Genomic DNA, 41245 nt, shown 5'->3' with positions numbered 1-41245 from the left:
ACCTAGGCCCCGCGGCCCGTCGCCGAGGCGAAGCCGAGCCAGGTGTGGCGGTTGTTCCACCAGCACCAGCCGACCTTCGGGGCGTCGCGGCGCTCGCGGCCGTCCCGCCCGGTGCCGTTGCTGATCCAGATCGCCGGGGTGCGGGCGTCCAGCCTGCCGTCGGGCTTGCGCAGCCGGGAGCCGACGGTCATGAAGCAGCGGTTGCGCTCCAGTGCCTCGGGCTGCTGGAGCAGCCAGTGGATGCCCTCGGTGAGGACGAGCGGGGTGCGGTCCTTGCCGGTGAGCGCCGGCAGGGCCTCCTCGGGGCTCCGGTTGGCCAGGTGGTCGCCCCGGTCGACGCCGGTGACGAGGTAGAGCGGGGCTTCCGGCAGCTCGACGCCGCACGGCGTGAACGCGTCGACGTCGGGCATGTCGACGACGACGAAGCCCGGCTTGCCGTCGCGGCGCAGCAGCGGCGCGAGGGCGGAGGCGGGGGCCCGGTCCGGGTGCACGGCCAGCAGGGCACCGTCGCCCTCGGCGGCGGCGGCGAAGGCCCGGACCTCGTCGGCGGACAACCCGGCGATCTCGTGCACCCCCAGCTCGATCAGCCGCTCGGCCTGCGCGGTCGGGGCCGGCAGTGCGGGGAGGACGGTGGACGGGTCGGGCAGGGCGTCGGGCACGGTGCTCCCTCGGATCGGCGACGCGGGCGAACTCCTGGGCAACGACCGGGCACTTGGGGGCGTTCCCGCTCCGGCCGGCTGCGGGAGCGTGCGGTCACTCGGGCAGCGGCCGGTCGTCCACCACGTGTTTCATGACCAGCGTGGAGTTCAGGCGCTGGACACCCGGCAGCCGGGCGAGGCGCTCGTCGTAGAGCTGCTGGAAGGCGGCCAGGTCGGTGGTGGCGACGCGCAGCAGGTAGTCGGGGTCGCCGAACAGGCGCTGGGCCTGCAGCACGTGCGGGACGGCCGCCACGCCCTCCTCGAAGGCGGAGACGGTGTCGGCGTCCTCCCAGCGCAGGGTGACGAAGACGAGGGCCTCGAAATGGAGGCCCACGGCGGCCGGGTCCACCACCGCGCGGTACCCGCGGATCGCGCCCTCGCGTTCCAGGTCGCGCAGCCTGCGATGGCAGGGCGAGACGCTCAGCTGCACGCGGGCGGCCAGCTCGGTGACGGTGAGACGGCCGTCCCGCTGCAGCTCGGTGAGAATTTTCCGGTCGAGGGCATCCATGGCGAAGATTCTGCCTCGGATCCCGCGATCATGGAGTAAAGAAGGGAACATTTTCGCACCGTTCCGGCCTAGCCTTCCTCTCGCACCACGGCACGTGAGAGGGATCGCTTCATGGACACGACGACGCTGGCGGCCTTCCTGGCCATGGATCTGCTGCTGGTGTTCACACCCGGCGCGGACTGGGCCTTCGCGATCACGGCGGGCCTGCGCGACCGGTCGGTGGTGCCGGCGGTCGCCGGGCTGGTGGCCGGCTACGCGGGTTACACGCTGCTCGCCGTGGCGGGTCTGGTCGTGATCGTGGCGCGTTCGGGGACCCTGCTCACCGCGCTGACCGTCGCGGGGGCCGGCTACCTGGTGTGGCTCGGGTGGGAGGCGCTGAGGCAGCCGGCCGTGCCGGTGGCCGCCGGGCCCGGGGCGGGGACGGAGGGCTCCTCCCGGCTGCGGGTCATGCTCAGGGGCGCCGGGACCAGCGGGCTGAACCCGAAGGCGCTGCTGCTGTACTTCTCGCTGTTCCCGCAGTTCATCGACCCTGTGGGCGGCTGGCCGGTCGCCACGCAGACCGGTCTGCTCGGCGCCCTGCACATGACCGCCTGCGCCGTCGTCTACCTCGCGGTCGGGGTCCTGGCCCGCACGGTGCTGAGCACCCGGCCCGCCGTGGCCCGGGCGGTCACCCGGGCCTCCGGTGCGGTGATGATCGTCATCGGCGGTCTGCTGCTGGTGGAACGTCTGGGCGGCTGACGGCCCGTCTCGCGGGGAACGGCGCGACCGTCGCCGTCACGGCACCTCCGGTCCGCGGAACTCGCCCATCGCGTCGACGAGCCAGCGCCCGAGGTGGTCGGCGAACGAGGAGCGCGGGAACAGGCGGTAGGCCGGCCGGTCGTCCACCTGCCAGAGCAGCACGCCCACGGGACCGACCGTGGTCGACACCGCGCGACCGGGTCCGAAGGCCCGCGGGTGCAGGTCCAGCGGGCAGCCCTTCTCCAGCACCTGCCGGGCGGCGGGGCCGCTCAGCTCCAGGGTGGTGCGCTGGGCGGAGACGTCGACGACCGACCCGGGGTCCGCTCCGATGACCTCCCGCAACTCGGCGGTCAGGGCCGCCCCGTCGGCCCCGGACAGCACCAGCCACTCGTCCGGGCCGAGCCAGACCAGCGTGTGGCGCCCGGACGCGGTGGTGTGGCCGCAGTGGTCCGGGAGCGGCGCGCCCAGGGTCTTCTCCAGGCGCCCGGCGACTTCGCGGGCGGGGTCGGCGCGCAGGTTCACCATGGTGCGGAACGGCAGTTCGGTCAGCGTGACGCCCCGGGCGCCGGTGACGGCGGCGGCGCGCATCCGCTCCGCCAGGTGCGCCAGGGGACTCACCCGTGCGTCGGTCGTGGGCTCAGCCATCGCGCTTGGTCCCTTCCGGGTCGTAGAGGACGCAGTCGGTCACCTCGACGGGCACCAGGTCCTCGCCCACGGGGGCGAGCAGGGTCTCGCCGATCCGTGACCGCCCGCCGGCGACGAGCGCCAGGGCGAAGGGGCGGCCGAGGGCCGGGCTGTGATAACTGGAGGTGACGTGCCCGAGCATCGGCACGGGCACCGTGTCCGGACGGACGTCCGGGGCGACGAGCTGGGTGCCCTCCGGCAGCCGGGTGGTGCGGTCGGCCGGCAGCAGGCCGACCAGGTGCCTGCGGTCCGGGCGGGCGGTGTCGGCGCGGGAGAAGGAGCGTTTGCCGAGGAACTCCTTGTGTCGCGACACCACCCAGGCCATGCCCGCGTCCTGCGGGGTGACGGTGCCGTCGGTGTCCTGCCCGACGATGATGTAGCCCTTCTCGGCGCGCAGCACGTGCATGGCCTCGGTGCCGTAGGGGGTGATGCCGTACGGCTGCCCGGCCTCGTGCACCCGCTCCCACACGGCCTGGCCGTACCAGGCGGAGACGTTGATCTCGTAGGCGAGTTCGCCGGAGAAGGAGATCCGGCAGATGCGGGCCGGGACACCGCAGGCGAGGGTGGTCCGGCGGAAGGCCATGAAGGGGAACGCCTCGGCCGACAGGTCCACCTCCGGTGCGAGCGGCGCGAGGACCTGGCGCGAGCGGGGGCCCACCACCGCGATCGTCGCCCACTGCTCGGTCACCGAGGTGCAGTACACGTCGAGTTCGGGCCACTCGGTCTGCAGCCACTCCTCCAGCCAGTCCAGGACCGCGGCGGCGTTGCCGGTGGTGGTGGTCGTGAAGTAGCGGCTGCCGTCGAGGCGCAGGGTCACCCCGTCGTCGAAGATCATGCCGTCGGGCTTGCACATCACGCCGTAGCGGGCCGTGCCGGGCCTCAGCTTCCTGAAGGCGTTGGTGTACACGCGGTCGAGGAACTCGCCCGCGTCCGCGCCCCGGATCTCGATCTTGCCGAGGGTGGAGGCGTCCATGACGGCCACGCCCTCGCGGGCCGCGCGGCACTCCCGGGCCACGGCGGCGTCCATGTCCTCGCCGGGCCGGGGGTAGTAGCGGGGGCGCTTCCACTGCCCCACGTCCTCGAACACCGCCCCGTGCGCCAGGTGCCAGGCGTGCAGGGAGGTCGTCCGCACCGGGTCGAACAGCTCGCCGCGCTCCCGCCCTGCCAGGGCGGCGAAGGCGACCGGCGTGTACGGCGCCCGGTAGGCGGTGGTGCCGATCTCGCCGGGGGAAGCGCCGAGGAGCCCGGCGATCACGCCGATGGCGTTGACGCCGGACGTCTTGCCCTGGTCGTTGGCCGTGCCGAGCGAGGTGTAGCGCTTGACGTGCTCGACACCGCGCATGCCGGTGCCGGTGGACCGCCGCAGGTCGGCGACCGTGACATCGCGCTGGAGGTCGACGAAGTGCGTGTCCCACGTGCCGTCGGTGCCGGGGACGAGCCACAGGGCGCGCGTCGGGGCGCCGGGAAGGGTGCCGGCAGAGGCGGCGGCGAGCGGCGGTACGGGCACCGGGAAACCGGCCTCCGTCGCGGCCAGCGCCCCGGCCCGCGCCCCTTCGGCCAGACAGCCGTCCAGGTCGTACGTCCCGTTGGCCGCGCCCGCGATCCGCTGGCCGGGGACGGTCCCGGCGGGGACGAAGGCGGCCCGGTCCGCGTCCCAGCGCAGCCGGCCCTGGCGCTGGCTGTGCAGGTGCACCACCGGGCTCCAGCCGCCCGAGACGGCCAGCAGGTCGCAGTCGAACGACTCGGCGCTCCCGGTGGGTTCGCCGTCCGCGTCGATCCCGCGGACCGTGACGGAGGTGATCCGTGACGCGCCGGCCGTACCGACGACCGCGGCCGACGTGCGGACGGGCACACCGGTCGCGGCGGCGACCTCGGCGGCCCGCGCGGACCGCCCGGCGCGCGCGTCCACGACCGCCGCCACGGCCACGCCCGCGGCGTGCAGGTCCGCGACCGTCTCGTACGCGCTGTCGTCGGTGGTGCTCACCACGACTCGTGAGCCCGCCGCGACGCCGTAGCGGCCGAGGTACGTGCGGACGGCCCCGGCGAGCATCACCCCGGGCCGGTCGTTGCCGGCGAAGACCAGGGGACGTTCGTGCGCGCCCGTCGCCAGCACCACCCGGCGGGCCCGGATGTGCCACAGCCGCTGCCGGGAGACGCCCTCGGGAGCCGCCGGACCCAGGTGGTCGGTGCGCCGCTGGAGGGCCGTCACGTAGTTGTCGTCGTACGCGCCGAAGGCCGAGGTGCGCGACAGGACGACGGCCTCGGGTGCCGCCTCCAGCGCGGCGCGCAGCGCGGCGACCCGGTCGAGGCCGCCGGCCAGCAGGGAACCGCCGGGCTCGGGCTGGTCGTCGAGGAGCAGCACGCGGGCGCCGGAACCGGCGGCGGTGGCGGCGGCCGCCAGCCCGGCCGGTCCGGCCCCGACGACCAGCACGTCGGTGTGGACGTACTTCTTGTCGTAGACGGCCGGGTCGGGGGCCGGGTCGAGCCGGCCCCGGCCGGAGAGGGTGGTGGCGGACAGGCCGTCGTACAGCTCCACCGTCGTGGCCGGGAGCATGCTCTCCGCGCAGGGGCCGTCGATGCGCAGCAGGGCGTTGGGCTCCTCGACACCCGCGCCGACGATGCCGCGCGGGCGGCCCCGGTAGAGGGAGGGGGCCACCTCGACGAGGCCGTGGGCGAGCAGGGCGGAGGCGACGGTGTCGCCGGGGTGGCCGGTGAGCTCCCGTCCGTCGACGGTGAACCGCAGCACGGTGGCGCGGTCGACCCGGCCGCCCCGCGGGAGCCGGAAGCGCTGGTCGGTCATCGGGTTCCTCCGGGGCGGGGCTCGTCGAGCCGGTACGAGGCCAGCACCTCGTGCGTGGCGGTGTCGCGCAGGACGTTGAACCAGCGGCGGCAGCCGGTGCCGTGCATCCACCGCTCGGCGAACTCGCCTTTGGGGTTGTCGCGGTAGAAGACGTACGCGGCCCACTCCTCGTCGCTCAGGTCGGCGGGACGCACCGGGTACGGGACATGGGCCTGTCCGCCGTAGTGGAACTCCGTCTCGTCCCGCGGGCCGCACCACGGGCAGGTGATCAGCAGCACGGTGGTGTCCTCCTCAGTGGGCCACGGCCGCCGCGCCGTGTTCGTCGATCAGGGCGCCCGTCGTGAAGCGTTCGAGGGCGAAGGGCGCGCTCAGCGGATGCGGCTCGCCCGTGGCGAGGGTGTGCGCGAAGGTCCAGCCGGCCGCCGGGGTGGCCTTGAAACCGCCGGTGCCCCAGCCGCAGTTGACGTAGAGGTCCGTCACGGGCGTGCGGCCGATGATCGGGGAGGCGTCCGGGGTGACGTCGACGATGCCGCCCCAGGTGCGCAGCACATGGGCGCGGGCGAAGACGGGGAACAGCTCGACGGCGGCGGCCATCTGCCGTTCGATGACGTGGAAGGAGCCGCGCTGCCCGTACCCGTTGTAGGAGTCGACGCCCGCGCCCATCACCAGTTCGCCCTTGTGGGCCTGGGAGACGTAGACGTGCACGTGGTTGGACATGACGACGGTCGGGTGCACCGGCTCGTGCAGCTCGGAGACCAGCGCCTGCAGCGGATGGGACTGCAGCGGCAGCCGCACGCCCGCCCGTCCGGCCAGGACGCTGCTGTGCCCGGCCGCCGCGAGGCCGACCCGCCCGGCGTGGATGCGGCCGCGGCCGGTCTCGACGCCGACGACCCGGTCGCCGTCCTTGAGGAAGCCGGTGACCTCGCAGCCCTGGATCAGGTCGACGCCCAGGGCGTCGGCGGCGCGGGCCAGCGCCCAGGCGACGTGGTCGTGCTTGGCGATGCCGGCCCGGGGCTGGAAGGTGGCGCCGAGGACCGGATGACGCGTGCGGGGGGAGACGTTGAGGATGGGGCAGACCCGGGCGACCTCGTCCGGCTCCAGCCACTCGGCGTCGATGCCGCCCAGCCGGTTGGCGCTCGCGCGGCGCATGCCCTCGCGGACGTCCTGGAGGGTGTGCGCGAGGTTGAGGACGCCACGCTGGCTGAACAGGAAGTCGTAGTCCAGTTCCTCGGGGAGGCGCTCCCACAGCTTCAGCGCGTGCTCGTACAGGGCGGCGCTCTCGTCCCAGAGGTAGTTGGAGCGGATGATCGTGGTGTTGCGGGCCATGTTCCCGCCGGCCAGCCAGCCCTTCTCCAGCACGGCGACGTTCGTGATGCCGTGGTTCCTGGCGAGGTAGTAGGCGGTGGCCAGGCCGTGCCCGCCGCCGCCGACGATCACGACGTCGTAGGAGGAGCGCGGTTCGGGGTTGCGCCAGAGGAAGTCGGGGTGTTCGGGCGGCGGTCGGTCGGTCATGCCGGGCTCCATCCTGACGGCCGACTCATGCACAACTGATATATCAGTCCGTGCGGTACGGTATGGGAGCTCACCGGACGGGTCAAGGGGGCCTTCATGCAGCAGCTGGTGACCGAGCCCGGGGCCCGGGAGCCCGGGAGCGAGGAGCTGTCCCTCGCCGAACGCGCCTACCGCGCCATCCGCGACCGGCTCGTCATGCTGGAGATCCGCCCCGGCGCACCCGTCCACGAGGAGCAGCTGGCCCAGTCCCTCGGCGTCGGCCGCACGCCGGTGCGCGAGGCGCTCAAGCGGCTTCAGTACGAGCGGCTGATCACGACCTACCCGCGGCGCGGCACCTTCGCCACCGAGGTCAACATCACCGACCTCGTCCACATCTGCGAGGTGCGCCTGGAACTGGAGCCGCTGGCCGCGGCCCGGGCCGCACGCCGGGCCACGGCCGCGGACCGGGCGGTCCTGACCGCGCTGCGGCGGGAACTCGACGGCGCGGCTCCCGGCCGGCAGGACGCCGAGCTCATGCACCTCGACCTCAAGGTCCACCGCGCGCTCTACGCGGCCGCGCACAACCCCTACCTGGAGGACACCCTCGTCCGCCACGACAACCTCGCCACCCGCATCTGGTGCCTGTTCCTCGACCGCCTGCCCGGCATGGCCGGGCACGTCGCGGAGCACGGGCCGCTGATCGAGGCCGTCGTCGCGGGTGAGCCGGAGCGGGCGGCGCGGCTGGCCCGCGGGCACGTCGAGGGGTTCGAGCGGGCGATCCGCGCGGTCATCTGAGGCGTCGCCGCTGGTCACCGGCGCCCCTGCCGGCAGACGCGCCCCGCGGGGGCAGGAGCGGGACAATCGGGGCAGGAGCTTCGTGAGCAGCCGAGGGCGTCACATCCGGAGGCACTGTGGAGGGACGCGTACCGGAGGACCTGGCGGTGGTCGTCGACGCCGGCGGGGCGGTCCTGGTGTGGAGTGACGGGGCGCGCCGCCTGCTGGGGCACACCTCCGCCGAGATCGTGGCCAGGCCTGTCGCCGAGCTGCTGGCCGCCGCCCTCCCCTCGTCCACGCGGCGGCACGTGGCCGACGGGCAGCCGTGGTCCGGCGAGGTCGCGCTGCGGCACCGGGACGGTGACCGGATCGTGGTCCGGCTGCAGGGGACGCCGTTGCTGGACGCGGACGGCAGGCGGCTGTGGCTGGTGACCGGCAGCGCCCCGGCGCACCTGGCCCGGCGCACCGGGTACCGGCCCACGGGCCTGTGGGACCTCACGCTCTCCCAGCTCCCCGTGCCCGTGGCGGTCTACGACCGGCAGGCGCGGCTCGTCGCCGCCAACGAGATCATGACGCAGGTGATGGGCCGGACCGAGGAGGAGATGCGGGGCCTGACGCTGTGGGAGATCCAGCCCAGCCCGCCCTTCGACACCTACGACCGGCTCCAGCGGGAGGTGCTGCGCACCGGCGAGATGATCTTCCACGAGGACAACGGCCAGGCCCCGGGCGAGACCCGGCCGCACGCCTGGTCGATGTTCCTGTCGCCGCTGAAGGACGAGTCCGGTGCCGTGCAGGGCGTGTCCGCGACGGTGTTCGACACCACGGAGCAGTACTGGGCCCGGCGGCGGCTGGCGGTGCTCAACGAGGCCAGTGTGCGGATCGGGAGCACCCTGGACGTGACCCGGACGGCCGAGGAGCTGGCCGAGGTGGCCGTCGGGGCCTTCGCGGACTTCGTCGCCGTGGACCTGCTGGAGTCCGTGGCGCTGGGTGCGGAGCCGGGCCCGCTCCCGGCCGACGCCCCGGTCACCGTGCGGCGTACCGCGCAGCGGTCGGTGCTCCCGGGCTGCCCGGAGTCGGTGGTCGCCGCCGGCGACGCGACCCGCTACCCGGTGGGCACGCTCCCGTTGCGGATCCTGGCGGCGGGCCGGGCCACCCGGCACCGGCCGGGCGACCCGGAGCTGCGCCAGTGGCTCACGACGACCCCCGCGCGAGCCGAGTCCATGACCCGGCACATGATGCACTCGGTGATGATGGTGCCGCTGCGCGCCCGGGGCGTGACCCTGGGCCTGGTGCACTTCCTGCGGCACCGGACGCCCGAGCCGTTCACCGAGGACGACCTGCTGCTCGCGGAGGAGATCGTCGCCCGTGCGGCCGTGAGCGTGGACAACGCCCGCCGCTACACCCGCGAACGCCGTACGGCGCTGGCGCTCCAGCGCAGCCTGCTGCCCGAGCGGCCCCCGCGGCTGGCGGCGATGGAGGTCGCCTACCGCTATCTGCCGACCGGCTCCGGGGCCCCGCAGGCCGCACCGGGAACGGACATCGGGGGCGACTGGTTCGACGTCATCCCGCTCTCCGGTGCCCGCGTCGCCCTGGTCGTGGGCGACGTGGTGGGCCACGGCATCCAGGCCTCGGCGACGATGGGCCGGCTGCGGACCGCCGTGCGCACGCTCGCGGACGTCGACCTCGCCCCCGACGAGCTGCTCACCCAGCTCGACGACCTCGTCATCCGGCTCGACCGGGAGGAGGGCCCGGAGGCGCGCGGGGCCGAGGAGGCGTCGGGGCAGATCGGCGCCACGTGCCTGTACGCCGTGTACGACCCGGTGTCGCGGCGCTGCACCATGGCCCGGGCGGGGCATCCGCCGCCCGCCCTGGTCACGCCCGGTGGCGACGTCCGCATCCTCGACCTGCCGGCCGGTCCGCCGCTCGGCCTGGGCGGGCTGCCGTTCGAGGCCGCCGAGGTGCTGCTGGAGGAGAACAGCCTGCTCGCCCTCTACACCGACGGGCTGATCGAGGCGGCCGACCACGACGTCGAGGTGGGAGTCGCCCTGCTGCGCCGCGCGCTGGGCGACCCGGCCGGCAGCCTGGAGGAGACCTGCGACCGGGTGCTGCGCGCCGTGCCGGCCGGCCGTCCCGCCGACGACATCGTGCTGATGCTGGCCCGCACGGCCGTGCTCGACGAGGGCCAGGTGCGCACCTGGGAGCTGCCGCCCGAACCGGCGGCGGTGGCCCGGGCCCGCAAGATGGCGGGCGGGCAGCTGGCCGAATGGGGCCTGGTGGAGGCGGAGTTCGCCACCGAGCTGATCGTCAGCGAGCTGGTCACCAACGCGCTGCGGTACGGCGGCGCCCCCATCGAACTGCGGCTGATCCGCGACGCGACCCTCATCTGCGAGGTGTCCGACGGCAGCAGCACCGCGCCGCACCTGCGCCGGGCCCGCGTCTTCGACGAGGGCGGACGCGGGCTGCTCCTGGTCGCCCAGCTCGCCGAGCGGTGGGGCACCCGCCAGACGGTCACGGGCAAGACCATCTGGGCGGAGCTGTCCCTGTCCGCCGCAGCGTGAGCCGGGTCGCCGGCGGGACCTTCCGTCCGCACCGGTCCGTTCCGGCCCGCGAGGAGGTACGTTCGTCGGGGTGGTTGCCGCTCCGGCCCGGGAGGGAACGCATGACCACACGCACGGCACGTGTCGAACTGACGCCCGCCGCCGAGGACCTGCTGCGGCGGCTGACCGCCACGCACGGCCCGGTGATGTTCCACCAGTCCGGCGGCTGCTGCGACGGCAGCGCCCCGATGTGCTACCCGCGCGGCGAGTTCCGGGTCGGCGCCTCGGACGTCCTGCTCGGGCACGTCGCCGGGGACGTCCCGTTCTGGATGAGCGCGGACCAGTACCGGTACTGGTCGCACACCCACCTCACCGTGGACGTCGTCCCCGGCCGGGGCGGCGGCTTCTCCCTGGAGGCCCCGGAGGGCGTCCGCTTCCTGCTCCGCTCCCGGCTCCTCACGGACGAGGAACTGCGCCGCGTCGAGTCGGAACCCCCGCTGCCGACCGGGGCGGACGGGACGTAGGCGCGAGGGGGGTGGCAACGGCCGGACGCGCCTAGGGTGGCCCCATGTACACCACGCGGGTCTCCGGCCATGTCGACGCGCCGTGTGCGGCGGTCTACCGGGCGCTGGTCAGCGCCGAGGCGATCGCGCGGTGGCGGGTGCCGGACGGGATGACCTGCGCGGTGCACGAGTTCGAGGCCCGGGAGGGCGGCGGGTTCCGTGTCTCGCTCACGTACGAGGCGCCGGACGCCGTGGGGAAGTCGGCCGCGCGCACCGACACCTACCACGGCCGCTTCGCGCGGCTCGTGCCGGGCCGGGAGGTCGTCGAGGTGCTGGAGTTCGAGACGGACGACCCCGCGCTCGGCGGCACGATGACCCTGACGACGACGCTCACCGACGACGGGACGGGCGGCACGGACGTCGTCGTGCTCCACGAGGGCGTCCCCGACGCGGTCCCCGCCGCCGACAACGAGACGGGTACGCGCACGGCCCTGCAAAAGCTCGCCCGGTTCGTCGAGTCGGACACCTTCAGTCCCTCTCCGCCGGATCACGGACACGGACGCGCACGGGATCGCCGTCCATGACCGAACACGGCCCCCTCCCCCGGCCACCTGCCCCGTTCAGCACCGAACGGCTCGTGCTCCCGGCGTCTTCGGGACCGATCTCGGCGGAGCGATGACCGGCATGGTCTCGCTCGAACGGCACGACGCGGAGCGCCCGGGCAGTGGTTCGGCGTGAGGCCACCGGTCACTCCGTCGGGTTGAGCCCGGCGTCCGCTTCACCTCGTCCGGCATCCGGCATCCGGTGCCCGCGGCCCGCAAGCGGGGTGAAGCGTGGGACTGCTGAGGGTCTCCTGGCGGACGCGGGAATGGCGGTGGCGCGGATAGTGATCGGCACGGGGAACTGCCGACGGGTTTTCCGGCACCGCCGGAGAGTTTTCACCGTTCATGAACCGGAACGCGCTTCGGAAGTGATGCACCGAATGCTTCGGCGTGCATCCGTGCGCCCCCCTGGAGAAAGGGTTCATCGAGGCGGCGGCCAGTTCGAACTGGGCAGGACATGCTGCAAGTGCCCTGCGGGGTGCAGCGGCACCCTATTTTTCTGGCCGACCGAATCAGGTGGTATTTCGATGAACGGCTGCGTCCCGAACCCGGAACAGGCGTGGACGGTTGGTACTGCTCCAGGCATATTCCCATCCATCGGCCACGGTATCGCCTTGTTCCGCCGGCCGCTGGAGTTTCTGAATTCTCTTCCCGTGCGGGGCGATCTGGTCGAGATACGCCTCGGCCCTCAGCGGGCGTGGATGGTGTGTCACCCGGAACTGGTCCACCAAATGCTCCGGGACACCCGCACGTTCGACAAGGGCGGCCCGCAGTACGAGCGGCTGCGGGCCCTGATGGGCGGCGGGGTCGTCACCTGCCCGCACAGCGAGCACCGCAGGCAGCGCCGGCTGCTGCAACCCACCTTCCGTCCGGCCGCCGTCGCCGGGCACACGGACCTGATGGCCGAGGAGACGGCGTCACTGTTCCGGGACTGGCGGGGCGGGCAGCGGGTGGACGTCAGCGCGGCCATGCTCGGTCTGACGACGCGGCTGATCAGCCGGGTCCTGTTGTCCGACGCGCTCGGCCCGGCCGCCGCGGACGAGGTGCGGCGCTGTCTCGCCGCCATCGTGCGCGGTCTGTTCGTCCGCACCGTCGTACCCGTCGACGTGCTGTTCCGCCTTCCCACCCCCGCCAACCGCCGCTACCGGCGCGCGGTGGAGCGGACCCACGAGCTCGTCGACGCCGCGATCGCGGAGCGCCGCCGGGGAGCCCCCCGCGACGATCTGCTGGGGCTCCTGCTCGCGGCCGCGGACCAGGACGGCGAGCAGGCGCCGGCCACCGACCAGGAAATCCACGACCAGTTGGTGTCCCTGCTGCTGACCGGCTCCGAGAGCCCTTCGATGTGCCTCGCCTCCACCTTCGGCCTGCTGGCCCGGCACCCGGAGGTGGAGCACCGGCTGCACGCGGAGGTGGACTCCGTCCTCGCCGGGCGGTTGCCGGAGGCCGGTGACCTGCCGCGCCTGGTCTACACCCGGGCCGTCCTCACCGAGACGCTGCGCCACTCACCGCCCGGCTGGCTCTTCACCCGGGTCACGACCCGGGAGACGCAGCTCGCCGGACGCCGCCTGCCGCGCGGGACCACCGTCCTGTACAGCCCCTACCTGCTGCACCATGACGCGGCGTCGTTCCCCGAGCCGGAGCGGTTCCTGCCCGAACGCTGGCTGGAGGGCGAGGCGGCGGCCGGTCCGCACGGGGCCCTGATGCCCTTCTCCGCGGGCAGCCGCAAGTGCATCGGCGACCTGTTCTCCATGGCCGAGATGACGGTGGCCCTCGCCACCCTCGCCGGCCGCTGGCGGCTGCGCCATCCACCGGGGCCCGTCGCTCCCCCGCGCCCCGGGGCGACGCTGGGGCCGCGGTCCCTGACGATGATCTGCGAACCGCGGGCGGACGCACCGGGCGGCGCTTCGCCCCGCGCCGCCGCCCAGGCACCGTCGGTCCCCGCCGTGCCCGCGGAGGCGGGAGACACCCGGAGGGACGGTGACCAGGATGTCCACCACGCATGAGGACGCCGAGGCCGTCACGCCGGGCGGCATACCGGCCGCCACCCTGGTGGAGCTGATCGACACCCAGCTGCACATGCCCTTCCCGTTCCGGCGGAACCCGCTCGAGTCCGAGGCCGCCGCCGACGTCGACCACTGGCTGAGCGCGACCGGTCTGGCCGGCGAACCCGGGGTCACGGCGATGATCTCCCTCACCCGTCCCGCCGAACTCGCCTCCTACAACAGCCCGGACGCCGACGCGGGGATCCTCCGGCTCGTCGCCCGGCAGATCGCCTACCAGTTCGTCTACGACGACCGCGCGGAGGAGGTCGGGCGGCACCGGCCCGGCGAGCTGCTGCCCATGCTGTGCGAGAGCATCGCGATCCTGCGGGACGGCGCGGCGCCGAGCACCGCGCTGGGAGCGGCCCTGGCGGACCTCCACCGGCAGGTGCGCGAACGGTGCACCCCCGCCCAGGCCGCACGCTGGGCGGACAGGAGCCGCGAGTACGTGCACGGCCTGCTCTACGAAGCGGTGGCCCAGACCCATCCCTCGCCCGTGCGGTCCGGGATCTGCACCTCGATACGGTCCCTCACCGCGGGCGTCGAGCCGTTCTACCCGCTGTGCGAGGCGGCGCAGCCGTGCGAGCTGACCGACGGGGAGCTGCACCACCCGCTGATGCGGCACCTGAGCCGGCTGTCGGCCGACGCGGCGGTGTGGATCCCCGACCTCTTCTCCGCGGTCAAGGAGCAACGGGCGGGCGAGCTGATCAACCTGGCCCTCGCCTACCAGCGGGCGCACCAGTGTCCCCTGCCGGTGGCCGTCACCCTGGCGGTCCGGCGCATCAACCGGACCATCAGGGAGTTCGAGAGGCTGTACGAGGAGATCGCACCGGAGTTGAGCCCTTCGGGCGTCGGCTACGTGGAAGGCATGGCCGGCTGGATCCGCGGGTGTTACTACTGGTCCCGCACCGTGCCGCGGTACGCGGACGCGGGGACGGCCGCGGCCCTGGAGTGACGACGGCTGCCGGCCCGGCCGGAAGGGTGCCTTCCGGCCGGGCCGGCAGGCACCCATTCGAATGACGTTACCCGCGCGGTCCGCGCTCCACTCCGCGGCGGCGGGCCATTCACCCTTCTTCGTCGTGCTCGTTCCGGAATCCGGTCGGGTGCCCCACCGGGAGGCGTACGCTCTGCGCTGCCTCCCGATGGCCGACGACAGGAAGCGGTACGGCACATGGCGAATGAGCTGCGGCAACCCCCGCCCGAGTCCCGGCCGTTGCTCGAACGCCGCCGGGAGCTGCGGGCCCTCGACTCGGCGCTGGCCGCCCTGCGGGACAACGCCGACGGCGTGCCCCAGGCGCCGCGCGGCGGGCTGCTCGCCTTCACCGGCCCGGCCGGGATGGGCAAGACCGCCCTGCTGGCCGAGGCCCGTGGGCGGGCCCGCGCCCAGGGCTTCACCGTGCTGTCGGGCCGGGGCGGTGAGAACGAGCAGGAGCTGGCGTTCCACGTGGTGCGCCAGCTCGTGCAGCCCGCGCTGGCGACCATGGACGAGACGGAGCTCCGTACCTTCCTGGGCAGTTGGTACGACATCGTCGCCGCCGCGCTCGGCCTGGTGGCGGCACCGAGCGGGCACGCGCCGGACCCGACCGGGGTGCGTGACGGCCTGGACTGGGTGATGACGCGTCTCGCGGTCAAGAAGGCACCCGTGGTCATCCTCCTGGACGACCTGCACTGGGCCGACGTCGAGTCGCAGTCCTGGCTCTCCTCGTTCGCTCCCCGGGCCATGGACCTGTCCCTGCTGATGGCGGTCGCCTACCGGCCCGACGAACTGCCCCCGCAGGCGGACTCCTTCGGCACCCCCGAGACGGGCAACCGCCCCTTCGCCCTGGAACCGCTCAGCGCCACGGCCGTGGCGCGGATCGTCCGGGACGAAGTGGGCGAGCAGGCCGAGGACGGGTTCTGCGAGGAGTGCTGGGAGGTCACCGCAGGGAACCCGTTCGAGGCCGTCGAACTGGCCATCAGGCTCGGCGAGCGCCGCCTGCGCGGCACCGGCGAGGACCTGCCCCTCATGCGCGACCTGGCCGCCGCCGTGACGGGGCCGGGACTGATCGAGCGCCTCCACGGGTTCGGCACCACGACCGTCCGGTTCGCCTACGCGGCCGCCGTGCTGGGCCAGTCCATCTCGCAGGAGCTGGCCGCCCGCATCGCGGCGATCGGCAGCACGGCGGCGGCCGAGGCTGCGGACCGACTGCGCGCCGCCCGCATCCTGACCGACGGCGACGGGCCCGGGGGCCGCCTGGAGTTCGTCCACCCGACCATCGCCACCACGATCTACCGGGCCATCGGGACGAGTCTGCGGGAGGGCATGCACAACTCGGCCGCCGAGGCCGTCCGCGCGGCCGGACTCGGTCCCGCGGCGGCGGCCCGGCACCTGCTGGAGGTTCCCTGCGAGGGCAGTGCCGAGGCCGTCGCCTGTCTGCGGCAGGCCGCGCGGGAGTATCTGCACTCCGGTGCCCCGGAGGCGGCCCGGCGGCTGCTGGACCGCGCCCTGCAGGAGCCGCCCCTCCCCGAGGAGCGCGCCGCCCTGCTGCACGAACTGGCCTGCGCCACCTTCCTCATCAAACCGACGGCCACCGTCAGGTATCTGCGGGAGGCGCTGGCGGAGGACGGCATCGATCCCGAGCTGCGCGCCTCGATGGTGTACCGGCTGACCCAGGCGCTGGCCCACACGGACCGGATGGCTCAGGCCGCGACGGTGGCCGCCGACGAGGCGCGGCGGGCGGCCGGCCACCCCCGCATCCGGCTGCGGATGCAGGCGGACCACTTCGTCTGGAGCGCGTTCCGCACCGACGAGCAGGACTCGGCCGGCCGGTCGCGCAGGCTCGCCCGGCTGGCCGACCGCCTGGCCGGCCGCCGGCTGGAGGAGCGCTACATCCTCGGGCTGCGGGCGTGGGACGCCATGATGTGCGGCGAGCCCCGGCAGAAGGCCCTCGCATACGCCGAGAAGGCCCTGGACGGCGGGCTGAGCTGGACCCATGAGAACCGCGGCTTCGAGGTGCCGGTCTCGGTCGCCCTGGTGTTCATGTACTGCGACCAGCCGCGACGGGCCGAGGAGCTGTTCGCCAAGGGCATGGCCGAGTGCGCGTCCAAGGGCTGGCGCGGCTCCCACCTGGCTCTGGGCCAGACCCTGTCCGCCTACATCCGCTACCGGCGGGGCAGCCTCGCCGAGGCCGAGAACCTGGTCCGGGAGGGGCTGGACATCGCCGACCGGGTGGAAGGGGCCGTGCCCGCCCAGTGGTTCGCCATCGGCATCCTGATCCAGACCCTGCTGGCCCGCGGCCGGGTGGTGGCGGCGCGCCGGCTCGCCGACAAGTACCGCTACGGGGACGTCATCCCGAACGCCGTCATCTATCCCGACCCGCGCACGGTCCACGCCGAGCTGCTCCTGGCGGAGGACCGGCCCGACGAGGCGGCCGCCCTGCTGTCCGCCGTGGGCGAGTGGCTGGAGGGCCGGGACTGGCGCAACCCCGCCTGGTGCCCGTGGCAGCTGGGTCTGGCGAAGGCCCTGTCCCGCCGTGCTCCCGACCGGGCCGTGCACCACGCGCAGGATGCCGTGAAGCGGGCCCGGGACTTCGGCGCGGTCTCGGCGATCGGCCAGGCGCTGCACGCCCAGGCGGAGGTGACGGGCGGTGAGGCGGCGCTCGACCTGCACGCGCAGGCCGTCGACCATCTGCAGCGCTCCCCGGCCGCGTACGAGCTGGCCCGTGCCCTGGTCGGCCACGGCGCCGCGCTGGCCCGCAACGGCCGTCTGCACGACGCCGCCGACCGGCTCTACCAGGGGCTGGAGGGCGCGGTGCACTGCGGCGCCGAGGGGCTGGCCGCACGGGCCAGGCGGGAGCTCTCCGCCGCCGGGCTCCGCCCGCTGCCCCTGCGCTACGCCCACACGGACATGCTCACGGCCCAGGAACGCAGGGCGGCCGAGCTGACGGTCCAGGGCCACTCGGCCTGCGTGGTCGCGAAGGACCTGCGGATCACCGAGCAGGGGGTTCGCCAGCAGTTGTCGTCGGTCTTCCGCAAGCTCGGCACGGACGCGACGGGCCTGGCCGACGCCCTGGCCGCCTGCCCCCGCACGGGGCGGTGACCCACCGGCGTCGCCGCCCCGCCGCTCAGCGGCCCGGCAAGCCTCGCCCAGCTCCGCACGGACGGGGTCGCGGGCGCCGGCGTGGCCGGATCTCACCTGACGGAGCCGCTGGGGGCATCCCACGCCCCCACGGTGCACCCGGAGGGACGGTCACGCCGCAGCGGCGGGGCCGGGCGGCTCACATCGGGCCGGGGCCCGCCCCTCCCTTGAGGCGCTCCAGGTCGGAGGGGCGGACCTGGATGACGAGCAGGGCGATCACCGCGGCGACGGCGGTGAAGATCGCCGCCACGATGAAGGCGGCCGAGACACCGGCGGTGAGGATCTCGTCCGACCAGGGTCTGGGCAGTTGCCCGGTGCGTTCGAACCGCAGGCGTTCGGCCGGGGCGGCCTGCCGGAGGAAGTCCGGGACCTGCTTGTCGGCCTCGTTGGTGCTGGCCGTGCCGTACATCGTCACCAGGATGGACAGGCCGAGGGAGCCGCCGACCTGCTGGGTGGCGTTGAGGAGGCCGGAGGCCGCGCCGGTCTCCGGGGTGGGCACGTCGGAGAGCGCCATGAGGGTCAGCGACACGAACTCCATGCCCATGCCGAGGCTGAAGACGAGCATGGGTCCGAGGACGCTGCCGGCGTAGGTGGAGTGCACGTCGGTCAGGGTGAGCCAGGCCAGTCCGGCCGCCGCCAGGATCGCGCCGAGCACCATGAAGGGCTTGGGCCCGTACACGGGCAGGAAATGCGAGGCCAGTCCGGCGCCGACGGCGATGACCGCGCTGACCGGCAGGAACGCGAGGCCGGCCGCCAGCGGGCTGAAGCCCAGCACGTTCTGCACGAAGAGGGTCAGGAAGAAGAACATGCCGAAGATCGCGGCGGCGAGGCACAGCATGATGCCGTAGGTGCCCGCGCGGTTGCGGTCGGCGAACATGTGCAGGGGCGTGATGGGCTGTCTGGAGCGCCGCTCGATCAGGATGAAGGCCACCAGCAGCACCACGGCCCCGGCGAACGAGGCCAGGGTGAGCGCGTCGCGCCAGCCCTCCTGCGCGGCCCGGATGAACCCGTAGACCAGCAGCACCATGCCCGCGGTGGAGGTGACCGCGCCGGTGATGTCGAAGCGCCCGGGGTGCCGCTCGGACTCCCGGATCCACCTGGGTGTGGCGAGCACGATGAGCAGGCCGATGGGCACGTTGACGAACAGCACCCACCGCCAGTTCAGCCACTCCACCAGCATTCCGCCGGCGAGCAGGCCGATGGCGCCGCCGCCCGCCGAGACCGCGGCGAACACCCCGAAGGCGCGGTTGCGTTCCGGGCCCTCGCGGAAGGTGGTGCTGATCAGGGCGAGGGACGTCGGGGAGGCGATGGCGCCGCCGACGCCCTGCAGGGCGCGGGCGCCGAGGAGTTGGCCGGAGTTCTGGGCGAACCCGCCGAGCAGCGAGGCCAGTACGAAGAGGAGCACGCCGAAGATGAACACGCGCCGCCGGCCCAGGATGTCGCCGGCCCGGCCGCCGAGCAGCAGCAGTCCGCCGAAGGTGAGCGTGTAGGCGTTCACCACCCACGACAGGCTCGTGGTGGAGAAGTCCAGCGAGCTCTGGATGTGCGGGAGCGCGATGTTCACGATGGTGATGTCGAGGACCACCATCAACTGGCAGGAGGCGATGACGAACAGCGCCATCGCGTTCCCGCCGCCACCGGGTTTCCTGGTGGCGGTCGTCCGTGGTGCGGCCGGCTGCGGGCTGCTGCCTGCGGTGTCCACCGTTCGACGGTACGCCCGCCTCCCGGACCTCACCACTCGTGCCGTCCGGCGGACCGGTCGCGCCCGCGGCCCCGGGGCGGCCCCCGGGCCGACGGTGATAATCCGATCGTGATCCGCGTTCTGCTCGTCCAGCACACCCGTCGCGAGCGGGGAGCGTTCGCCGGGCCGTGATCGACGTGGACTCAGGGGCGGGCGAGGAGGTCGCGCTGGACGCGGGGGCGAACCCGCCGACGCCGCGCGAGGTGGAGGTGCTGCGGCCGGCCGCCGACGGCACGCCCCCACGCGGGAGATCGCCGAGCGGCTGGTGCCTGACCGTGGCCACGGTGCGCAACCATCTGTCGGCGATCATCCGGAAGGCCCGGGAGGAACGCCGGTGCCGGACGGGCGTTCCAGCCGGCTGCTCCCGGTCAGCGGCCGCCGCGGATCAGGCCGGTGAGATAGCGCCACAGCGAGGAGCGCTGCCGGGCGGACGGGTCGGGCAGGACCTCCCCGGCCGCCTCGGGGGCGGGGTCGTCCACCGTCCCCGCCCGTCGCACGGGCGTCGGGGCGAGTTCGTAGCGCACGGGCAGTGAGCGCAGGCCGCGCATGAACGGGGAGGAGCGCCAGGGCAGTTGGTCGGCGGGCAGGGCCAGGTCGAGGTGGTGGAACCGCTCGAAGACGCGCCCCGCCCCGACCGCCGCGACCGTGGAGGCGAGTTCGCGGGCCGGGCACTGGCGGGGCCCCGCCCCCCAGGACAGGTGCGCCCGGGTGCTGATGGTGGTGCCGGAGGCGACGTGGTCGGCGAAGAGCGGATCGGCGTGCGCGGCGGCCGAGGAGACCCACACCGGGTCGCCGGCCCGGATCGTGTAGTTGCCGAGCGGGGTGTCCCGGGCCGCGAAGCGCGGGACGAAGTTGACCAGCGGCGGCTTGCGCATGACGACCCGGTTCATGGTCTCCCTGACCATGCCGGCGGACAGGCTGGCGCGCACGCTGCTCTCGCCCGAGATGACCTCCACGACGGTGTTGGAGATGAGGATGCCGACGTGGTCGGAGGTCATGCCGAGCAGCATGAACAGTTCGCGGGCCAGTTGGTCGAGCGACAGGTCGGGATGGGCGGCCAGCAGGTAGGAGGGGAAGTCGTCGCCGGGCTTCTGAAGCTTCAGCGCGGCCAGTTCGGCCAGGGTCGCCAGCAGCCGTTCCAGCGCGGCCTCGGCGTCCGGGCCCGCGTCGAGCACGCGCCACATGTCCATCAGCGCGTCGTCGCCCTGGGAACCGGGGAAGCCGAGCAGGTGGCTCGCCACCATCAGCGGCAGCGGCCGGGAGAACTGCGCGGACAGGTCGGCCACGCCGGTCTTCCCGCCCTGCCCGATCAGGGTGATCAGTTCGTCGGCGTAGGCGGTGACGGCGGACCTCAGTCGCTTGGCCTGCGGGTGGCGCGGGTCCTGGAAGGGCTTGAGGGCGACGTCCCAGGCGGTGCGCAGCGGCCGGTAGCCGGGGCCGCCCTGGATCAGGATGTGGTTGACCTCCAGGGACGGGCCGAGCGGCCAGTCGGAGGGCACCCGGCCCTCGGAACGGGCCCGCCAGTTCTCCAGCCCCTTGGGCCAGCCGTCGTCGTCCTGGAGCACCTGGAGCGCCTCGCGGTAGCCGAGGACGAGCCAGGCGGGCACGCCCAGCAGGTCGACGGGGGCGACCGGGCCGTGCTGCCGGCGCAGCCGTTCGTACACGAGCGCGGGGCGCGTCTCGTAGTCCCGGGTCAGCAGCGGTTCGGGACTCAGTGTCTCCAGCCGCGTGTCGTCCAGGTCCACGGATCCGCCGTCATCCCACTGGGAGTCCATCGTCTTGCCACCCTCCGACACGCCCTGTACCGGCACACCATCAGTCGGTAGCCGGAAACGGTGGGGACCCTACCCCAGGGGCGACTCGCCGGTGGCGACCGGGGGTGGGTGACGTGCGGCTCGGAGCAGGGGACCCGCCCCGCTGCGCGGGCGTTTCTGCGGGGCGGGCCGACCGGGTGGCGGTGCCCGGTCATCCATCCGCCTCGCTCACGCCCACGCCTGCCCGTCTGCTGCCCTAAAACGATCTGTCCGGGCAGCAGGCGGGGAGCGGGGGCCGAACGGATGCGCTCACCCCAGGAAGCTCAGCCGCACCTTGCGATCCGGGTTGTCCCGGTTGGTGTCGACCAGGCACACCGACTGCCAGGTCCCGAGTTCCAGCCGCCCGCCGAGGACCGGCAGGGTCGCGTGCGGCGGGACGAGGGCCGGCAGGACGTGGTCGCGGCCGTGGCCGGGGCTGCCGTGCCGGTGCTGCCAGCGGTCGTCGGCGGGCAGCAGCGTGTGCAGCGCGGCCAGGAGGTCGTCGTCGCTGCCGGCGCCGGTCTCCAGCACGGCGATGCCGGCCGTCGCGTGCGGGACGAAGACGTTGAGCAGGCCGTCGCGCCCGGCGGCCGCCTCGCGCAGGAAGGACTCGCAGTCGCCGGTGATGTCGACGACCCTCTCCGCGGAACCGGTGGTGACGTGCAGAACTCGGGTGGTGAAGGCATCTGGCATGCCCCCCATCCTGACGCACCCGGCGGGGTTCACCCGGATCCGGCCGACCGTGTTCCGGTACCGCCGGTCCACTGGACGAGACGCCCGTTGACCGTGCGCATGCCATCTGACTAACTTCTGCGGCATGTTGCGTTCAGCCCTGCTCACCACGCGCGGTCACATCGACCTGCTGCGGGTGGCCTCCGCCGCGTGTCGCCGCGGCCGCTGACGCCCCTCCTCCGCTTCTCCCTCCTCCGCCTCCCTTTCCCCGCCTTCGTCGCGCCTGCCCGCCGACCGGTACGGCCCCGGGTCCGCTCGGCGTGACGCGCGGGTGAGGCGTGCCCTTACCTCGGCCCCCGCTCTCCTCCCGTGGAGCCTTCATGAGCGTCAGCCATGCCCCGCCCACCCCTTCGAAACCCGATATATCGCCTATGGAGGGTTCCGTTCCCGACCTTCAGCCCCTGGTCCCCACCTCCTCCCGCCGTGCCCGGGTCCCCCGCTGGCTGCGCCGCACCAGCGGTCCCGTCCTGCTGCTGGCACTCTGGCAACTCCTCAGCGGCACCGGCGTGTTGCCCTCGGACGTCCTCCCCTCGCCCGGCCGCGTCGCGCGGGTCGCCGGGGACATGATGGCGGACGGTTCACTGCCCGCGGCCATGGCCACCTCGCTGCAGCGGGTCGCCGCCGGGCTCGCGCTGGGCCTGGTCGTGGGGACCGGACTCGCCCTGGTCTCCGGGCTGTTCCGGATCGGCGAGGATCTCGTGGACGCGCCGGTGCAGATGCTGCGGACCGTGCCGTTCGTGGGGCTGATCCCGCTGCTCATCATCTGGTTCGGCATCGGCGAGGCTCCCAAAGTCGCCGTCATCACGCTCGGCGTGACCTTCCCGCTCTACCTCAACGTCTACGCCGGGATCCGGGGCGTGGACGCCCAGTTGATCGAAGCCGGGGAGTCGCTGGGGCTCTCACGCCGGGGACTCGTGCGGCACGTGGTGCTGCCGGGGGCGCTGCCCGGGGCGATGACCGGCCTGCGCTACTCGCTCGGCATCGCCTGGCTCGCGCTGGTCTTCGCCGAGCAGGTCAACGCCGACTCCGGCATCGGGTTCCTGATGGTGCAGGCGCGGGACTTCCTGCGGACCGACGTGATCGTGGTCTGCCTGGTCGTCTACGCCTTCCTCGGCCTGCTCGCCGACTTCGTCGTCCGCTTCCTCGAAAGGCTGCTGCTGCAATGGCGACCGACGTTCACCGGCCGGTGATCCCGCAGGCGGTCCACGTCCAGGGGCTCACCCGCTCCTTCGACGGGCGCGCCGTCATCGACGACCTGCGACTGGACGTCCGGCCGGGCGAGTTCGTGGCCCTGCTCGGCCGCAGCGGCTGCGGCAAGTCGACGCTGCTGCGCATCCTCGCCGGGCTCGACCGCGAGATCGAGGGCACCGTGCTGGTGCCGCGCCGCAAGGCCGTCGCCTTCCAGTCGCCGCGGCTGATGCCGTGGAAGAAGGTGTGGCGCAACGTCCTGCTCGGCCTGCCCGGCAAGCCCGAGCGGGCCGTCGCCGAGCAGGCCCTGGACGAGGTCGGCCTCGGCCACCGCTCCGGCGCCTGGCCCAAGACCCTGTCCGGCGGCGAGGCGCAACGGGCCTCCCTGGCGCGGGCGTTGGTGCGTGAGCCCGATCTGCTGCTGCTCGACGAGCCGTTCGGCGCGCTCGACGCGCTCACCCGCATCAAGGCCCAGCGGCTGGTGGGCGAGTTGTGGCAGCGCCGGGGCTGCGCGGTGCTGCTCGTCACCCATGACGTCGAGGAGGCCGTGCTGCTCGCCGACCGGGTCCTGGTGATGGACGGCGGTGTCATCGCGCACGAGCAGCGCGTCGATCTCGACCGGCCCCGGGACATCACCGACCCGCGCTTCGCCGCGCTGCGCGCCGGCCTGCTCGAACGCCTCGGTGTCGAGGCGACGGCCGCCGACGCCGCCTGACCCTCCCCCGCGAACGACCGTAGGACCCGCCCGTACGCCCCTGCCGTACGGCCCACACGAACGGAACCGCCATGCGACGACGCCTCACCCCCGCCGCCCTGCTCCTCCCCCTGGCCCTGCTGCTCACCGCCTGCGGCGGGAACTCGTCCGCCAGCACGTCGGACGGTGGCACGGACGGCCGGGGATCGGTCACGATCAGCGTCGGTGATCAGAAGGGCGGCTCGGAGGCCATCCTGCGGGCCGCCGGGGAGCTGGACGACCTCGGCTACCGGATCAAGTGGTCGACGTTCACCTCCGGTCCGCCCCTGCTGGAGGCCGTCAACGCGGGGGCCGTCGACATCGGCGGCGTCGGCAACACCCCGCCGGTCTTCGCGGCCGGGGCGGGCTCGAAGATCAAGGTGGTGGCGGCCTGGCACGGCACCTCCAAGGGCGACACCATCCTCGTCCCGGACGACTCGCCCCTGAAGCGCCCGGAGCAGCTCAAGGGCCGCTCGGTCGCCGTCGCGCAGGGCTCCTCCGCGCACTTCCAGCTGGTCGCGTCCCTGAGGAAGGCCGGGCTGAAGCTGAGCGACGTCCGGGTCGAGTACCTCCAGCCGGCCGACGCGCTCGCCGCGTTCACCGCCGGCAAGGTCGACGCGTGGGCGGTGTGGGACCCGTACACCTCGCAGGTCCTCAAGGGCGGGCAGGGCCGGGTGCTGACCGACGGGGACGGGGTGACCAACGGGCACACCTTCCAGGTCGCCGCACCCGCCGCGCTGGAGGACGGGAAGAAGGCGGCCGCCGTCGAGGACTACCTGGAGCGGCTGCGGCGCGCCTACACCTGGGTCCACGGCCACGAGGAGGAGTGGGCGAAGGTCTGGGCGAAGGAGACCGGGCTCCCCGAGGACGTGGCCCTGGCGGCGGTGAAGCGGACGTACACGACCCGGATCGCGGTGGCGGTCGACAAGCCGCTGATCGCCTCGGAGCAGGAGGTCGCCGACACGTTCACGGCGCTGAAGCTCATCCCGCGCAAGGTCGACTTCGCCGCGTTCACCGACACCCGGTTCAACGGCGACCTGCCGCCGTCGACGTCGGCGGCCCGGCCCTCGAAGGCCTCCTAGCGGGGAAGATCCTCGCCTTCGGCACGGTTGGTAGAAGCGTGAACAACACACGCGAGGTCGAGGCGGTCGTCATAGGCGCGGGTCAGGCCGGTCTGGCCGGCGCCTATCACCTGCGGCGATCCGGTTTCGAGCCGGAGCGCGACTTCGTCGTGCTGGACCACTCCCCCGGGCCCGGCGGCGCCTGGCAGTTCCGCTGGCCGTCGCTGACCTACGGCAAGGTGCACGGGATGCACGCGCTGCCGGGGATGGAGCTCACGGACGCGGACCCGGCGCGGCCGTCGGCCGAGGTGATCAGCGCGTACTTCGACTCCTACGAGCGGGCCTTCGACCTCAGGGTGCGGCGGCCGGTCGACGTGCGGGCGGTGCGCGAGGGCACCGGCGGGCGGCTGCTGGTGGAGACCTCGGACGGGGTGTGGTCGACACGGGCGCTGATCAACGCGACCGGCACCTGGGACCGGCCGTTCTGGCCGCACTACCCGGGCCAGGGGACCTTCACGGGGCGGCAGCTGCACACCGCGCAGTACCCCGGCCCGCGGGAGTTCGCCGGGCAGCGGGTCGTGGTGGTGGGCGGTGGCGCCTCGGGCACGCAGCATCTGCTGGAGATCGCCCCGTACGCCGCGGCCACCACGTGGGTGACGCGGCGCCCGCCCGTCTTCCGTGAGGGGCCGTTCGACGAGAACGCGGGCCGGGCGGCCGTCGCGCTCGTCGAGGAGCGGGTACGGCAGGGGCTGCCGCCCCGCAGCGTGGTCTCGGTGACGGGGCTGCCGCTGAACGACGCGATCCGGCGGGGTCTGGAGGACGGGGTACTGGACCGGCAGCCCATGTTCGACCGGATCACTCCGGGCGGGGTCGCGTGGGACGACGGTCGGCACGTCGACGCCGACGTCATCCTGTGGGCCACCGGCTTCCGCCCGGCCATCGACCACCTGGCTCCGCTGCGGCTGCGCGGCCCCGGCGGCGGCATCCGCATGGAGGGCACGCACGCGGCCGCCGATGCGCGCGTCCACCTCGTCGGCTACGGCCCCTCGGCCAGCACGATCGGCGCGAACCGCGCGGGCCGGGCGGCGGTGCGTGACATCAGGCGGCTGCTGGAGCGGGAGCCGGCCGCGGCGTAGGACTCGCCGGCCCGCTGCCGGCCCGTCGGTTCCCCGTGCCCTCAGGGGCGCGCCTCCGCGCTCTTGGCGCGGTGGGCGTTGAACTCCGCGACGTTGCGCGTGTGTTGGCGGTAGTCGGCGGTGAAGCGGGTGTCGCCCGGGCGGACCGTGACGAAGTAGAGCCAGTCGCCCGGGGGCGGGTTGACGGCGGCGCGCACGGCGTCCTCGCCGGGGTTGTCGATGGGGGTGGGCGGCAGACCCATGCGCTGGTAGGAGTTGTAGGGGCTGTTGATCCGGGTGTCGCTCGCCGTGGTCCGCAGGGTGGAGCGGTTCAGGGCGTAGTTGAGGGTGGAGTCCATCTGCAGCGGCATGCCGCGTTCCAGGCGGTTGAAGATCACCCGGGCGACCTTGCCCATGTCGGCGCGGGTGGCGGCCTCCGCCTGGACGATGCTGGCGATGGTGACGGCCTGGTAGACGTTCATGGCGTTGCGCTGCGCCCCGGCGGCGATGGGAGCGCCGTTGAACTTCTCGTTGGCGGTGTCGACCATGAGCTGCAGGAGCTTCTCCGGCTTCGCCTTCTCGGGGAGTGGATAGGTCGCCGGGAAGAGGTACCCCTCCGGGTTGCCCTCGGCGTCGTTCGGCAGCTTCAGCATCGCCTTCGCGAGGGACTTCTTCGTGCTTCCGGCGGGCAGGGCGAGGGCCTTGTCGACGGCGGCGTAGACCTGGCTCGCGCGCCAGCCCTCGGGGATCACCAGGGTGGTGGGGCGGCTCTCCTCCTCGGGCGCCAGGGTCAGCAGCGGCACCGCCACGGCGGTACCGACCACGACGGCCCCGGTCACGACGAGGGCGATACGGCCCCGGCGCGTCAGTCGAATCGTGCTCCGTGGCGGAGTGTTCTTCTGCATGCGGGCACGGTAACCCGCATATCGCCACAAACCCGGCATATTTTCATCTTGTCGGCTCCAGTTGGGCGTCCCGGCGTACGAGGGCGGCGTAACGGCCGTCCTGCCGCAGGAGTTCCTCGTGCGTGCCGCGTTCGACGGCCCGGCCCGCGTCGAGGACGACGATCTGGTCGGCGCCCCGGACGGTGGACAGCCGGTGGGCGATGGTGATCGTGGTGCGGTTCGCCGACAGGGCGTCGATGGCGTCCTGGACGGCGGCCTCGGTGCGGTTGTCCAGCGCGCTGGTGGCCTCGTCGAGGACGAGGACCGGCGGGTCGCGCAGGATCGTGCGGGCGATGGCCAGGCGCTGCTTCTCCCCGCCGGAGAAGCGGTGGCCGCGTTCGCCGACGACGGTGTCGTACCCGTCGGGCAGGGACGCGATGTGATCGTGGATCTGCGCCGCCCTCGCCGCCCGGTGCAGCTCCTCGTCGGTGGCGTCGGGCTTGGCGAAGCGCAGGTTGTCGGCCACCGAGGCGTGGAACAGGTACGTCTCCTGCGAGACGACGCCGACCGCGCGGGCCAGGGTGTCGAAGTCGAGGTCGCGGACGTCGACCCCGTCGAGCGTGACGCGGCCGCCGGTGACGTCGTAGAGCCGGGGCACCAGGTAGCCGAGCGTGGACTTGCCGGCGCCGGTGGGGCCGACGACCGCGAGGCTGCCACCGGCCGGGACCGTGAGGTCGATGCCGTCGAGGACCGGGCCGCCCTTGTCGTCGTAGCCGAAGGAGACGTTCTCGAAGCGGACCTCTCCCTTGATCCGGTCGAGGCGGACCGGGTCCGGGCGTTCGGTGATGTCGACCGGCAGGTCGAGGTACTCGAAGATGCGCTGGAAGAGGGCGAGCGAGGTCTGGATCTGCACACCGGTCGACAGCAGGCTCACGGCGGGGCGGAACAGTCCCTGCTGGAGCGAGACGAAGGCGACGATCGTGCCGATGGAGACCTGAGGGCCGCCCAGCCGGAAGGCCATGCCGGCGGTCCAGTAGATGACGGCGGGCAGGGCGGCCATGACGATGGTGATGACGGCCATGCGCCAGCGGCCGGCCATGTTGGAGCGCACCTCCAGGTCGACGAGCTCCTCGGACTCGTCGGCGAAGGACTTCGTCAGCGAGTCGGAGCGGCCCATCGTGCGGCCGAGCAGGATGCCGCTGACGGAGAGCGACTCGGTGACCGTGGCGGCCATGGCGGCCATCTGCTTCTGGCGCTGGGTGGTGATCTTCCGGCGTTCGTTGCCGACGCGGCGGCTGATCCACACGAACACCGGGAGCAGCAGCAGCGAGACGACGGTCAGGCGCCAGTCGAGGACGATCATCGCGACGATGGTGGCGATCACGCTGGTGGCGTTGGAGACGAGCGAGGTCGCGGTGGAGGTGACGGTGGCCTGCATGCCGCCGATGTCGTTGGCGATGCGGGACTGCACCTCACCGGTGCGGGTGCGCGTGAAGAACGCCAGGGACATGCGCTGCAGACGGCCGTAGACCGCGGTGCGCAGGTCGTGCATGACGCGCTGGCCCACCGTCGTGGAGATCAGGGTCTGCAGCACGCCGAAGACGCTGGTGAGGACGGCACTGAGGATCATGCCGAGGGCGAGCAGGCTGAGCAGGCCCGTACGCCCCTCGGGGATGGCGACGTCGAGGATCTCCTTCAGCAGGAAGGGCGTGGCGACCGAGACCAGCGACGCGGCGCCGACCAGCAGGCCGACGATCGCGAGCCGGCCGCGGTAGGGGCGGAAGAGGCGCAGGATGCGGCGGACCTGCCGGGGCTGTTCCTCCGCTCCCGCGGGTGGGGTCCAAGGGGCTTCACGGTCGGGGTGCATGGGCTCCTTCGAGAGGGTGCGGCGGGTCGGATCGCAGCTCATTGTTACCTACACTCACAATGAACGTCATCCTGATATTGTTCCCGCATGACCACCCCCGATCCCGACGGCCTGCTCGCCGAGCAGTTGCTCCGGCTCACCCGCCGGGTGCACCGCATCCAGAAGCGTCATCTGGCCCAACGCGAGCTGGGCATCACGCCGGCGCAGTCCCGGCTGCTGCGCACGCTCGCGCACTGGGGTTCGCCGCCGCGCATGGCCGACCTGGCCGAGCGACTGGAGGTGGTGCCGCGAGCCGTGACATCGCTGGTCGACGGGCTGGAGGCGAGCGGCAAGGTGCGGCGGGTGCCGGATCCGGCGAACCGGCGCGTGATCCGCATCGAGCTCACGGACGACGGGCGGGCCGCGCTGCGCGAACTGCGGGCGGCGCGCAGGTCGGCGGCGGAGGAGATCCTCGCGCCGCTGAGGGAGGATCAGCGGGAAGCGCTCGGTGAGTTGCTGAACACCCTCGTCGACGGCGCCCCCGTGCAGTCCTGCTGACCCGGGCGGTACCGGCAGCCGCCGGGGCCGCCGCCGGTTCCGCCTCGGCGGTGACCGTAAGCCCGCGTCCGGAACCGGCCGGCCGGTTCCGGACGCGGGCTTGCGGTCTCCTCGCGTCAGCAGCGGTCGCGGTCCTCCGTGAGCACGCCCTGCACGGTGGTCAGCGTGCGGTCGTGGCAGCCGTGCGAGCCGTACAGGCGGTGGCGTTCGCTCGTGGTGCCGACCGCGTGGCGCTGGTCGCGGGGCACGTTCGCCGTGTAGGTCGCGTCGCCCGTGTAGGTGTCGTCGAGCCGTGACCAGGCGGTGCGCCGGGTGCCCTGTGTCTGAACGGTCGTGGCGCGGTCGCCGAGGGTCAGGACGGTGCGCAGCCGGTCGCCCGCGCCGAGGGTGGTCGTGCCGTCCATCGTGTAGGTGCGGTGCGTGCGCGTGGCGCGGCCGTCGATCGTCACCGACTCGGCGTCGGTCCACGTGGCTTCCAGCGCGTCCCTCGTCTCGCCGTCGATCCAGCGGTGCGCGGAGGTGTGGGCCAGAGCGCGGGCGACGGTGGTGTGGACGCGGCCGTGCGAGGTGTCGACGTAACCGGCGACGGTGAGGCGGTGGGCGCCCTCGGTGTCCACCCGGTGTTCCGGACCGGGTGTGTGGACGGAGGAGCCGGTCAGGTCTCCCGCACGGTGCGCGGTGAGCTGTCCGGTGACCCGCGCGCGCCGCTCGTCCTGCCAGACGAGGACGTTCACGGGCGTGCTCCAGCCGGTCTGTCCCTCGGGTACGCCCACCACCGAGACCTCGACGCGGTGCGGGCGGCCGTCGTTGAGGACTCCGGCGAAGGGGGTGAGGTCGTAGGTGATCGGCTTGACGTCGAAGGCGCGCGGGCCGGGGATCACGTACCAGAGGAACGGGTTGGACCAGCCCCCGGTCCACACGGTCGGGAACGGCGTGGCGATGCCCGCCAGCCGGCCGTCGACGCGGATCTGCACCTCGCGGTAGGGTCCGCGGCCGGCCTTGCAGGAGTAGGGCGCCGGGTCGGGCACGGTCAGATACCAGTACTCCTCGCAGCCGCCGCCGGAGCCGGTCGCGTAGACCTCGGCGACGATGCGTTCGCTGTTGCGCGGGGTGGTGAGGGTCGTGCCGCCGTCGAGGGTGAGGACCCGGTCGGGGTTCGCGGGGCCGGGGCGGCCCGGGTGGAAGGTCAGTGTCACCTCGACGTCGAGCACGCCGGTGTAGGTGTCGTCGACGACGTTCCCGATGAGCATCTCGACGTCCTGGCTCCGGCGGAAGGTGTCGGCGTAGCGCGTGACGTCCTTCTCCACCGACCACTCGATGCCGTCGGGCGAGGGCTGCGGCGTCGAGGTGCGGAGGATCTCGACCCCGCCGACGCGTACGTGGCCGAGCCGGTCGTACTGACGGCCCTTCACCTTGCCGTCCAGCCGCAGCACCACCCTGCTCCAGCGGTCGCCGCAGCCCTCGGGCGGGGTGTAGGTGCCGCGGTAGGGGGTGAAGTCGCGGAACTGCGCCCGCGCGAGGGTGACGTCGCAGGACTTCCCGGGCGGCCGCTCGACGGGCGGGGCGGCCGTGACGGGGTCGTGCCAGTCGGTGCCGAACTCGGTGGGTACATCGGCCGCGTGGGCGGGACCGGTCCCGAGGAGGGTGCTCGCCAGGAGCGTCGCCCCGGCAAGCATGGACATGACGATTCGGCTCTTCATGTGCGGTGTTCTACGGGCAGTCCGCCGCCCGCGCAATGCGCACCGGTGCGCCGGGGCCGCCCTGTTCCCACCCGTGTCGGCCGGTTCCGTTCGGTGGGCGGAAAACCTGTTGCCTCCGACCACGTGGCGACGCGAACCTGTCACGGTTTGCTGCCTCCGGCCCGCACCCCTCGCTCCCCTTCTCCCTGTCCCCCGTTCCCCCGTTCCCCCGTTTCCCCCTGACACGAGCCACTGGGACGTCATGCAGATTCAAGACCTTCCGTATCCCGACCCGGGCGTGCCGGACGCGCGTTCGGGGCCCCGATTCCTGTGGTGGCTCTTTTGCAACCAGCTGGGCGGTCAGCTCAAGTCACTGGGCTGGGGGCTGCTGCACTTCGCCTCCGTCGCCGCCCTGCCGTTCTGCGTCGGTGTCGCCGTCCAGGCCGTCGTCGACCGCTCCGGCTCCCACCTGGCCCTGGCGGGCGGTCTGCTGGCGCTGGCCTGCGTCGGCAACGCGGTCGGGGACACCTTCCTGCACCGCACCGCCATCACCAACTGGATCACGGCCGCCGCCCGCGTCCAGCAGCTCCTCGCCCGCAAGACCGCCCGGTTGGGCTCGGCGCTGACCCGGCGCGTCGCGGCCGGTGAGGTCGTGGCCGTGTCCACGGGCGACGTGGAGAAGATCGGCTGGTTCGTCGAGGCCCTGTCCCGCTTCACCGCGGCCCTCGTCACCATCGTGCTGGTCTGCGCCGGCCTGCTCGTCTACCAGCCGGCGCTCGGCGTGGTCGTCGCCGTGGGCCTGCCCGCGCTGGCACTCGCCGTGCTGCCGCTGCTGCCGCGCGCCACCCGGCGCGCCGACGTCCAGCGCGAGAAGGCCGGACGGGCCACCGAACTCGCCTCGGACACCGTCGCCGGCCTGCGCGTGCTGCGCGGCATCGGCGGGGAGGAACTGTTCCTCGACCGCTACCGCAGCGCCTCCCAGGAGGTCCGCCACGCGGCCGTGCGCAGCGCCCGGATGTGGTCCCTGATCTCCGCGATCCAGGTCCTGCTGCCGGGGCTGCTGCTCATCGCCGTCGTCTGGCACGGCGTGGGGCTGGCCCGCGAGGGCCGGATCACCGTCGGTGAACTGGTCACCGTCTACAGCTCGGTGATGGTCCTCACCTATCCCCTGCGGCACTTCGAGGAGATCGCCATGGCGTACTCCTTCTCCCGGCCCTCGGCCAAGCGGGCCGCGGGCGTGCTGTCGCTGGAGCGGGCCACGGACACGGCCGGATCGCGCGCCGCCGAGATCCCCTCGGGCGACCTGTACGACCCGGGGACCGGACTGCTCGCGCGGGCCGGTCTGCTGACCGCCGTGGTCTGCGGCGACCCGGACGCGGCGGGCCGGCTGGCCGAACGGCTCGGCGGACACCCCTCGCAGGAGGGCGTGCCCGTGCTGCTGGGCGGGGTGCCGCTCGACGACCTGCCGCTGGACAGCGCCCGTACGGCCGTCCTCGTACAGGACAAGGACCCGGTGCTGCTGTCGGGCACACTGCGCGAGCTGCTCGACGTGCCCGCCTCGGGCGCCGTCCCGCCCGAGGCGGCGCTGGCGGCCGCGCAGTGCGACGACGTGCTGGCGGCGCTGGTGCAGGGCTCGCTGGACGCGGCCGACCCCATGGACGCGCGGATCACCGAGCGCGGCCGGTCCCTGTCCGGCGGCCAGCGGCAGCGGCTCGCGCTCGCCCGGTCGCTGATCACCGACCCGGAGGTGCTCGTCCTGGACGAGCCGACCTCCGCCGTCGACTCGCACACCGAGGCACGGATCGCCCAGGGCGTACGGGAGGTGCGTGCCGGACGCACGACCGTGGTGTTCACCTCCTCGCCCCTGCTGCTGGACCGCGCCGACCGGGTGGCGTTCCTGCACGAGGGCGAGGTCGCGGCGGTGGGCACCCACCGCGAACTGGTGCACAGCGAGCCGCGCTACCGGGCCGTGGTCACCCGCGAGACGGACGACGAGGCCGCGCTGGACGGCTCCGTCGCCCTGAAGGACGTACTGCAGGAACTGGAAGAGATCGAGGAGAAGGCATGATCGGCGTCGCGCCCCCGGCGTACGACCCGGCGGCTCCGACCACGGCGAGCACGCTGCCCGTCGGCGCCCCGGCGACCGTCCGCGCGTACGTGGCCGAACTGCTGCGGCGCCACCGCCGGGCGTTCCTGCTGCTGATCGCCGTCAACACGGCGGCCGTCCTCGCCTCGATGGCCGGTCCGTGGCTGCTGGGCGGGCTCGTGGAGCGGGTGTCCGACGGGGCCCGGGACGTGCGCCTGGAGTTCACCGCCGGGCTGTTCGTGGCGGCACTGGCCGTGCAGGCGGTGTTCGTCCGTCAGGTGCGGCTGCGCGGCGCCATGCTGGGCGAGCGGATGCTGGCCGACCTGCGCGAGGACTTCCTCGTGCGGTCGGTCGGGCTGCCGCCGGGCGTGCTGGAGCGGGCCGGGACCGGCGACCTGCTGTCCCGGATCACCACGGACGTCGACCGGCTGGCCAACGCGATGCGCGAGGCCGTGCCGCAGCTGTCGATCGGCGTCGTGTGGGTGGTCCTGCTCATGGGCGGGCTGGTCGTCACGGCACCGCCGCTGGCGCTCGCCGTGCTGGTCGCGCTGCCGCTGCTGATCGTCGGCTGCCGCTGGTACTTCCGGCGGGCGCCGGCCGCCTACCGCTCGGAGGCCGCCGGGTACGCCGCGGTGGCCGCCGTCCTCGCCGAGACCGTGGACGCGGGCCGGACCGTGGAGGCCCACCGCCTGGGCGAGCGCCGGATCGCGCTGTCGGAGCAGCGGATCCGCGAGTGGACGGCCTGGGAGCGCTACACGCTCTGGCTGCGGTCGGTGCTCTTCCCGGTCATCAACGTCACCCATGTGACCGTGCTGGCCTCGGTGCTGCTGATCGGCGGTGTGTTCGCCCTGGAGGGCTGGATCGACGTCGGCCAGCTCACCACCGGCGCGCTGATCGCGCAGATGCTGGTCGACCCGGTCGGCATGATCCTGCGCTGGTACGACGAGCTGCAGGTGGCGCAGGTGTCGCTGGCCCGGCTCGTCGGGGTCCGCGACATCGAGCCGGACGCCGGGGACGCCGCGGTGGTGCCCGAGGGACGCCATGTGCGCGCGGACCGGGTCCGCTTCGGCTACCTGGAGGGCGTGGACGTCCTGCGCAAGGTGTCCCTGGAGGTCGCGCCCGGCACCCGGCTGGCGCTGGTCGGCCCCTCCGGTGCGGGCAAGTCCACCCTGGGACGGCTGCTCGCCGGGATCTACGCGCCGGGGGACGGCCGCGTCACGCTGGGCGAGGCCGAGCTGTCCCGGATGCCCGCCGAGCGGGTCCGCGCGCACGTGGCCCTGGTCAACCAGGAGCACCACGTCTTCGTCGGTTCCCTGCGCGACAACCTCCGGCTCGCCCGGACCGGCGCGGTCGACGCCGAGCTGTGGGCGGCGCTCGGCGCGGTCGACGCGGACGGCTGGGCCCGGGCCCTCGACGACGGCCTGGACACCGAGGTCGGCTCGGGCGGCCTGGCGCTCACTCCGGCGCAGGCCCAGCAGATCGCCCTGGCGCGCCTGGTGCTGGCCGACCCGCACACGCTGGTCCTGGACGAGGCGACGTCCCTGCTCGACCCGCGCGCCGCCCGCCACCTGGAGCGGTCCCTGGCCCGGGTCCTCGACGGCCGCACGGTGGTCGCCATCGCGCACCGGCTGCACACCGCGCACGACGCCGACGTCATCGCGGTCGTCGAGAACGGGCGGATCAGCGAGCTGGGCAGCCACGAGGAGCTGGTCGCGGCGGACGGGGCGTACGCGGCGCTGTGGCGGTCCTGGCACGGCTGAGCGAGCGGGGGCGGGGATGCCCGGGTCGTGGCGTTGCGCGGTGCCGAGGCTCGGTGGAAGGCTGGAAGCAGGCACCGGCTCGGGGAGGCCCACGGGCGAGCGGTTCCCGGGCGGCGCCGGTGCGGTGCGGCGGCGGCCCGGCGCGGGCCCCGACGGCGGGCCCGCCCCCACCCCCTGGAGGTACCCGTGAACAGCTCCGACGGCTGGGGAGACGACGTCTACCAGCCGGATCAGGACGAGCAGAGAGAGGACACGGGGCTGCTCGACGCCGAGGACACCCTGGAGTACGACGGCGTCGACGATCCCCTGGACCGGGGCTGGTCCCCGCCGGAGCGGCCGTGGGCCGTCGAGCACCTCGGGGTGACGGCGGCCGAGCGGCTGCGGGGCGAGACGCTGGACCAGCGGCTCGCCGAGGAGCTGCCCGACACCGTCGCCCAGGACGGCGACGGTCTCGGGGACTGCGCGGGCAGCGACGGGGAACTCCTGGACAACGAGGTCGGCGCCGCCCGCTCCGGCCGGCTCGTCGCCCCCGACGAGGGCGCCCACGAGGACGAGGAGCCCGCGCTGGTCGCCACGGACGTGGGCATCGACGGCGCCGCGGCGTCGGCCGAGGAGGCAGCCGTCCACATCGTCGACGAGGACACCCTGCCCGGTTGATCGCGCCGGTCGATCGCACCGGTCGATCGCACCGGTCGATCGCAGAACAGACCAGAGCCGCCCGAGGAGCATCCATGCAGCAGGACAAGCACCCCGACTACCACCCCGTCGTCTTCCGCGACCGCGCCGCCGGATACGCCTTCCTCACCCGGTCCACGGCGACCAGCGACCGGACCATCGAGTGGGACGACGGCGAGACCTACCCGGTCGTGGACGTGGAGATCTCCTCGGAGAGCCACCCCTTCTACACGGGCAAGGCCCGCACGGTGGACTCGGAGGGCCGGGTCGCGGCCTTCGAGCGGCGGTACGGCAGCGGCTGAGCCCCGTCCCCCGGCATCGTGGGCCCGGCTGGTGGACTGCGCTCAGATCACGTTGAGCGCCGCCGCGCAGCCCACCCCGCCGAGCAGCATGAACGCCGGCATCAGCACCCTGAGCTCGACCCAGCTGCCCGCCCGGAACCGCATGAACCTGGGCGGCCCGACCGGGTACCAGCGCTTGCGCCCGACCGGGATGGGCCACAGGATCGGGCAGCCGGAGACGGTCAGCGCGTCCCCGATGTCGTGCACGATCGCCCCCAGCACCACCGGCAGGCCCAGCCACAGGTACTCCTGGCCCGGCGCCGTGAACAGCCAGTCCGCGCCGTTGCCCGGCTTGTCGAGCATGCCCGCGAGGATCCACGCCGTGGTCGCGGCCAGCAGCCACACCAGGACGTCGGCGCTGGAGCCGCGGGTCGCCCGCCACAGCAGGCCCTCGATGGCCAGGACCAGGTGCACGAAGAGGATGGCGAGCACGCCCCAGCGGTCACTGCTGATCGCCACGACCGAGGTCCCCACACCGATCAGCACCGCCCACAGCCAGGTGTGCGTGAGCGTGCGGTGCCCGCCGGAGCGGCGCGGGTCGCCCTGCTTCTTCGTGGCCTTGTAGACGGCGTACGACAGCTTGTCGACGATCTCGCACAGCCAGCGCGACAGCGGCCCGAAGGACCGGGAGATGGTGGCGGCCTTGTGGTCCAGGTCCGGGGCGAGGGCGGCTCCGGCGCAGATCAGGGCACCGACGAGGAGGACCGGCCAGGGCATCGGCTGCCCGGCGGCGGCCGCGGCCGCACCGACGCCGAGCCAGGCAGCGGCGCCCGACAGTGAGTGTGCTGGTCCCATCATGGCCGTTGCCCGCCCCATTCCTCGTGTGCCGCTGTCCAGTTGACCGGGAGCGCTGACGCGTCGTCGGCGCCCCAGCGTAGCGTTGGTGATCTTCCGGACCGCAGCCGATTCCCGCATCGGGCACCGGGCCAGGCAAGATGGGGGCGTGACCCTCATCGATCAGCTGCCGCCGACCGCCGACCCCGACGCCCTGTACGAAGCCTTCGAGGCGTGGGCCGGTGAGCGGGGGCTCACGCTCTACTCCCACCAGGAGGAGGCGCTGATCGAGGTGGTCTCCGGCGCGAACGTGATCGTGTCGACGCCCACCGGATCCGGCAAGAGCATGATCGCGGCGGGCGCCCACTTCGCGGCCCTGGCCCGGGACGAGGTCACCTTCTACACAGCCCCGATCAAGGCGCTGGTGTCGGAGAAGTTCTTCGAGCTGTGCAAGATCTTCGGCACGGAGAACGTCGGCATGCTCACCGGCGACGCGTCGGTCAACGCCGACGCCCCGGTCATCTGCTGCACCGCCGAGGTCCTCGCCTCGATCGCGCTGCGCGACGGCAAGGACGCGGACGTCGGCCAGGTCGTGATGGACGAGTTCCACTTCTACGCCGAGGGCGACCGGGGCTGGGCCTGGCAGATCCCCATCCTGGAGCTGCCGCAGGCACAGTTCGTGCTGATGTCGGCGACGCTCGGCGACGTCTCCTTCTTCGAGAAGGACCTCACCCGCCGCACCGGCCGCCCGACGGCGGTGGTCCGCTCGGCGACCCGCCCGGTCCCGCTGTCCTACGAGTACCGCTACACACCGCTCACGGAGACGCTGACCGACCTGCTCCAGGCCCGGCAGGCTCCCGTCTACATCGTGCACTTCACGCAGGCCCAGGCGGTGGAGCGGGCGCAGGCGCTGATGAGCATCAACATGTGCTCGAAGGAGGAGAAGGAGCAGATCGCCGACCTGATCGGCAACTTCCGCTTCACCACCAAGTTCGGCCGCAACCTCTCCCGCTACGTCCGGCACGGCATCGGCGTCCACCACGCGGGCATGCTGCCCAAGTACCGCCGCCTGGTGGAGAAGCTCGCGCAGGCCGGACTGCTGAAGGTCATCTGCGGTACCGACACCCTCGGCGTCGGCGTCAACGTGCCCATCCGCACCGTGCTGTTCACGGCCCTGACCAAGTACGACGGCACCCGCGTCCGCACGTTGCGGGCCCGGGAGTTCCACCAGATCGCGGGCCGCGCCGGCCGGGCCGGCTTCGACACGGAGGGCTTCGTCGTCGCGCAGGCCCCCGAGCACGTCGTCGAGAACGAGAAGGCCCTCGCCAAGGCCGGCGACGACCCCAAGAAGCGCCGCAAGGTCGTCCGCAAGAAGGCCCCGGAGGGGTTCGTCGCCTGGTCGGAACAGACCTTCGAGAAGCTCATCGTCTCCGAACCGGAGCCGCTGGCCTCCCGGTTCCGGGTGACGCACACGATGCTGCTGTCGGTGATCGCCCGCCCCGGCAACGCCTTCGAGGCGATGCGCCGCCTGCTGGAGGACAACCACGAGCCGCGCAAGCAGCAACTGCGGCACATCCGCCGGGCCATCGCCATCTACCGTTCGCTGCTGGACGGCGGCGTCGTCGAGAAGCTCGACGAGCCGGACCCGACCGGCCGGATCGTCCGGCTCACCGTCGACCTCCAGCAGGACTTCGCCCTCAACCAGCCGCTGTCCACGTTCGCCCTCGCCGCGTTCGAACTGCTCGACCCCGAGTCGCCGTCGTACGCGCTCGACATGGTGTCCGTCGTGGAGTCGACCCTGGACGACCCCCGGCAGATCCTCGCCGCCCAGCAGAACAAGGCGCGCGGCGAGGCCGTGGCCCAGATGAAGGCCGACGGCGTCGAGTACGAGGAGCGCATGGAGCGCCTCCAGGACATCACCTACCCCAAGCCCCTGGAGGAGCTGCTCTTCCACGCGTACAACACGTACCGCAAGAGCCACCCCTGGGTCGGCGACCATCCGCTGTCGCCGAAGTCGGTCATCCGCGACATGTACGAACGGGCACTGTCCTTCACCGAGTTGGTGTCCCACTACGAGCTGGCCCGCACCGAGGGCATCGTGCTGCGCTACCTCGCCAGCGCCTACAAGGCCCTCGACCACACCGTCCCGGACGACCTGAAGTCCGAGGACCTGCAGGACCTGATCGAGTGGCTGGGCGAGATGGTGCGCCAGGTCGACTCCAGCCTGCTCGACGAGTGGGAGCAGCTGGCCAACCCGGCGGAGATGACCGCCGAGGAGGCCCAGGAGAAGGCCGACGAGGTCAAGCCGGTCACCGCCAACGCGCGCGCCTTCCGCGTCCTGGTCCGCAACGCCATGTTCCGCCGCGTCGAACTGGCCGCCCTGGACCAGGTCGAGGAACTGGGCGAGATGGACGCCGAGTCCGGCTGGGACGCCGACGCCTGGGGCGAGGCCATGGACAAGTACTGGGACGAGTACGACGACCTCGGCACCGGCCCCGACGCCCGCGGCCCCAAGCTGCTGCTCATCGAGGAGGAGCCGCACAACGGGCTGTGGCGGGTCCGGCAGATCTTCCACGACCCGAACGGAGACCACGACTGGGGCATCAGCGCGGAGGTCGACCTCGCCGCCTCGGACGCGGAGGGCCGCGCGGTCGTGCGCGTCACCGACGTCGGCCAGTTGTGACCGGCCGGGCAGCAGCGAGCACAGGAGAATCCCACCCATGACGACGAACCCGGCCGAGAGACTCGTCGACCTGCTCGACCTGGAGCAGATCGAGGTCGACATCTTCCGTGGCCGCAGCCCGCAGGAGTCCCTGCAGCGGGTCTTCGGCGGGCAGGTGGCGGGCCAGGCGCTGGTCGCCGCGGGCCGCACCACGGAGGGCGACCGGCCCGTGCACTCGCTGCACGCCTACTTCCTGCGTCCCGGCCGCCCGGGCGTGCCGATCGTCTACCAGGTGGAGCACGTGCGCGACGGGCGCTCCTTCACCACCCGGCGGGTCACGGCCGTGCAGCATGGCCGCACGATCTTCAACCTCACCGCCTCCTTCCACAAGCCGGAGGACGGCGGCTTCGAGCACCAGCTGCCCCCGGCCCGCGAGGTCCCCGACCCCGAGTCCCTGCCCACGGTCACGGACGAGATCCGCCAGCACCTGGGCGCGCTGCCCGAGCAGCTGGAGCGGATGGCCCGCCGCCAGCCGTTCGACATCCGGTATGTGGACCGGCTGCGCTGGAGCGCCGAGGAGGTCCGCGACGCCGAGCCGCGCAGCGCCGTGTGGATGCGCGCCGTCGGGCCGCTCGGCGACGACCCGCTCGTACACACCTGCGCCCTGACCTACGCCAGCGACATGACCCTGCTGGACGCCGTCCGCATCCCGGTCGAGCCGCTGTGGGGGCCGCGGGGCTTCGACATGGCGTCGCTGGACCACGCCATGTGGTTCCACCGCCCCTTCCGCGCGGACGACTGGCTGCTGTACGACCAGGAGTCCCCCATCGCGGTCGGCGGCCGTGGTCTGGCCCGCGGGCGTATCTACGACCGGGACGGCCGGCTGGTGGTCTCGGTCGTGCAGGAGGGGCTCTTCCGGAAGCTGGGCTGACCCGCGGCGTGCTCCGGCCGGACGGCTCCGATCGCGCCCGTGCCCCGATCCGGCGACCATGGCAGGAGGCGGCCCAGCCGGCGTCACACGTCCGCCGATCCGGGAGGTGTCCACTCTGCTCCCCGTGCTCCCCGTGCTGTTCGCGGTCTGCGCGGCCCTCAGCAACGCCGTCGCGACGGTGTTGCAGCGCAAGGCGGCGTTGTCCGTGCCGCGCTCCGAGGGCCTGCGGGCCGGGCTGATGCTCGATCTGCTGCGCCGGCCGGTCTGGCTGGCCGGCATCCTCGCGGTGATCGGCGCCGCCGTCTGCCAGGCGCTGGCGCTGGCGACCGGGCCGCTGACGATCGTGCAGCCGGTGTTCGTGCTGGAGCTGCCGCTCACGTTGGTCGTCGCCTCCCTTCTGATGCACCGGCGGCTGCCGGGTTCTGGCTGGCTGGCTGTGACGGTGGTGGTGGCGGGGCTGGCGGTCGCGCTCGCCGCGGCCTCCCCGTCCGGCAACCGCACCCACGTGGAGCTGGACCGCTGGATCCCCGCGCTCGCCGTGTGCGCCGGTGCCGTCGCCGGTCTCGCCCTCGCGGCTCTGAAGCGCCCGGAGGGCCGTGCCCGGGCGGCCTGCCTCGGTGCGGCGACGGCGATCAGCTACGCGGTGACCGCGGCCCTGATGAAGGCCGCCACGCACATCCTCGACAAGCAGGGGCTGGCCGGCTTCCTCACCGCCTGGCAGACGTACGCGTTCGCCGTGACCGGGGTGTGCGCGCTGTTCCTGCTGGAGAACGCCATGCAGGCCGGTCCGCTGGTCGCCTCGCAGCCGGCGCTCACCCTCGGTGACGCGCTGGTGAGCCTCGCCCTCGGCATCCTCCTGTACGAGGAGACGATCCGCTCCGGGTGGTGGCTGCTGCCCCAGCTGTTCGGTGTGGCGCTGATCGCCGCGGGGGTCCTCGCCCTGGCGCGGATTCCGCTCACCCAGTCGCTGGTGGCACCTGACGACGAACGCCGGACGGTGGACGCGCCCTGATCGGCGAGTGCGCTCTGATCGGCGGGTGCGCCTTGATCGACGAGCGCGCCTTGATTACGGGCGCGGTCGGACGCGGTCCGACGGTGGTCGGCCGGGGTGAGGCCGGGAGCCGGGGGGCGCGACCGGGCGCGGCCGGGCGTGCGGCAGGTTCCGGTGCTTGTCTCGATAGGTGCTCTTGGCCTA

Annotated in this window: 34 protein-coding genes; 21 read left to right on the top strand and 13 right to left on the bottom strand. The window is 73.3% G+C overall.

All coding sequences use genetic code 11. The features are described from left to right. Window positions 1-2: 2 nt before the first annotated feature. Together RIN80_RS07445 and RIN80_RS07440 are read right to left on the bottom strand one after the other, a co-directional pair. Window positions 3-647, bottom strand: coding sequence for a DUF5701 family protein (locus RIN80_RS07445; protein ID WP_309094709.1), 645 nt, complete (start codon window positions 645-647; stop codon window positions 3-5). A gap of 106 nt (window positions 648-753) precedes the next feature. Beyond that, the gene (locus RIN80_RS07440; protein WP_309094705.1) at window positions 754-1206 is read right to left on the bottom strand and encodes an Lrp/AsnC family transcriptional regulator; all 453 of its coding nucleotides are present in this window, start codon (window positions 1204-1206) and stop codon (window positions 754-756) included. Between the two features lie 111 nt (window positions 1207-1317). Here RIN80_RS07440 and RIN80_RS07435 point away from each other — a divergent pair, with 111 nt between their 5' ends. Then, window positions 1318-1944, top strand: a complete 627-nt coding sequence (locus RIN80_RS07435; RefSeq protein ID WP_309094704.1) for a LysE family translocator — start codon at window positions 1318-1320, stop codon at window positions 1942-1944. 36 nt (window positions 1945-1980) lie between these two features. On the opposite strand, the gene RIN80_RS07430 is transcribed toward RIN80_RS07435, so the two are convergent. The 4 genes from RIN80_RS07430 to RIN80_RS07415 are packed head-to-tail and all read right to left on the bottom strand — an operon-like array spanning window position 1981 to window position 6940. After that, entirely contained in the window at window positions 1981-2589 is a 609-nt protein-coding gene (locus tag RIN80_RS07430; RefSeq protein ID WP_309094703.1) for a sarcosine oxidase subunit gamma family protein, read from the bottom strand. Beyond that, the gene (locus tag RIN80_RS07425) at window positions 2582-5428 is read right to left on the bottom strand and encodes a sarcosine oxidase subunit alpha family protein (RefSeq protein WP_309094702.1); all 2847 of its coding nucleotides are present in this window, start codon (window positions 5426-5428) and stop codon (window positions 2582-2584) included. Before RIN80_RS07425 ends, RIN80_RS07430 begins: the two co-directional genes overlap by 8 nt. Then, on the bottom strand, window positions 5425-5706 hold the full coding sequence (locus RIN80_RS07420) for a sarcosine oxidase subunit delta (RefSeq protein ID WP_309094701.1): 282 nt from the start codon (window positions 5704-5706) through the stop codon (window positions 5425-5427). Before RIN80_RS07420 ends, RIN80_RS07425 begins: the two co-directional genes overlap by 4 nt. Before the next feature lie 13 nt (window positions 5707-5719). Then, a complete protein-coding gene (locus RIN80_RS07415; RefSeq protein WP_309094700.1) occupies window positions 5720-6940 on the bottom strand; it encodes a sarcosine oxidase subunit beta family protein in 1221 nt (406 codons plus the stop codon). Window positions 6941-7036: 96 nt separating this feature from the next. Here RIN80_RS07415 and RIN80_RS07410 point away from each other — a divergent pair, with 96 nt between their 5' ends. The 7 genes from RIN80_RS07410 to RIN80_RS07380 all read left to right on the top strand — a co-directional run bounded on the left by RIN80_RS07410 (window position 7037) and on the right by RIN80_RS07380 (window position 17452). Continuing rightward, window positions 7037-7714, top strand: a complete 678-nt coding sequence (locus RIN80_RS07410; RefSeq protein WP_309094699.1) for a GntR family transcriptional regulator — start codon at window positions 7037-7039, stop codon at window positions 7712-7714. A 116-nt stretch (window positions 7715-7830) separates the two neighbouring features. Further along, window positions 7831-10251, top strand: a complete 2421-nt coding sequence (locus RIN80_RS07405) for a SpoIIE family protein phosphatase (RefSeq protein WP_309094698.1) — start codon at window positions 7831-7833, stop codon at window positions 10249-10251. A 101-nt stretch (window positions 10252-10352) separates the two neighbouring features. Next, window positions 10353-10754: a DUF779 domain-containing protein gene (locus RIN80_RS07400; protein WP_309094697.1), complete on the top strand. Its 402-nt coding sequence runs from the start codon at window positions 10353-10355 to the stop codon at window positions 10752-10754. A 44-nt stretch (window positions 10755-10798) separates the two neighbouring features. Then, window positions 10799-11317, top strand: coding sequence for an SRPBCC domain-containing protein (locus RIN80_RS07395; RefSeq protein ID WP_309094696.1), 519 nt, complete (start codon window positions 10799-10801; stop codon window positions 11315-11317). A 671-nt stretch (window positions 11318-11988) separates the two neighbouring features. Next, entirely contained in the window at window positions 11989-13338 is a 1350-nt protein-coding gene (locus RIN80_RS07390; RefSeq protein ID WP_375141639.1) for a cytochrome P450, read from the top strand. After that, window positions 13322-14329, top strand: a complete 1008-nt coding sequence (locus RIN80_RS07385) for a (-)-alpha-amorphene synthase (RefSeq protein ID WP_309094694.1) — start codon at window positions 13322-13324, stop codon at window positions 14327-14329. Before RIN80_RS07390 ends, RIN80_RS07385 begins: the two co-directional genes overlap by 17 nt. Window positions 14330-14545: 216 nt before the next feature. Continuing rightward, the gene (locus tag RIN80_RS07380) at window positions 14546-17452 is read left to right on the top strand and encodes an AAA family ATPase (RefSeq protein WP_309094693.1); all 2907 of its coding nucleotides are present in this window, start codon (window positions 14546-14548) and stop codon (window positions 17450-17452) included. Window positions 17453-17630: 178 nt separating this feature from the next. On the opposite strand, the gene RIN80_RS07375 is transcribed toward RIN80_RS07380, so the two are convergent. The 3 genes from RIN80_RS07375 to RIN80_RS07365 all read right to left on the bottom strand — a co-directional run bounded on the left by RIN80_RS07375 (window position 17631) and on the right by RIN80_RS07365 (window position 21718). Beyond that, window positions 17631-19112, bottom strand: a complete 1482-nt coding sequence (locus tag RIN80_RS07375) for an MFS transporter (RefSeq protein WP_309094708.1) — start codon at window positions 19110-19112, stop codon at window positions 17631-17633. 488 nt (window positions 19113-19600) lie between these two features. Continuing rightward, window positions 19601-21007 carry a cytochrome P450 gene (locus tag RIN80_RS07370; RefSeq protein WP_309094692.1) on the bottom strand — a complete coding sequence of 469 codons (1407 nt, stop codon included), beginning with the start codon at window positions 21005-21007 and terminating at the stop codon, window positions 19601-19603. A gap of 288 nt (window positions 21008-21295) precedes the next feature. Beyond that, on the bottom strand, window positions 21296-21718 hold the full coding sequence (locus RIN80_RS07365; protein ID WP_309094691.1) for a secondary thiamine-phosphate synthase enzyme YjbQ: 423 nt from the start codon (window positions 21716-21718) through the stop codon (window positions 21296-21298). A 124-nt stretch (window positions 21719-21842) separates the two neighbouring features. On the opposite strand from RIN80_RS07365, the gene RIN80_RS26550 reads away from it, so the two are divergent. The 5 genes from RIN80_RS26550 (at window position 21843) to RIN80_RS07345 (ending at window position 25875) form a co-directional block, all read left to right on the top strand. Then, window positions 21843-21926 (top strand): putative leader peptide, encoded by an 84-nt coding sequence (locus RIN80_RS26550; RefSeq protein WP_313884353.1) that lies wholly within the window; start codon window positions 21843-21845, stop codon window positions 21924-21926. A gap of 151 nt (window positions 21927-22077) precedes the next feature. Then, entirely contained in the window at window positions 22078-22947 is an 870-nt protein-coding gene (locus RIN80_RS07360) for an ABC transporter permease (RefSeq protein WP_309094690.1), read from the top strand. Continuing rightward, window positions 22920-23660 carry an ABC transporter ATP-binding protein gene (locus RIN80_RS07355; protein WP_309094689.1) on the top strand — a complete coding sequence of 247 codons (741 nt, stop codon included), beginning with the start codon at window positions 22920-22922 and terminating at the stop codon, window positions 23658-23660. The genes RIN80_RS07360 and RIN80_RS07355 overlap by 28 nt, the downstream gene beginning before the upstream one ends. 71 nt (window positions 23661-23731) lie before the next feature. Further along, window positions 23732-24760, top strand: a complete 1029-nt coding sequence (locus RIN80_RS07350) for an ABC transporter substrate-binding protein (RefSeq protein WP_309094688.1) — start codon at window positions 23732-23734, stop codon at window positions 24758-24760. Window positions 24761-24798: 38 nt separating this feature from the next. Beyond that, the gene (locus tag RIN80_RS07345) at window positions 24799-25875 is read left to right on the top strand and encodes an NAD(P)-binding domain-containing protein (protein WP_309094687.1); all 1077 of its coding nucleotides are present in this window, start codon (window positions 24799-24801) and stop codon (window positions 25873-25875) included. A gap of 41 nt (window positions 25876-25916) precedes the next feature. Here RIN80_RS07345 and mltG read toward each other — a convergent pair whose 3' ends face one another. Together mltG and RIN80_RS07335 are read right to left on the bottom strand one after the other, a co-directional pair. Continuing rightward, complete coding sequence (gene mltG, locus RIN80_RS07340) at window positions 25917-26759, bottom strand: endolytic transglycosylase MltG (RefSeq protein ID WP_309094686.1); 843 nt, start codon at window positions 26757-26759, stop codon at window positions 25917-25919. Between the two features lie 43 nt (window positions 26760-26802). Continuing rightward, on the bottom strand, window positions 26803-28605 hold the full coding sequence (locus tag RIN80_RS07335) for an ABC transporter ATP-binding protein (protein ID WP_309094685.1): 1803 nt from the start codon (window positions 28603-28605) through the stop codon (window positions 26803-26805). Window positions 28606-28692: 87 nt separating this feature from the next. Here RIN80_RS07335 and RIN80_RS07330 point away from each other — a divergent pair, with 87 nt between their 5' ends. Continuing rightward, window positions 28693-29142 carry a MarR family transcriptional regulator gene (locus RIN80_RS07330; RefSeq protein WP_309094684.1) on the top strand — a complete coding sequence of 150 codons (450 nt, stop codon included), beginning with the start codon at window positions 28693-28695 and terminating at the stop codon, window positions 29140-29142. A gap of 116 nt (window positions 29143-29258) precedes the next feature. Here the strand turns inward: RIN80_RS07330 and RIN80_RS07325 are convergent, their stop codons facing one another. Beyond that, a complete protein-coding gene (locus RIN80_RS07325; protein WP_309094683.1) occupies window positions 29259-30842 on the bottom strand; it encodes a peptide-N4-asparagine amidase in 1584 nt (527 codons plus the stop codon). Window positions 30843-31083: 241 nt separating this feature from the next. Between RIN80_RS07325 and RIN80_RS07320 the strand changes: the two genes are divergently transcribed. The 4 genes from RIN80_RS07320 (at window position 31084) to RIN80_RS07305 (ending at window position 35644) form a co-directional block, all read left to right on the top strand. Continuing rightward, entirely contained in the window at window positions 31084-32889 is a 1806-nt protein-coding gene (locus tag RIN80_RS07320; protein ID WP_309094682.1) for an ABC transporter ATP-binding protein, read from the top strand. Next, the gene (locus tag RIN80_RS07315; protein WP_309094681.1) at window positions 32886-34667 is read left to right on the top strand and encodes an ABC transporter ATP-binding protein; all 1782 of its coding nucleotides are present in this window, start codon (window positions 32886-32888) and stop codon (window positions 34665-34667) included. The genes RIN80_RS07320 and RIN80_RS07315 overlap by 4 nt, the downstream gene beginning before the upstream one ends. A gap of 186 nt (window positions 34668-34853) precedes the next feature. Beyond that, window positions 34854-35324, top strand: coding sequence for a DUF5709 domain-containing protein (locus RIN80_RS07310; protein WP_309094680.1), 471 nt, complete (start codon window positions 34854-34856; stop codon window positions 35322-35324). A 74-nt stretch (window positions 35325-35398) separates the two neighbouring features. Then, window positions 35399-35644, top strand: a complete 246-nt coding sequence (locus RIN80_RS07305; RefSeq protein ID WP_309094679.1) for a type B 50S ribosomal protein L31 — start codon at window positions 35399-35401, stop codon at window positions 35642-35644. Window positions 35645-35686: 42 nt separating this feature from the next. On the opposite strand, the gene RIN80_RS07300 is transcribed toward RIN80_RS07305, so the two are convergent. Then, window positions 35687-36481, bottom strand: a complete 795-nt coding sequence (locus RIN80_RS07300; RefSeq protein WP_309094678.1) for a metal-dependent hydrolase — start codon at window positions 36479-36481, stop codon at window positions 35687-35689. A 145-nt stretch (window positions 36482-36626) separates the two neighbouring features. On the opposite strand from RIN80_RS07300, the gene RIN80_RS07295 reads away from it, so the two are divergent. The 3 genes from RIN80_RS07295 (at window position 36627) to RIN80_RS07285 (ending at window position 41062) form a co-directional block, all read left to right on the top strand. Beyond that, complete coding sequence (locus tag RIN80_RS07295; protein ID WP_309094677.1) at window positions 36627-39140, top strand: DUF3516 domain-containing protein; 2514 nt, start codon at window positions 36627-36629, stop codon at window positions 39138-39140. A 37-nt stretch (window positions 39141-39177) separates the two neighbouring features. Continuing rightward, window positions 39178-40050 (top strand): acyl-CoA thioesterase II, encoded by an 873-nt coding sequence (locus tag RIN80_RS07290; protein WP_309094676.1) that lies wholly within the window; start codon window positions 39178-39180, stop codon window positions 40048-40050. Between the two features lie 106 nt (window positions 40051-40156). After that, window positions 40157-41062 (top strand): DMT family transporter, encoded by a 906-nt coding sequence (locus tag RIN80_RS07285; RefSeq protein WP_375141638.1) that lies wholly within the window; start codon window positions 40157-40159, stop codon window positions 41060-41062. Window positions 41063-41245 lie beyond the last annotated feature (183 nt).

Origin of the sequence: Streptomyces sp., from assembly GCF_031181705.1 — a bacterium.
Lineage (GTDB): Bacteria > Actinomycetota > Actinomycetes > Streptomycetales > Streptomycetaceae > Streptomyces.
The sequence above is the reverse complement of the archived record's forward strand: the minus strand, read 5'-3'. Positions and strand labels throughout refer to the sequence as shown.

What these genes read in the sequence shown, in the direction of transcription:
- RIN80_RS07440 (WP_309094705.1), bottom strand. Translation starts at nt 1,206, where the DNA reads ATGGATGCCCTCGACCGGAAAATTCTCACCGAGCTGCAGCGGGACGGC.
- RIN80_RS07435 (WP_309094704.1), top strand. Translation starts at nt 1,318, where the DNA reads ATGGACACGACGACGCTGGCGGCCTTCCTGGCCATGGATCTGCTGCTG.
- RIN80_RS07430 (WP_309094703.1), bottom strand. Translation starts at nt 2,589, where the DNA reads ATGGCTGAGCCCACGACCGACGCACGGGTGAGTCCCCTGGCGCACCTG.
- RIN80_RS07425 (WP_309094702.1), bottom strand. Translation starts at nt 5,428, where the DNA reads ATGACCGACCAGCGCTTCCGGCTCCCGCGGGGCGGCCGGGTCGACCGC.
- RIN80_RS07415 (WP_309094700.1), bottom strand. Translation starts at nt 6,940, where the DNA reads ATGACCGACCGACCGCCGCCCGAACACCCCGACTTCCTCTGGCGCAAC.
- RIN80_RS07410 (WP_309094699.1), top strand. Translation starts at nt 7,037, where the DNA reads ATGCAGCAGCTGGTGACCGAGCCCGGGGCCCGGGAGCCCGGGAGCGAG.
- RIN80_RS07400 (WP_309094697.1), top strand. Translation starts at nt 10,353, where the DNA reads ATGACCACACGCACGGCACGTGTCGAACTGACGCCCGCCGCCGAGGAC.
- RIN80_RS07395 (WP_309094696.1), top strand. Translation starts at nt 10,799, where the DNA reads ATGTACACCACGCGGGTCTCCGGCCATGTCGACGCGCCGTGTGCGGCG.
- RIN80_RS07385 (WP_309094694.1), top strand. Translation starts at nt 13,322, where the DNA reads ATGTCCACCACGCATGAGGACGCCGAGGCCGTCACGCCGGGCGGCATA.
- RIN80_RS07380 (WP_309094693.1), top strand. Translation starts at nt 14,546, where the DNA reads ATGGCGAATGAGCTGCGGCAACCCCCGCCCGAGTCCCGGCCGTTGCTC.
- RIN80_RS07375 (WP_309094708.1), bottom strand. Translation starts at nt 19,112, where the DNA reads ATGGCGCTGTTCGTCATCGCCTCCTGCCAGTTGATGGTGGTCCTCGAC.
- RIN80_RS07370 (WP_309094692.1), bottom strand. Translation starts at nt 21,007, where the DNA reads ATGGACTCCCAGTGGGATGACGGCGGATCCGTGGACCTGGACGACACG.
- RIN80_RS07365 (WP_309094691.1), bottom strand. Translation starts at nt 21,718, where the DNA reads ATGCCAGATGCCTTCACCACCCGAGTTCTGCACGTCACCACCGGTTCC.
- RIN80_RS26550 (WP_313884353.1), top strand. Translation starts at nt 21,843, where the DNA reads ATGTTGCGTTCAGCCCTGCTCACCACGCGCGGTCACATCGACCTGCTG.
- RIN80_RS07360 (WP_309094690.1), top strand. Translation starts at nt 22,078, where the DNA reads ATGAGCGTCAGCCATGCCCCGCCCACCCCTTCGAAACCCGATATATCG.
- RIN80_RS07355 (WP_309094689.1), top strand. Translation starts at nt 22,920, where the DNA reads ATGGCGACCGACGTTCACCGGCCGGTGATCCCGCAGGCGGTCCACGTC.
- RIN80_RS07350 (WP_309094688.1), top strand. Translation starts at nt 23,732, where the DNA reads ATGCGACGACGCCTCACCCCCGCCGCCCTGCTCCTCCCCCTGGCCCTG.
- mltG (WP_309094686.1), bottom strand. Translation starts at nt 26,759, where the DNA reads ATGCAGAAGAACACTCCGCCACGGAGCACGATTCGACTGACGCGCCGG.
- RIN80_RS07335 (WP_309094685.1), bottom strand. Translation starts at nt 28,605, where the DNA reads ATGCACCCCGACCGTGAAGCCCCTTGGACCCCACCCGCGGGAGCGGAG.
- RIN80_RS07330 (WP_309094684.1), top strand. Translation starts at nt 28,693, where the DNA reads ATGACCACCCCCGATCCCGACGGCCTGCTCGCCGAGCAGTTGCTCCGG.
- RIN80_RS07325 (WP_309094683.1), bottom strand. Translation starts at nt 30,842, where the DNA reads ATGAAGAGCCGAATCGTCATGTCCATGCTTGCCGGGGCGACGCTCCTG.
- RIN80_RS07320 (WP_309094682.1), top strand. Translation starts at nt 31,084, where the DNA reads ATGCAGATTCAAGACCTTCCGTATCCCGACCCGGGCGTGCCGGACGCG.
- RIN80_RS07315 (WP_309094681.1), top strand. Translation starts at nt 32,886, where the DNA reads ATGATCGGCGTCGCGCCCCCGGCGTACGACCCGGCGGCTCCGACCACG.
- RIN80_RS07305 (WP_309094679.1), top strand. Translation starts at nt 35,399, where the DNA reads ATGCAGCAGGACAAGCACCCCGACTACCACCCCGTCGTCTTCCGCGAC.
- RIN80_RS07300 (WP_309094678.1), bottom strand. Translation starts at nt 36,481, where the DNA reads ATGATGGGACCAGCACACTCACTGTCGGGCGCCGCTGCCTGGCTCGGC.
- RIN80_RS07290 (WP_309094676.1), top strand. Translation starts at nt 39,178, where the DNA reads ATGACGACGAACCCGGCCGAGAGACTCGTCGACCTGCTCGACCTGGAG.